At 37.4% G+C, this 57,671-nt stretch carries 55 protein-coding genes and 1 pseudogene (1 of these 56 running past the window's edge); 24 read left to right on the forward strand and 32 right to left on the reverse strand.

What is annotated here, in order from left to right; translation table 11 throughout:
• The 4 genes and pseudogenes from ACJMML_RS07725 to ACJMML_RS07740 form a co-directional block, all read right to left on the reverse strand.
• Positions 1 to 77 (reverse strand): annotated as a pseudogene (locus ACJMML_RS07725) (30S ribosomal protein S8e); the annotation flags it as partial.
• A 191-nt stretch (positions 78 to 268) separates the two neighbouring features.
• On the reverse strand, positions 269 to 508 hold the full coding sequence (locus ACJMML_RS07730) for a hypothetical protein (RefSeq protein WP_405306754.1): 240 nt from the start codon (positions 506 to 508) through the stop codon (positions 269 to 271).
• Between the two features lie 3 nt (positions 509 to 511).
• Positions 512 to 805 carry a hypothetical protein gene (locus tag ACJMML_RS07735; protein WP_405306755.1) on the reverse strand — a complete coding sequence of 98 codons (294 nt, stop codon included), beginning with the start codon at positions 803 to 805 and terminating at the stop codon, positions 512 to 514.
• Positions 806 to 901: 96 nt separating this feature from the next.
• Positions 902 to 1,246: a hypothetical protein gene (locus ACJMML_RS07740; protein ID WP_405306756.1), complete on the reverse strand. Its 345-nt coding sequence runs from the start codon at positions 1,244 to 1,246 to the stop codon at positions 902 to 904.
• A gap of 189 nt (positions 1,247 to 1,435) precedes the next feature.
• On the opposite strand from ACJMML_RS07740, the gene ACJMML_RS07745 reads away from it, so the two are divergent.
• Both ACJMML_RS07745 and ACJMML_RS07750 read left to right on the forward strand, forming a co-directional pair.
• A complete protein-coding gene (locus ACJMML_RS07745) occupies positions 1,436 to 2,119 on the forward strand; it encodes a DNA polymerase domain-containing protein (protein WP_405306757.1) in 684 nt (227 codons plus the stop codon).
• Positions 2,120 to 2,154: 35 nt separating this feature from the next.
• Entirely contained in the window at positions 2,155 to 2,850 is a 696-nt protein-coding gene (locus tag ACJMML_RS07750; protein WP_405306758.1) for a TIGR02253 family HAD-type hydrolase, read from the forward strand.
• A 10-nt stretch (positions 2,851 to 2,860) separates the two neighbouring features.
• On the opposite strand, the gene ACJMML_RS07755 is transcribed toward ACJMML_RS07750, so the two are convergent.
• From ACJMML_RS07755 to ACJMML_RS07775, 5 genes are all read right to left on the reverse strand, one after another.
• Positions 2,861 to 3,634, reverse strand: a complete 774-nt coding sequence (locus ACJMML_RS07755) for an exodeoxyribonuclease III (protein ID WP_405306759.1) — start codon at positions 3,632 to 3,634, stop codon at positions 2,861 to 2,863.
• A complete protein-coding gene (locus ACJMML_RS07760; protein ID WP_405306760.1) occupies positions 3,634 to 5,175 on the reverse strand; it encodes a phenylalanine--tRNA ligase subunit alpha in 1,542 nt (513 codons plus the stop codon). Before ACJMML_RS07760 ends, ACJMML_RS07755 begins: the two co-directional genes overlap by 1 nt.
• A 75-nt stretch (positions 5,176 to 5,250) precedes the next feature.
• Positions 5,251 to 5,982: a flavodoxin family protein gene (locus ACJMML_RS07765; protein WP_405306761.1), complete on the reverse strand. Its 732-nt coding sequence runs from the start codon at positions 5,980 to 5,982 to the stop codon at positions 5,251 to 5,253.
• A 2-nt stretch (positions 5,983 to 5,984) separates the two neighbouring features.
• Complete coding sequence (locus ACJMML_RS07770) at positions 5,985 to 6,599, reverse strand: GNAT family N-acetyltransferase (protein ID WP_405306762.1); 615 nt, start codon at positions 6,597 to 6,599, stop codon at positions 5,985 to 5,987.
• Between the two features lies 1 nt (position 6,600).
• Positions 6,601 to 7,218: a TetR/AcrR family transcriptional regulator gene (locus ACJMML_RS07775; protein WP_405306763.1), complete on the reverse strand. Its 618-nt coding sequence runs from the start codon at positions 7,216 to 7,218 to the stop codon at positions 6,601 to 6,603.
• A 142-nt stretch (positions 7,219 to 7,360) separates the two neighbouring features.
• Here ACJMML_RS07775 and ACJMML_RS07780 point away from each other — a divergent pair, with 142 nt between their 5' ends.
• From ACJMML_RS07780 to ACJMML_RS07790, 3 genes are all read left to right on the forward strand, one after another.
• Positions 7,361 to 8,836, forward strand: a complete 1,476-nt coding sequence (locus tag ACJMML_RS07780; RefSeq protein WP_405306764.1) for a hypothetical protein — start codon at positions 7,361 to 7,363, stop codon at positions 8,834 to 8,836.
• A gap of 192 nt (positions 8,837 to 9,028) precedes the next feature.
• The gene (locus ACJMML_RS07785) at positions 9,029 to 9,349 is read left to right on the forward strand and encodes a hypothetical protein (RefSeq protein ID WP_405306765.1); all 321 of its coding nucleotides are present in this window, start codon (positions 9,029 to 9,031) and stop codon (positions 9,347 to 9,349) included.
• Positions 9,312 to 9,728, forward strand: a complete 417-nt coding sequence (locus tag ACJMML_RS07790) for a DUF2283 domain-containing protein (RefSeq protein ID WP_405306766.1) — start codon at positions 9,312 to 9,314, stop codon at positions 9,726 to 9,728. The genes ACJMML_RS07785 and ACJMML_RS07790 overlap by 38 nt, the downstream gene beginning before the upstream one ends.
• A gap of 62 nt (positions 9,729 to 9,790) precedes the next feature.
• On the opposite strand, the gene ACJMML_RS07795 is transcribed toward ACJMML_RS07790, so the two are convergent.
• The gene (locus tag ACJMML_RS07795; protein WP_405306767.1) at positions 9,791 to 10,669 is read right to left on the reverse strand and encodes a triphosphoribosyl-dephospho-CoA synthase; all 879 of its coding nucleotides are present in this window, start codon (positions 10,667 to 10,669) and stop codon (positions 9,791 to 9,793) included.
• Positions 10,666 to 11,670 carry a porphobilinogen synthase gene (gene hemB, locus ACJMML_RS07800; protein WP_405306768.1) on the reverse strand — a complete coding sequence of 335 codons (1,005 nt, stop codon included), beginning with the start codon at positions 11,668 to 11,670 and terminating at the stop codon, positions 10,666 to 10,668. Before hemB ends, ACJMML_RS07795 begins: the two co-directional genes overlap by 4 nt.
• 109 nt (positions 11,671 to 11,779) lie before the next feature.
• Here hemB and aroC point away from each other — a divergent pair, with 109 nt between their 5' ends.
• A complete protein-coding gene (gene aroC, locus ACJMML_RS07805; RefSeq protein WP_405306769.1) occupies positions 11,780 to 12,874 on the forward strand; it encodes a chorismate synthase in 1,095 nt (364 codons plus the stop codon).
• A gap of 2 nt (positions 12,875 to 12,876) precedes the next feature.
• Here aroC and ACJMML_RS07810 read toward each other — a convergent pair whose 3' ends face one another.
• Positions 12,877 to 13,800 (reverse strand): MBL fold metallo-hydrolase, encoded by a 924-nt coding sequence (locus ACJMML_RS07810; RefSeq protein ID WP_405306770.1) that lies wholly within the window; start codon positions 13,798 to 13,800, stop codon positions 12,877 to 12,879.
• An 11-nt stretch (positions 13,801 to 13,811) separates the two neighbouring features.
• On the reverse strand, positions 13,812 to 14,732 hold the full coding sequence (locus ACJMML_RS07815; RefSeq protein ID WP_405306771.1) for a DUF2121 domain-containing protein: 921 nt from the start codon (positions 14,730 to 14,732) through the stop codon (positions 13,812 to 13,814).
• A gap of 274 nt (positions 14,733 to 15,006) precedes the next feature.
• Between ACJMML_RS07815 and acs the strand changes: the two genes are divergently transcribed.
• Genes acs through ACJMML_RS07830 form a run of 3 tightly spaced genes read left to right on the forward strand, consistent with a single transcriptional unit; the run spans position 15,007 to position 18,139 of the window.
• Entirely contained in the window at positions 15,007 to 17,103 is a 2,097-nt protein-coding gene (gene acs / locus ACJMML_RS07820) for an acetate--CoA ligase alpha subunit (RefSeq protein ID WP_405306772.1), read from the forward strand.
• 57 nt (positions 17,104 to 17,160) lie between these two features.
• A complete protein-coding gene (locus ACJMML_RS07825; protein ID WP_405306773.1) occupies positions 17,161 to 17,523 on the forward strand; it encodes a hypothetical protein in 363 nt (120 codons plus the stop codon).
• On the forward strand, positions 17,513 to 18,139 hold the full coding sequence (locus ACJMML_RS07830; protein ID WP_405306775.1) for a DUF447 domain-containing protein: 627 nt from the start codon (positions 17,513 to 17,515) through the stop codon (positions 18,137 to 18,139). Before ACJMML_RS07825 ends, ACJMML_RS07830 begins: the two co-directional genes overlap by 11 nt.
• A 45-nt stretch (positions 18,140 to 18,184) precedes the next feature.
• Here ACJMML_RS07830 and ACJMML_RS07835 read toward each other — a convergent pair whose 3' ends face one another.
• Together ACJMML_RS07835 and ACJMML_RS07840 are read right to left on the reverse strand one after the other, a co-directional pair.
• Positions 18,185 to 19,159, reverse strand: coding sequence for an ABC transporter substrate-binding protein (locus ACJMML_RS07835; RefSeq protein ID WP_405306776.1), 975 nt, complete (start codon positions 19,157 to 19,159; stop codon positions 18,185 to 18,187).
• A gap of 161 nt (positions 19,160 to 19,320) precedes the next feature.
• Positions 19,321 to 20,256: an ABC transporter substrate-binding protein gene (locus ACJMML_RS07840; protein ID WP_405306777.1), complete on the reverse strand. Its 936-nt coding sequence runs from the start codon at positions 20,254 to 20,256 to the stop codon at positions 19,321 to 19,323.
• A gap of 237 nt (positions 20,257 to 20,493) precedes the next feature.
• On the opposite strand from ACJMML_RS07840, the gene ACJMML_RS07845 reads away from it, so the two are divergent.
• Both ACJMML_RS07845 and ACJMML_RS07850 read left to right on the forward strand, forming a co-directional pair.
• Positions 20,494 to 21,501: an ATP-binding protein gene (locus ACJMML_RS07845; RefSeq protein ID WP_405306778.1), complete on the forward strand. Its 1,008-nt coding sequence runs from the start codon at positions 20,494 to 20,496 to the stop codon at positions 21,499 to 21,501.
• 8 nt (positions 21,502 to 21,509) lie between these two features.
• On the forward strand, positions 21,510 to 22,265 hold the full coding sequence (locus ACJMML_RS07850; protein ID WP_405306779.1) for a HesA/MoeB/ThiF family protein: 756 nt from the start codon (positions 21,510 to 21,512) through the stop codon (positions 22,263 to 22,265).
• Positions 22,266 to 22,267: 2 nt separating this feature from the next.
• On the opposite strand, the gene ACJMML_RS07855 is transcribed toward ACJMML_RS07850, so the two are convergent.
• The 4 genes from ACJMML_RS07855 to fdhD all read right to left on the reverse strand — a co-directional run bounded on the left by ACJMML_RS07855 (position 22,268) and on the right by fdhD (position 26,780).
• Positions 22,268 to 23,656 (reverse strand): glutamate--cysteine ligase, encoded by a 1,389-nt coding sequence (locus ACJMML_RS07855; protein ID WP_405306780.1) that lies wholly within the window; start codon positions 23,654 to 23,656, stop codon positions 22,268 to 22,270.
• A gap of 8 nt (positions 23,657 to 23,664) precedes the next feature.
• Positions 23,665 to 25,068 (reverse strand): hypothetical protein, encoded by a 1,404-nt coding sequence (locus ACJMML_RS07860; RefSeq protein WP_405306781.1) that lies wholly within the window; start codon positions 25,066 to 25,068, stop codon positions 23,665 to 23,667.
• A gap of 3 nt (positions 25,069 to 25,071) precedes the next feature.
• Entirely contained in the window at positions 25,072 to 25,860 is a 789-nt protein-coding gene (locus tag ACJMML_RS07865; protein WP_405306782.1) for a class II glutamine amidotransferase, read from the reverse strand.
• A gap of 89 nt (positions 25,861 to 25,949) precedes the next feature.
• Complete coding sequence (fdhD, locus tag ACJMML_RS07870) at positions 25,950 to 26,780, reverse strand: formate dehydrogenase accessory sulfurtransferase FdhD (protein WP_405306783.1); 831 nt, start codon at positions 26,778 to 26,780, stop codon at positions 25,950 to 25,952.
• A 136-nt stretch (positions 26,781 to 26,916) separates the two neighbouring features.
• Here fdhD and ACJMML_RS07875 point away from each other — a divergent pair, with 136 nt between their 5' ends.
• Complete coding sequence (locus ACJMML_RS07875) at positions 26,917 to 28,575, forward strand: hypothetical protein (RefSeq protein WP_405306784.1); 1,659 nt, start codon at positions 26,917 to 26,919, stop codon at positions 28,573 to 28,575.
• Between the two features lie 268 nt (positions 28,576 to 28,843).
• Positions 28,844 to 29,101: a hypothetical protein gene (locus tag ACJMML_RS07880; protein WP_405306785.1), complete on the forward strand. Its 258-nt coding sequence runs from the start codon at positions 28,844 to 28,846 to the stop codon at positions 29,099 to 29,101.
• 60 nt (positions 29,102 to 29,161) lie between these two features.
• Here ACJMML_RS07880 and ACJMML_RS07885 read toward each other — a convergent pair whose 3' ends face one another.
• Positions 29,162 to 31,624 (reverse strand): excinuclease ABC subunit UvrA, encoded by a 2,463-nt coding sequence (locus ACJMML_RS07885; protein WP_405306786.1) that lies wholly within the window; start codon positions 31,622 to 31,624, stop codon positions 29,162 to 29,164.
• Positions 31,625 to 31,850: 226 nt separating this feature from the next.
• Between ACJMML_RS07885 and ACJMML_RS07890 the strand changes: the two genes are divergently transcribed.
• A complete protein-coding gene (locus ACJMML_RS07890; protein WP_405306821.1) occupies positions 31,851 to 33,272 on the forward strand; it encodes a sodium-dependent transporter in 1,422 nt (473 codons plus the stop codon).
• A gap of 22 nt (positions 33,273 to 33,294) precedes the next feature.
• Here ACJMML_RS07890 and ACJMML_RS07895 read toward each other — a convergent pair whose 3' ends face one another.
• Positions 33,295 to 34,314 (reverse strand): adenylosuccinate synthetase, encoded by a 1,020-nt coding sequence (locus ACJMML_RS07895; protein WP_405306787.1) that lies wholly within the window; start codon positions 34,312 to 34,314, stop codon positions 33,295 to 33,297.
• A 179-nt stretch (positions 34,315 to 34,493) separates the two neighbouring features.
• On the opposite strand from ACJMML_RS07895, the gene ACJMML_RS07900 reads away from it, so the two are divergent.
• From ACJMML_RS07900 to ACJMML_RS07920, 5 genes are all read left to right on the forward strand, one after another.
• Positions 34,494 to 36,398 (forward strand): histidine kinase dimerization/phosphoacceptor domain -containing protein, encoded by a 1,905-nt coding sequence (locus tag ACJMML_RS07900; RefSeq protein ID WP_405306788.1) that lies wholly within the window; start codon positions 34,494 to 34,496, stop codon positions 36,396 to 36,398.
• Positions 36,388 to 38,256: a sensor histidine kinase gene (locus ACJMML_RS07905; protein WP_405306789.1), complete on the forward strand. Its 1,869-nt coding sequence runs from the start codon at positions 36,388 to 36,390 to the stop codon at positions 38,254 to 38,256. The genes ACJMML_RS07900 and ACJMML_RS07905 overlap by 11 nt, the downstream gene beginning before the upstream one ends.
• Positions 38,257 to 38,341: 85 nt before the next feature.
• On the forward strand, positions 38,342 to 38,752 hold the full coding sequence (locus ACJMML_RS07910) for a response regulator (RefSeq protein ID WP_405306790.1): 411 nt from the start codon (positions 38,342 to 38,344) through the stop codon (positions 38,750 to 38,752).
• A 10-nt stretch (positions 38,753 to 38,762) separates the two neighbouring features.
• Positions 38,763 to 40,508 (forward strand): glycosyltransferase, encoded by a 1,746-nt coding sequence (locus tag ACJMML_RS07915; RefSeq protein WP_405306791.1) that lies wholly within the window; start codon positions 38,763 to 38,765, stop codon positions 40,506 to 40,508.
• Complete coding sequence (locus tag ACJMML_RS07920) at positions 40,505 to 41,122, forward strand: hypothetical protein (RefSeq protein WP_405306792.1); 618 nt, start codon at positions 40,505 to 40,507, stop codon at positions 41,120 to 41,122. The genes ACJMML_RS07915 and ACJMML_RS07920 overlap by 4 nt, the downstream gene beginning before the upstream one ends.
• 102 nt (positions 41,123 to 41,224) lie before the next feature.
• Here the strand turns inward: ACJMML_RS07920 and ACJMML_RS07925 are convergent, their stop codons facing one another.
• The 4 genes from ACJMML_RS07925 to ACJMML_RS07940 are packed head-to-tail and all read right to left on the reverse strand — an operon-like array spanning position 41,225 to position 44,353.
• Complete coding sequence (locus ACJMML_RS07925) at positions 41,225 to 41,818, reverse strand: hypothetical protein (RefSeq protein WP_405306793.1); 594 nt, start codon at positions 41,816 to 41,818, stop codon at positions 41,225 to 41,227.
• Complete coding sequence (locus tag ACJMML_RS07930; protein ID WP_405306794.1) at positions 41,815 to 42,411, reverse strand: DUF6891 domain-containing protein; 597 nt, start codon at positions 42,409 to 42,411, stop codon at positions 41,815 to 41,817. The genes ACJMML_RS07925 and ACJMML_RS07930 overlap by 4 nt, the downstream gene beginning before the upstream one ends.
• A 4-nt stretch (positions 42,412 to 42,415) precedes the next feature.
• Positions 42,416 to 43,108: a DUF6882 domain-containing protein gene (locus ACJMML_RS07935; protein WP_405306795.1), complete on the reverse strand. Its 693-nt coding sequence runs from the start codon at positions 43,106 to 43,108 to the stop codon at positions 42,416 to 42,418.
• Positions 43,109 to 43,117: 9 nt separating this feature from the next.
• A complete protein-coding gene (locus ACJMML_RS07940) occupies positions 43,118 to 44,353 on the reverse strand; it encodes an LL-diaminopimelate aminotransferase (RefSeq protein ID WP_405306796.1) in 1,236 nt (411 codons plus the stop codon).
• 303 nt (positions 44,354 to 44,656) lie between these two features.
• On the opposite strand from ACJMML_RS07940, the gene ACJMML_RS07945 reads away from it, so the two are divergent.
• Complete coding sequence (locus ACJMML_RS07945; protein ID WP_405306797.1) at positions 44,657 to 46,087, forward strand: hypothetical protein; 1,431 nt, start codon at positions 44,657 to 44,659, stop codon at positions 46,085 to 46,087.
• Positions 46,088 to 46,144: 57 nt separating this feature from the next.
• Here the strand turns inward: ACJMML_RS07945 and ACJMML_RS07950 are convergent, their stop codons facing one another.
• Both ACJMML_RS07950 and ACJMML_RS07955 read right to left on the reverse strand, forming a co-directional pair.
• The gene (locus ACJMML_RS07950; protein WP_405306798.1) at positions 46,145 to 46,609 is read right to left on the reverse strand and encodes a hypothetical protein; all 465 of its coding nucleotides are present in this window, start codon (positions 46,607 to 46,609) and stop codon (positions 46,145 to 46,147) included.
• Between the two features lie 9 nt (positions 46,610 to 46,618).
• Positions 46,619 to 48,289, reverse strand: coding sequence for a glutamate--tRNA ligase (locus tag ACJMML_RS07955; protein WP_405306799.1), 1,671 nt, complete (start codon positions 48,287 to 48,289; stop codon positions 46,619 to 46,621).
• 90 nt (positions 48,290 to 48,379) lie between these two features.
• Here ACJMML_RS07955 and ACJMML_RS07960 point away from each other — a divergent pair, with 90 nt between their 5' ends.
• The 3 genes from ACJMML_RS07960 to ACJMML_RS07970 are packed head-to-tail and all read left to right on the forward strand — an operon-like array spanning position 48,380 to position 50,749.
• Entirely contained in the window at positions 48,380 to 49,396 is a 1,017-nt protein-coding gene (locus tag ACJMML_RS07960) for an aldo/keto reductase (protein ID WP_405306800.1), read from the forward strand.
• Entirely contained in the window at positions 49,393 to 50,205 is an 813-nt protein-coding gene (locus ACJMML_RS07965; RefSeq protein ID WP_405306801.1) for a class I SAM-dependent methyltransferase, read from the forward strand. The genes ACJMML_RS07960 and ACJMML_RS07965 overlap by 4 nt, the downstream gene beginning before the upstream one ends.
• A gap of 1 nt (position 50,206) precedes the next feature.
• The gene (locus tag ACJMML_RS07970) at positions 50,207 to 50,749 is read left to right on the forward strand and encodes a GNAT family N-acetyltransferase (RefSeq protein WP_405306802.1); all 543 of its coding nucleotides are present in this window, start codon (positions 50,207 to 50,209) and stop codon (positions 50,747 to 50,749) included.
• 36 nt (positions 50,750 to 50,785) lie between these two features.
• Here the strand turns inward: ACJMML_RS07970 and ACJMML_RS07975 are convergent, their stop codons facing one another.
• Both ACJMML_RS07975 and hcp read right to left on the reverse strand, forming a co-directional pair.
• On the reverse strand, positions 50,786 to 51,115 hold the full coding sequence (locus ACJMML_RS07975) for a cupin domain-containing protein (protein WP_292888535.1): 330 nt from the start codon (positions 51,113 to 51,115) through the stop codon (positions 50,786 to 50,788).
• 3 nt (positions 51,116 to 51,118) lie between these two features.
• Complete coding sequence (hcp, locus tag ACJMML_RS07980) at positions 51,119 to 52,426, reverse strand: hydroxylamine reductase (protein ID WP_405306803.1); 1,308 nt, start codon at positions 52,424 to 52,426, stop codon at positions 51,119 to 51,121.
• Between the two features lie 120 nt (positions 52,427 to 52,546).
• On the opposite strand from hcp, the gene ACJMML_RS07985 reads away from it, so the two are divergent.
• On the forward strand, positions 52,547 to 53,338 hold the full coding sequence (locus ACJMML_RS07985; RefSeq protein ID WP_405306804.1) for a TrmB family transcriptional regulator: 792 nt from the start codon (positions 52,547 to 52,549) through the stop codon (positions 53,336 to 53,338).
• Here the strand turns inward: ACJMML_RS07985 and ACJMML_RS07990 are convergent.
• From ACJMML_RS07990 to ACJMML_RS08000, 3 genes are all read right to left on the reverse strand, one after another.
• A complete protein-coding gene (locus ACJMML_RS07990) occupies positions 53,331 to 56,897 on the reverse strand; it encodes an Ig-like domain repeat protein (RefSeq protein ID WP_405306805.1) in 3,567 nt (1,188 codons plus the stop codon). The two genes, ACJMML_RS07985 and ACJMML_RS07990, sit on opposite strands and share 8 nt — an antisense overlap.
• A gap of 161 nt (positions 56,898 to 57,058) precedes the next feature.
• Positions 57,059 to 57,238 carry a MarR family transcriptional regulator gene (locus ACJMML_RS07995; RefSeq protein WP_303738549.1) on the reverse strand — a complete coding sequence of 60 codons (180 nt, stop codon included), beginning with the start codon at positions 57,236 to 57,238 and terminating at the stop codon, positions 57,059 to 57,061.
• Positions 57,239 to 57,270: 32 nt separating this feature from the next.
• Positions 57,271 to 57,671: the 3' end of an Ig-like domain repeat protein gene (locus ACJMML_RS08000; protein ID WP_405306806.1), read on the reverse strand. 1,141 nt of this gene lie beyond the right edge of the window; the window shows 401 of its 1,542 coding nt (coding positions 1,142-1,542); the start codon falls outside the window, past its right edge; its stop codon occupies positions 57,271 to 57,273.

A 57,671-nucleotide genomic window follows, 5' to 3' on the forward strand; every position in this document is an offset into this window, starting at 1 on the left:
GATTTCCTTTTTCCACGGTTTGCAACATTTCTTGCACCGGATGGACTTCTAGTTGATTTTCCTTGAGAAATTGCCATTATTTCACCTAATAAATATAATTAATAATATAAGTAATCGCAGTCTTCAAGCCTCTTTTCAATCAGACCATTCGCAAGAAAATAATAGCCTAATTTTTGAGAGCAAAAAAGAGCCTTAAAGAATAATGATAATAAAATATTACTTTTTCATTATATATAAATGTTTTATTTTATGGGCAAAATTTAGAAAATTAACTTTTGTTTTTTAAAATGAATTCATCGACTAACTTATCGAAATCCTCTTCGCTCATATCCTCATTTGATGCTGCATCGAGTATTTTCTGAATTTCTTCTTCAGAAACATCATCACCCAACAATTCAAGCAGCAAATCCTTCAAATCATTATCATCAATATAAGCTTCAGGATTTGAAGATAATACTTCAGAGTTTCCATCATCGTCAATGGTATAATACGGAACTTCCTTTGTCATGAACTATTCCTCATCATCATTTACAAATTCATAATAGACTACGCCATATGGATCATCATCAAAATACCATTCATTAGGCTCTTCAATGAAATCTTCATCGTCGTCATCAACTAAATCATCTTCCAGTTCTTCTGCACCTTCAACCTGAATGACAATATTGACATCTTCACCTAAAGACTCGACATCGATTCCCAATTCATCCAAATCTATTTCCAGCTCGCCATCTTTAATGGCTTCTTCAGGTACGACTATAACAATTTCATCTGCAGAGTCAATATCTATTTTTTGATTTTCCATTAAAATCACCATAATGTTTTGTTAAATTAATTATTATAGATATTTAACAAACTCATATTTAAAAGTTTGTCGAAAAAAAGATGAAAAAATAGTAACCTATATGTTACTATTCATCAAGCATTCCATCTTTGGGATTCCGAAATCGTTTTTGCATCTGATTGAGCAGATTTTGGAGTTTTCAATGCACATGTCAAAACATAAGCAGCTGCCATTGCAGTTAATGTTGATTTTGACATCGGCACTTTCCAAGATTTTCTTTGAAGTGTTGAAAACTTCTGAAGCGTTTGAAACAAAAATTGAAGTAGGAAATTTTGTATTGTTTATTCCAAGATAAATTCCTTCTGAAATTCCATAATCCGCACAGTATCCATGTTCGCCATCCAGCTTACCTACAAATGTATCATTTTTTTCGTCATAACTTGAGATCAGTCTTTTTTCCATTTTATCAAACCTCACACATACTATGTCAACCTTCAGATATAAAATCAGTCGGAGAGCATTTGAAAAGTAATATGGAGAATTATTAATCTGAATATATCAATATGGAGGCAACAAAATTGTTTTCGCATTGAGAAATTGTTTTGGAAAAATATTATAACTAAAAAAGATATATTTAAATTTGGTGTCAAAATGGTTCAAGAGACAAAAGAACAGCTAGAACTTGAAGCCGAAATCAAAGCGCAGGCTCAAAAGTTCTTGAAATATCTCAATTCAACACTTCCGGAAAGTATGGAATTGGAATATGAAGGATTCTACAGGAGAGGATTCTTTGTAAGTAAAAAGAGATATGCTGTAATTGAAGATGGAGAAATCATAGCAAAAGGACTTGAATTAGTTAGAAGAGACTGGGCACCAATCGTAAAGCAAACTCAAGAAGCTGTTCTGATGGCCATTTTAAAAGAGGGAGACTCAAACAAGGCCATTGGAGAAGTTAAAAAAGTAATGAAAAGATTAAGAAAAGGTGATGTTGACAAAAAGGAACTCATCATCCACACCCAAATAACCAAGCCATTAAACCAATACAAACAAGTCGGACCCCATGTCGTTGCCGCCCAGAAGATTGAGGAACATGGAATAAAGGTATCACGCGGAACCATCATACAATACATTATCGTTAAAGGAAAAGGTTCCATAAGCCAGAGGGCAGTTCCATATGAATACTGCGATGGATATGACTACGATAAGGATTATTACATCAACAACCAGCTAATTCCAGCAGTTGAAAGAATCATGTATTCCTTCGGATACACCAGAAAGGATTTGCAGGACATGGCAGTCGGTGAAGTCCAGCAAAGTCTTGATGCATTTTTCTAAAAATATTTATATTTTAAAATAATAATTTTAATCATATGATTAAAAATGATGATGACCGTGTTGTATTTTTTGATGTAGACGGCACATTGCTTGACACATCTGATTTTGCAGAAACTGCAAGAAAAGCGGCAATAGGATTAATGGTAGACAATGGACTTCCTCTTGATAAGGACGAAGCATACGGCGTTTTGAAGACAATTATCCGTGAAAAAGGATCAAATTATGGAAAACATTTCAACGTATTGACCCAGGTTGTTTTAGGCCACGAGGACCCAATGCTTGTAGCTCTTGGAATGATTACATACCATAACGTTAAGATGGCACTTTTAAGACCATTTCCGGAAACAATTGACACATTAATCTATCTTAAAAGCCAAGGATACCGCCTGGCAGTCATATCCAATGGAATAACCATCAAACAATGGGAAAAATTAGTTAGACTCAACATCCATTCATTCTTCGATGAAGTCATCACCTCTGAAGAGGTTGGAAAAAATAAGCCTAACAGACTGATTTATGATGTGGCACTTAGAAAAATGAAAGGAAATCCTGAAAAATCATTGATGATTGGTAATAAATTCAAGGAAGACGCATTAGGTGCAGTCAATGCAGGAATGGGAGCAATTCTTGTAAATTCCGACATTACCGAAGATGACAGGGACTACATCAAAAGAGAAAAATTGGATATTACTGTAGTTGACAATATTGGTGATGTAAAAACAATATTATAATCACCAAATTTTAAAATTCTAATTCTAAAGTCACAGGACAGTGATCGGAACCATAGATATCAGCTAAGATTTCAGCTGATTTAACATTATTTTTTATTTCTTCATTTACATAAAAATAGTCCAGTCTCCAACCGGCATTCCTTTCACGTGCACGGGTTCTGTAACTCCACCATGTAAAGTTGTTTTCACCTTCATCAAACATCCTGAAGGTATCTACAAAGCCTGCCTCTTCAAGCTGGTCCAGCCATGCTCGCTCTTCCGGCAAATAGCCTGATTTTCCCTCACAGTTTTTAGGGTTGTATACATCTATCGGATTGTGGGCTATATTGTAGTCTCCAGTAATGACCAGATTTTTGCCTTCATCCTTAAGCTCAACCAGCTGTTCTAGAAGTGCATCACAGAAAGCAACCTTAAAATCAAGCCTTTTTGCATTCATCCCACTGTTTGGAAAGTAAATATTATATAAAATGAAGTCGGAATATTCGATTTTCAGAACTCTGCCTTCGCTGTCAAGCTCTTCAACGCCCAAACCTCTTGTGACACTGACAGGTTCAATCTTGGAGTAGGTACCAACACCGCTGTATCCTTTCTTTTCGGCCTCATTGAAGTGCTGGTGAAATCCGTCGACATTTGCCAATTTCTTTGGAATCTTATCTTCTGTTGCCCTTACTTCCTGAAAATTAATAATATCGGCATCAGTTGCATCGAACCAGTCCCAAAATTCATCCTTTTTGGAGACTGCCCTAATTCCATTTACATTCCAAGAAACCAGCTTTATTGACACTATAATTCAACTCCATTGACGGTAGGAACTTCACGAAGCCATTTGATGTCACTTTTATAAAGCATACGAATGTCTTCCACATCATATCTAATCATAGCAAGTCTTTCGATACCTAAACCGAATGCAAGAGCAGGTTTGTCAATACCTAACGGCCTCAATACTTCAGGCCTCATCATTCCAGCTCCTCCAAGCTCAATCCAGCTTTCCTTTTCCTCCAGATAGATTTCAGTTTCTGTGGAGAGGTATGTGTAAGGGAAGTATGCAGGCCTGAACCTTACTTCAAATCCTAATTTTTTATAGAACTCTTTAAGGGTTCCTAAAAGATTCTGATAGCTGATTCCTTCATCACATACAAGTCCTTCCACCTGGTGGAACTCAGGCAAGTGTTTGTAATCGAAAGTTTCTCTTCTGAATACCCTTCCGACGGAAAACATTTTGATTGGAGGCTCATGTTCAAACAGGTGTTTTGTGGATATTCCTGTTGTGTGAGTTCTCAAAACACTTTGGCGTGCAATGTCTTCACTCCAGTCATATTGCCAACCGATAGAACCTGTATCGGCACCGTTTTCATGGGTTTCAGCAGTAAGCTGTACTAGTGCATCATCAGGCAAATCACAGGTTAAAGGGTTTTTGAGATAGAATGTGTCCTGCATTTCACGGGCAGCGTGGTCCTGTGGCTGGAAAAGTGAGTCAAAGTTCCAGAATGCAGATTCGACGAAATGACCATTGTCTTCTGAAAATCCCATGTTCAGGAAGATTTCCCTGATTTCATCAATAATAATTCTTAAAGGGTGTTTTTTGCCGGCAAATATTAATGGAGCTTCAGCATTGATGTCATACGGACGGTACTCAAGGCTTTTCCATTCACCCTCTTTTAGCTGTTCATGGGTTAGCTGAGTAGCCTGTTCCCTTATATCAAAGCCGACTTTGAGAATTTCTTCACCTTTAGGCAAGAGTTTAAAAGAATGTGAGGTTTCCTTTTTAATGTTTAAAATATTTTTCCTACCGGTCAGCTTTTTAAAACCATCCATCAAATCATCAGTGAAAAGTTTTACACCATCAGCATTGACCTTAAGATAGTCAAGAACTTTTTCATCAACGCCAGATTTGTCTACAAACTCTCTACCGATATCAGTTATGTTGATTACTCCCTTATCGATTTGAGCCCAGTTCTTTTGGCGCAACCATCCAAGTGCAATTCCAGTTTCCTTTTTGTCAATACCCGCTTCGTTAGCCAAATCACTCATTGAGATTTCCTTTTTCTTAGCCAAGACATCAAGTATTTTACGTTCAGGAAGTCCATGCTCAGCATATTCACGTCCGTCATCTGTCAGGGAATATGTCTTTTGCACATCCTTGTGCACTTCGATGATATCCTTGGAGGCAAGAGATCCTGCCGCACTCATTACAGATTTGATGTCCATTCCGGTATTTGTAGCAATATCCATTGGAGTAGCCTCAGGATTGGCTTCCAATTCTTTTAAAAGTTTCTTTTCATAAATATGTAATTCACTAATGGTTTTTTTAATATCCTCACTCATTTAAACACCATACTTTAAGATTAATAATATAATAATATATGTGTTAAGTGATTTATAAATTTAGTGCAAAATACATTATTTCATAACTTTTTTCATGATAAGAAACATTAATTTTGAAAATAATTTCTTAAGAGGATTCAATTTGACTTCCGGTGCGAAATCATGATTGACCAAATCGCTCTTGTGCCAGAACTCCGCATCTGCCTTTATTGGGTCGGAAGACACAGCCATCGCTTTCCAAACATCAAAAAATACGATATCGCCAAATTTGGGAGAGTGCATTTTACCTGATTCGACATCGGCTGCAAACTTCTGGGATACCTTATCTATCTGCTTTGTCTCAAGAGCATCCTTTCCTCCACAGGCCATTGCGATTTTATAGACCTTGTTTACACCCCAATGCCTCAATGTCTCGTCAATATAGTTTGCCACTTTCTTATGTCCTGCACCTGCAGTGGATACCACCACCAAAGCTTTTTTGGTGAAAAAGTCAGGCCTGTGATAAAAGTAAGCGGTATGGTCAAAGAAATTCTTTAAAAGCGCTGTCACGTTCATGGCATATACCGGAGAGGCAATAATGATTCCGTCTGCTTCCATCATCCTGTCAACAATCGGCTTGACCTTATCCTCATGGGGGCATTTTTCCTCACCCTCCATAATGCACTTATAGCAGCCGTTGCACATTGGAATCTTTTCCTTCATCAGATGGATTTCCTCAAAATCCCCCTTCAAATTCATTTTTGCTTGCTCAACCATCTTCCATGTATTTTTACGCCTTGGTGATCCGTTAATAATAACATATTTCATAATCATAACTCCTTAAGCTGTGTATCCAAAACCAGTTTTTCCTTATATTCAAATTTCCTGTCAAATTCATCCAATTCATTTTCATCCACATCAAATACGTCAGGGTTTTGAAATATTCCCAATTCATTTTTAAGTTTGCCTTCATCAAATACCCTAATCATGAAAAAGGGATTTTCCTCATCCAAATCAGTTCCATCAAGATAAAGGCCATATTCTGATGCGCTTACAAAACCGAATCTTGAGTAGTAGTCCTCATCTCCCACCACAAGGACAAAAGGAACATTGTCTTTTTGGGCAATTTCCAATGTGTAATCAATCAATTGCGATCCGAGTCCCTGATTTTGACAATTCCTATCGACTGCAATCGGACCCAGTATGAGCGCAGGGACGATGTCATTTTCATAGCTGATTTTACCCTTCGAATAATTGATGCTTGCTACAATTTTACCATCATCCTCAATGACATATGCCAATTTGCTTACAAAGCTCTCGTCATTTCTTAGGTTATGAACGATGAAATGCTCATATGCACCCGGACGATATACATTCCAGAAGGAATCCCTTACAAGTTTTTCAACTTCAAGATAATCAGTTTCTCTTTCAAGTCTTGTCTTCATATCATTCACCCCTTATTCTCACAGAATCAAAAATTGTCCTTGCATGACTCTCCGTTTTCATCATGAACTCCTCCAGAAACTTCCCGTCGTCTTCAGGATAATTTATGAAGAAATGTTCGTACAACAGAAACATTCCATAGTAAAAGAACGATTCGGAAAGCTGTCTTGTATCGCAGTCCTTCTCAATCAGGTTTTTCGCCTTCATCAAGTCGAACAGGACAATCCACCCTTCAATCGGAGCCTCAATAATTGACTTTTTCAAGAAATCCCTTACCTCATCGTTGTGATATGATTCTATGAAGAGAATTCTTGTTATTTTCATCATCCTGTCTTCCTCTAACTTTGACAGGAATGCATCACATCCTGCCTTGTAGAAAAAATCAAATCCCCTGTCCAGATTCAGGCTTGCCTGGTCCAAAGGTATTTCATCACTTGTCATTTCCTCTATATAATACTCCAGAATCCTATTCAGTATCTCCTGCTTGCTAGAGTAATGATTGTAAATAGAGCTTTCCTTTATTCCCACTTCACCGGCAATCTGGCGCACCGATACGCCATCATAGCCATACTCAGAGAATAAGTCTATTGAAACTTGAAAAATTTTTTCCTTATTATTCATGATATCAAAACTAACACTTGTTAGTTATCATTATATTTCCAAAAGCATATAAAACTAACGGATGTTAGTTAAAAAATGCTGATAAATTTCGCATTAAGGATTGAAAGCAATTATTAAATAATAGTTTTAATATAGTAAAAGCATGGAATTTAGGCATGATGGAGCAATATCTAAAATTAAGGGTAGATTCAACCGTAGAGACCTGATAATCTTTTTAATACCAATAGTCATATTTTTAACTTATCTTATTGTCTTCAATCCAGGAATAGCTACCCATGACACATTCAATCAGCTTCATCAAATCGCTTCCGGACACTTTACGAACTGGCACCCTTTCTTTCATACCTTCATCAGCATGCTGTGCCTGAATGTCTATCCAAACACAATATCAATTGCTGTCTTTCAGATTCTTGTATTTTCAACTATGTGGACAATAATCTGCAGATATACCCGTGACGATGAAAACGAAAACAATAATCCCTTCAAGGTGCAGGTGATTCTCTCTTTAATAATATGTCTGATTCCAATCAACGCATTGTATGCAATTACCCTGTGGAAAGACATACTGTTCAGCTATTTTTTAATGTTTTTGTGTTTTTTAGCCATGGTAATGATAGACAGAAAGGGAAATGTGGACTATAAATTCATCATACTTCTTGCAGTAATCATGGCATTCGTATCCCAACTGAGGGGAAACGGGATGTACGTCATTCTGATTACAATAATTGTTTATTCAATTTATCTTTTCATTAAAAAGAACCATAAAATGGCTGTTCTATTGCCAATATTGACCATAACATTCATCCTCCTGATTTCATCCCTGAACATCGCATACGATGTCCAGGACAATGAAAAAGATGCTTTGATGACAAAAACATGCCACTTGCTGGCGGATTATTATCTACATTTGGATATGGAAGATGCCGATAGAGAAAAGGTAGCAAAAGTACTTGATATAGATAAGATTGAAAAAAATTATATTCCAACGGGATCGGACAGCATATTTGCCATAACAAACTATAAGGAATTTGAAAAGAACAAGGACATCTATATCGGTCTGGCCATAAAATATTCGCTGAATAATCCTCTGCATTTTCTGCAATATCTCTTTGAATCATCCCCAATGGTATGGGACATTACAAGAGACCAGGATTGGGCAGGACATGCTTTCTACATGAATCGGGAAAAAGACAGACTGCAAATGGATTTTGAAGCATATTATATTCCTCATAACTTTAAGGTGACTCACAGCTATGAAAATATTTCCTATGTCAACTGGGGAACTCCCGTATTCAACACCCTTAATTCACTGTCAATAGACATTGAAAATTTTGTTGTCACAGATACCCTGCTTGAAAGTCCCGCCCTGTACATGTATATTTCAATCATCCTCCTGATACTGATCCATATCGTTACAGGGTCTCGAGAGATATATATTATGTATCTTCCGAATCTGTTAAATATCATAATCGTCTTTCTATCAACACCAATACAGGACAACAGATATCTATATGCGAATATATTGATTTGCTATCTGCTGATAATGGTTTTAATTGGGTTGCGGCAGAATTATGACCTGAAATCTGAAATTAAATCCAGAATTTCTAAAATATTATGAAATTTTCATTTTTAGTACAATCAACTCAAGACGAACTGACAATTATATCCTTAAATGTATTACAAATTTAAAAAAAAGTAATACTTATATAGTATTAAGTACGATATAATTACAGAGATTACTTTAAAATCATTCACCATTTTTTAAAGAATATATTGATTAATATCTTAAAAACTATTTAAAGTGAGAAAATTGATAGATTATAATATTCAAGAGGCACAGGATATAATTCATAACTATAATCCAAATTTTTTGCGATTTGATAAACATATTTTCAAAAATTGGTTTGAAAGAGGATATACCCACCAATATGTTGCAGAATGCTTGTTTGAAAAAATCCCATTAGGAATAACTAAAACCACTGAAAACCGTTTTAAATTGATTTATCCTCATGAAAAAAATAAGAACATGGATTTATATATTATTATTGAGATAGATGATTATAGAAACATCACAGTTATAACTGCATATGCCTTTGACAGAAGAAGACGAGAAAGAAATATGGAGAGATAATATGATTCAAAATAACTCATATGAAGTAGAATGCATGTATGATAAAACAGCTGACATACTTGGAATTAAAGTAACTCGAGATTTCATATATCATGAAACAATAGAACTTGATGAAGGATTACTACTTGATTTTGATGAAAATAATATACCAACAGCTCTTGAGATACATGACGCATCGAAAAGATTAAGCGTGCCAAAAGACAGTTTGAATGAGTTAAAATTTTTCCATATGAAAGTCATTGTCGATTCAAAATCAATTAATATTAATGCAGTGTTTGGCATTTTAGTTCATGAAAAAGAAAACCAGCAAGAATTAGAATCATTCACCAGCAATACCTACAACATTCCAAATATGGAAACAAATCTAGTTACAGTGTAAAATTCAAAAAAAATAATTAAAAAAAGAGAATAAACAAGGAAAAATATACCGTATCCTTGTAACTATTCAAAATTTGACTTCAGATAGCTGACAAAAATTGAAGCTGCAGTCAAATCTGCAGTGGTTCCAGGATTATACTTGTTTTTAAACAGATAATCGTCGAATTCCTTGAGCCTGTCCTTAAAATCAGGTTCATCCCTGATGTTGAGCAAGTCCCTTGTCATCAATGAGACTTTCATGGCATCATCTGATCCGTATTTTCTTGAAATCAGAGTGTCTGGAACATGTGAGAGTATTGTCAGAAATGTCAATACACATGCATCGTTTTGGGATTTGGACTGTCTCAGCTCATGGTAGGTAGGATAGCCTATTTCAAAAACAGCAGGCATATCTCCTGTCATTTCACGTGCAAGCATGTCCCACGGAGCGGATATTTTCAAAACATCATACATTGTCTGGCCATTTTCCCTCAATTCGTTTTTGGCATTGTCGCTTGCAACGTCATACTCGTCTTGATCGCCCATTCCGCCTGCATCTGCGATATTGATTGCATCATACAAGTCACATGCATCGTCAACTGAAGTGTTTCCCATCAATAGCTTAATGTTTTCTCTTATATCATCAAAGGAATCACTGATTGCAGCCGCAACTGCAATTGGAGTTGTCATCATCACTATACCCAGATTGGTGTTGTTTTTAATCCACCTGTCGGTTTCGGCAACCGCCTGCAGGATATATTTTCCCAATTGAGGGTTTTCAACATCAACATCTGTACATGCTTCACGGATTGTGTCTCCAATGACTATGCCGCTTATTACAAAGTCTTCAAATTCCATGTCATCATAGTCACGGGTCCTGTGGACATTTCCCGGTTTTGGATATCCACTTACCTCAAGTGCGGATGCGATTTGTGCCATTTTTGCAATTTCTTCCGGTTTCATTCTATCACATCATTTAAAAGCAAGTATGGTGCAAAATTAGTGATTATTAAATCTGCTCCGGCCCTTTTGATTGAAAGCAATGCTTCGGTTATTGCCCTTTCAGTCAAGAATCCTTTCTCAATGGCAGCCATAAGCATCGCATATTCCCCGCTTACATTATATGCAACCAGCGGCAGCATGAACTCATCCCTGACCATTCTGACGACATCAAGGTACGGAAGTGCCGGTTTGACCATCAAAAAGTCGCATCCTTCGATTACATCCAGTTCACATTCCCTGATTGCCTCAACAGCATTGGCAGGATCCATCTGATAGGACTTTCTGTCCCCTGCATGAGGTGATGAGCAGGCAGCAACTCTGAACGGCTCATAGAATGCTGAGGCGTATTTTGCTGAATATGACATTATCATTACGTTTACAAAACCGTTTTCATCCAAGGTTTCACGGATTGCCTTAACCCTTCCGTCCATCATGTCTGAAGGCGCAACGATGTCCGCACCTGCTTCGGCATGGGAAAGAGCAACTTTAGCAATGATCGGCAGGGACTCGTCGTTCAATATCTCAATTCCATCATCGGTGTCATCATTTTCCCTTATCATTCCGCAGTGGCCATGAGAGGTGTATTGGCAAAGGCAAACGTCAGTGATGACAACCAAATCGGTCTCCTTTTTAAGCCTTCTGACAGCCTTTTGAACGATTCCTGTAGCGGAATAGTCCGGTGTAGCTATTTCATCCTTGGTGTCTTCCTTTGGTATTCCAAATACAATGATTGACTTCAATCCTTTCGCTTCCAGTTGCTTTGCGAATTCCACTCCGCTGTCCAAAGAGTATCTGAACTCTCCAGGAAGTGAGGAAATCTCTTCCTTTTCATCGCCTTGGAGTTCCTCTTTAAAATAAATCGGATAAATCAGGTCATCCTTTTCAAGCTTGGTTTCACGAACTATATTTCTAATCTTGGCATTTTTTCTAAGTCTTCTCATTCTTGTAGTTGGAAATTCCATAATAATCACTTAATTATTAATTTTTGATTTGAAAATATTTAAAATTTTAACTTATTATAAATATTTAAAGATACAAAAATTAACTTAATTGTTTAGATGGGGAAAAATAATGTCAAATTCAATTGGAGAAAAATTTCAGATAACAACTTTCGGAGCAAGCCACGGTGTTGCAGTTGGTGCCATTGTTGACGGATGCCCTGCAAACCTTGAATTAAGTGTTGAAGATATTCAAAAGGAACTCAATAAAAGAAAACCAGGAACAAGCAGCGTAACCACTCCAAGAAAAGAGGATGATGAAGTCCAGATTCTTTCAGGCATCTTTGAAGGAAAAACTGACGGCACACCCATTTGCGGAGTTGTATTCAACAAAAACCAAAAATCCAAGGACTATTCCATGTTCAAAAACACTCCACGTCCATCACACGGAGATTTCGGATGGATGATGAAATACGGCCACTATGACTACAATGGAGGAGGCCGTGGAAGCGGAAGGGTTACAATCGGCCACGTTATCGGCGGTGCAATAGCCAAAAAGCTTTTGCAAACACAAAATATTGAAATTATCTCCCACGTCATTCAAATCGGTGACATCAAAGCTGAAAAGCAAGATTTTGACACAATCAAGAAAAACATCGATAAGAATCCGGTTCGCTGTGCAGACCTTGAGGCTGCGGGTGAAATGGAAGAACTTATTTTAGCCAAAAAACAGGAAGGAGATTCAGTTGGAGGAATCGTTGAAACCATTGCAGTCAATGTTCCCGCTGGCCTTGGAGAGCCTGTCTTTGAAAGGCTTGACGGAGACCTTGCAAGAATACTGATGAATATCGGTGCGGTCAAGGGTGTTGAAATCGGACTTGGATTTGAAGTGGCAACCCATACCGGCTCTGAAATCAATGATGAATACCAGATTAATGACAATAAAATAACAACAAAAACCAACAATTCCGGAGGCATCATCGGAGGCATGAGCAATGGAATGCCGATAGTATCCAGAATTGCAGTGAAACCTACCCCATCCATTTCCAAATGCCAGGAGTCCATTGACCTTGAAAAAATAGAAAATAAAAAAATAGAAATTAAGGGACGTCATGATCCATGCATCTGTCCTAGAGTGACAGCTGTAGCGGAATCAAGTACTGCAATCGTTCTTGCAGACCATATGATTCGCTCAGGATTCATACATCCAACTAATTTAGAAAAATAACCTCATTTCCTTTTAACCATAGTCAGCTCATCAAACTCCTTGTGTTTGAACGCCAACTGGTAGGAATTTTTTCTTTCATTTTCATATAACGTATGACTGGTGCTGTGAATTGATGACTGGACATCCTTAAGGGATATCAATCTGAATCTTTTCGGATTGTTGTAGTTCACATTGAATGAAAGACCGTCATAGGCGGCTATTGTTTTTACACCTGTCTTTTTAGAAACCTTTTTAGCTTCAGTCACAGGATTTGCTGAAATCATCTTAAGACCCAAATGTGTCATTACGGCAACTTGAGGCTTTACTTCCTCAATCAAGTCAATGAAATTGCGTGTGCACATATGTCCGTTAATAGAGCGGTTTCCAGGCCTCAAAACACTGGCTATGAGAATGTCGGCACCTTCATGCTCTTCAGCCAGACCTTCAAAATAAGCTGTGTCTGAAGTGTATGATACCTTAAAGCCCTTATAATCCAGTTGGAAACCTACACCTGTCGGATCGCCGTGTGAAGTTTTTGTACCCTTTATCTTAACATTGTCCATCTGGTCATACTCGCCAGGCCTTAAAATAATTTTTTCAGGCTTTGACTGATGATAAGATGATATGCACGGTCCCCATTTATCATAACCATTCAATACACTTTCGCTTCCGACAACAGTTCCAAGGCTTTTGGTCATTCCTCTTGTCATGGCTTCTATTAGAACTTCAGCATCATTATAATGGTCAGTATGCGAATGGGTAACGACAACCCCGCTTAGGTTTCTTGGGTCGAATCCGAACTGGTATGTTCTTATAAGCGCACCTGGGCCAGGGTCTATGTGGTAATTTTTCCCACCGAGGTTATCAATTCTGAAACCTCCAGTCATTCTTCTTTGGCTAATGGCAGAGAATCTTCCTCCTCCACTGCCTAAAAATGTTATCTTCATTTAAACCACACTTACAATGAGCATAAAATTATATCACATTTGAGTGAAGACTTATCTTTTTTAAGGCATAAATCCTCATTTTCAATGATAACCTTATCTCCTATTTTCACATTGTCGCTTTCTGTAAACATCAATACGTTTTGACCAGGGGCGGCCTTTTGTTTCCAATTTCCATCAACAGCTTGGGTTTTATCATTCAATTGGACAAATAGCATGTTTCCATCAATATTTACTACCTTGCCTATTTCGCCTTGATTGATGATCTTATTGGCCATTTCTATGTCAAGATTTTGCTGAACCAATTTTTCAGTTAATTCCTGTCTGAATTTTGTCAATACTTTTATATCATGGTCAATTGTAATATTCAAGTGTTTCTGTGCTTGTGTTTTGTCAAAATTAGGCTGCTGTATCAGCACATCAATATTTTTCCCAACAGTAGGGGTTTTGGATGCAACTTCCTCTAAAATATTCTGGAAAATCTCGCCCATATACCTCAAGCTTTGTGAGGATTTCCATTTTCTTTTGATCAATGTTTCAGCCATGCGTTTTGCATAGTCATTTCCAAAGATAATGACTCCGCTATCTCCAGCCTTACGGGATTCCGTATCTGAACCCAACAATTCAAGAATTTGGTATCCATTTGTAGTTCCGTAAATACGCCTTCTTCTTGTTTCAAAAGTTCCTTTGGTACTCACTTCACCACGAATTGAATTGCCGACAATCTTGAGTTTATTTGCATCGTCAGTTATTTTGATTGAAATGCCAAGCTCCTTTGCTCTTGCCAGAAAGTCATCGTCATTATCTATTTTTCCATTATATAATTCGTCTTCTAATGTTTTCAAATTTTGTTTATCACCGAAATATCCTATCTTTCTTTTATCACTCGCCATTACACATCCTTTTTTTCCAACATAAGCAATAATTAAGCTCATAGTATCTCCTAATTCGATATTTTATTAAATTATTAAAATATCAATAATTTATTATTCATATATATTTTTAGTTATCATGTATTATAAATGTTAAGAGACTCGGAAAAAATAATTCAGATTTTAATTTAAACATTAATTTAAAGCTTAAAGTAACCTTTTAATGATTAAACAATATATTTAAATAATAATATAACAAGAAATATAATTATATTAAATGTTAATTATTTATAATGATAATTAATATGAAAATATAAAAAAAACAGGAGAAAAACTTATGATAGACCTCAATAAGATGTTTAAACCTGAATCTGTGGCGGTTATTGGAGCTTCCAATACCCCTGGAAAAGTAGGATATATCATTGTTGATAATCTTATCAATGATGGATTTGAAGGTGAGATATATCCTGTGAACCCAAAAGGTGGAGAAATCCTCGGAAAACAAGCTTACGCTAATATTAAAGACGTGCCTGGAAAGGTTGACTTAGTAATCATTACTATCCCTTCCCCATTTGTAAACACAGCAGTTAAGGAATGTGGTGAAGTAGGCATTGAAAATATGGTAGTAATTACCGCAGGATTTAAAGAAGTAGGAGAAGAAGGTGCCAAATTAGAAGCAGAACTGACTGCTCTTGGTAAAGAATACGGTATAAACATTATCGGACCTAACAGTTTAGGAATTACAGATTCCCACACACCATTAAACGGATCATTTTCACAAATGATGCCTCCAACTGGAAATATGGCATTCATCTCACAGAGTGGTGCTATGATGGTAGCTATCATCGATTGGAGCGTAACTTCTGGAATTGGATTCAGTAAAGTTATCAGTTTAGGAAACAAAGCTGGAGTAAGTGAAATCGAACTTTTACAATACTTGGCTGAAGATGATGAAACCAATGTAATCATATGTTATCTCGAATCAATTTCCGATGACGATGACTTCGTAAGAACCATGAGGGAAACTGCACACAAAAAACCTATCATCGTACTTAAATCCGGTTCAAGCTCTGCAGGTGCAGCAGCTGCATCCTCACATACAGGAGCATTGGCAGGAAGTGACCTTGCATTCGATACAGCATTCCACCAATCCGGAATCATGCGTGTAGAAACCATGGCTGAATTATTCGACTTAGGTCTTGCATTTTCAAAAGCGCCACTTCCAAAAGGAGATAAGGTGGCAATCATTACCAATGCAGGTGGTGGAGGAGTACTTACCGTAGACGCAATGGAAAAAGCCGGTCTGCAACTCGTTGAATTCGATGAGGAAACCACTGCAAAATTACAAGAATGCGTAACTGATGAAGGAAGTGCCAAAAACCCTATTGACGTATTGGGTGATGCACCTGTAATCAGATACAAAGAATCATTAGAATTAGTATTAGGCTACGAAGACGTTGACAGCCTAATCGTTATGGTCTGTCCTACTGCATCAGCTGATCCTGATGGAATTGCAGAAGCAATCATTGAAGAGAAAAAGAAATTCGACAAACCTGTCATTGTTGTTAACATGGGAGGACCAACATTTGTTGATGCAAACGACGCTTTAAGGGACAACGGAATACCTACTTACGTATTCCCTGAAACCGCAGTAAAAGCTCTAGAAGCAATGGTCAAATTCGCAGGATTAGATGACCGTGAATACGACGATGTCATTGACAACATTGAAGATGTCGACAAAGACGCTGTAAAAGCAATATTCGACAAAGTCAAAGCGGACGGAAGAGACACATTACTCGGTAGTGAAGCATATGCAGTAGCTGAAGCTTATGGAATTTCAGCAGCGCCAATCAAATTATCCACAAGCGCTGATGAAGCGGCTGAACTTGCTGAAGAGATGGAATTCCCTGTCGTACTTAAAATCGCATCCGATAAGATTTTACACAAATCAGATATCGGCGGTGTAAAAGTAGGAATCAGCTCAGCAGAAGAGGCAAAGGCAACTTATGAAGAAATCATTGCCAACGCTAAAGCAGCTCATCCTGACATCGTTCCTGACGGCGTAGAAGTGCAAAAAATGATGGATTCCGGTGAAGAAGTCATTGTAGGTATGATTCGTGACAAACAATTCGGTCCTATGATTGCATTCGGTATGGGTGGAATCTATGTAAACCTTATTGAAGACGTATCATTCAATCTCGCAAAAGGAATGAGCTCACAGGAAATCGAAGAGCAAATCGCTTCAACCAAAGTATCCAAATTGCTTGAAGGATACCGTGGAGAAGCACCTTGCGATGTTGAAGAAGTCAAAGAGGCTATCAAAAGAGTAGCAAGATTAACCTTAGACTTCCCAGAAATATCTGAACTGGACATCAACCCAATCTTCGTTTACGAAGAAGGTTCATCTGCTTTAGATATCAAAATCAAATTATAATTTCTCTTAGGAGAAATTAACTCTTTTTTCTTTTTATTTTTAATCACTGTGATTAATATGTATGGTGAAATAGATTTAGAATCCTATACAATTTCCATTATCAGAATCAATACGGCTTTTGGAAAACTGGAGAATCCTGACTCCATCAACGAAGTTAAATCAATGCTTGAAGAGAGTCTGGATGATTTGGAAAAACTATACAGGGAGATTGTGGATGACCTGAACAACGACGAGGTCAACATCAATGAATATTACATGTTTTTCCAGAATGGAAGACAGACTTTCCCACAATATATCGAAGCATTGGGAAGCATTGAAAATGTTGAGCTTCAGGAAGTTGTCAATTCACTGCTGAATGTGTTTACAAACCTTAACAAAATTGCCGGAGGATTTTCAGGAGGAAACTCAAATGACATATGATTTATCCCAACTTGGAATAGAAAAAGACTTGCAGTATGAGTGCATTACAACAACAATGAGCAAGGACGGAGTGAAAAATGCAGGTGCCTTTGCATTTATCTATTTGGGCGATGATAGGGTTCACTGCCACATCTTTGAAGGATCAAAAACATTGAAAAACATACTGGACACAAATGAGTATGTAGTCAACATCACACAAGACCCATTGGTTTTCACCTATGCTACACTGGACCGCCTAGACGACGAATATTACACAACAGATTCAGACATTGCAATCATTAAAGACACTCCAGCATACATCATTGTAGATGTTGAAAACGTTGAGATCAAAACTCCGGAAAACTTCCCAATCAAAGGGGACAGCAGCATCTACTTCATTGAAGGGAAGATTAGGGATTTGGTCATAAACGACGAGCACGCACAGGCATACAACCGTGGAATGGACGGACTTATCGAAGGGCTTGTCAACTTCGCAAGATATAAAATCGTTGATGAGGCCAAAAGAAAAGAGTATATGGACAGATTGATTGAAAATCAACGCGTCATTGAAAAGGTTTCAGATGAAAAGACAAAAAAAGCCATGGCTGACTTGAGAGCCGAATACGAAAAGAACTAACCGTCACTTAAAAAAAAAAAGAAAGATAAAGCATAGTTATTTTAACTATGCTTCCCAGTATAAATCTTCATGGGAAATTGTTTTATTTAAGATACCTAAACCAACTTCTGCTTGTTGGAAAGCGTCCACATCTGCTTTGTAAGCATCATCTAATCCTGAGATGAATGGGAAACTTTCTAAGGATTTAGCTTCTGCATCCTCATTAGCAACAATATCTTTAGGTAATAATTTAACTACTTCAGCGGTTTTACCGTCTTTAATGTTTTTGTTAATGAATGCTGTTGCTTCTTTGTGGATTGCAATTATGTCTTTAGTAGTGTTCTCGTTGTTTTTGATGAAGTCATCAGATGCAACTACAACACAGCATGGGTGGTTAGGCATGATTTCAGATGAATCAACTAATTCATTAATGTTATCATCAGTTTCACCAAGACTTACATAAGGTTGGAAAGTGATTGCTGCTGGAAGGTTACCAGTTTTTAATGCATCGTTAATTGATGGTACTTTCATTGCAGATTCGTTAATGTCATCTAATGACATTGCATTTGCTTTCAAGTATGCTGAAAGCAATACATGTTGAATGGATGCTTCACCAGGGGTTGCAACAGTTTTACCTGCTAAATCATGTGCATTAGTAATATTGGAATCTTTAGTTACAATAATTCCACTACCCTCAATTTGAGCAGCAGAAATAACTTTTACAGGAACACCAGAAGAGACTGAAGACAATACAGGAGCAATTCCCACATAACCTACATCAACATCTCCACTAGCCATTGCAGTCATTAAATCTCCACCGTTGTTAAATTGAACAAGTTCGGTGTTGATTCCTTTATTTTTATATAATCCTTGAGCGTCTGCTACAAATAATGCAGCATCGTGGTCTGAAGGTAAATAACCTATTTTTACAGTGTTTCCAGAGTCTCCTCCTAAAAAGTCGAAGAGTCCTGCACTAGCTGAACCCATTACAAGGAATACTGCAAGTGCCAACACTAAAACAAATGTAATTTTCTTATTCATAATTTTTCTCCAAAGTTAATTTACAATTATTAATATCATAAGTAAAATATAAATACATTACTTATTGATTTGAATAACAATTGTTATATTTGAATCCCCAAAATTACTATATCATCTCAAATATTTAAAGATTGTGTAAAAAAAAGATTATAGGTAGTTAATTAACTACCTTCCCAAAAAATTTGATTTTCAGAAATAGGCTTTTTCAAAAGACCCAATTCAACTTCAAGGTTCATAAAGTCCATTACATCCTTTTTGTAAGTATCGTTCAAACCGGATATGAATGGGAAACTGGACATTGACATCTTTTCAACTTCAACATCACTGACTATGTCTCCAGGCAAGAGTCCTGCAGCCTCATCAGTGTTTTTGTTAATGAAATCGGTTGCATTTTCATGGATTTCCAGAATCTTTGCAGTTTCATTAGGATGCCCTTCTATAAACTTATCGGAAGCCACAACAACACAGCATGGATGGTTTGGCAGAATGTCCTGAGAGCCGGCCAATACTTTAGCCCCATTTTTCTCTGCAATTGACACATATGGCTCAAAAGTGATTGCACCATCAATCTTGTCTGTCTTGAGTGCATCGTTCATTGAAGGAACCTTCATGGATGAAACCTTCAAATCACTGATTGACATTCCGTTCTGCTTCAAGTAGTAAGTAAGAAGCATGTGCTGAATTGAAGCTTCACCAGGAGTTGCTATCTTTTTGCCTGAAAGGTCTGAAACGGAATCGATTCCTGAATCCTTTGCAACAACAATTCCGGATCCTTCAGTCTGTGCCGCAGAGATTACCTTAACCGGAACCCCGTTAGCAATGGAAGATAAAACCGGTGTTATTCCAACATAACCCACATCAACATCTCCACTGGCCATGGCAGTCATCAGGTCCCCGCCATTGTTGAACTGAACCAATTTGGTGTTTATTCCATTTTCCTGAAATTTGCCTTGTGCATCTGCAACAAACAATGCTGCATCATGGTCTGACGGCAGATAACCAATTGTCACCTCATTACCAGCGCCTCCCAAAAGGAAGTATGCACCAATTGCAACAACTGCAATTGCTATTATAATTGCGATAATCCTATTATCCATTTAATCACCAATATTAGATATATCCGAAAAATTATTAAATGTTTTGACTGTGGATTAAAGACAATTTTTCCAATGACTGAATCATTACACAACATTTAAATATCAATTAAAACTAATTAAAAATAGGAAAAAAAATAACTATTGTTATATTTTTTCTGTTTAAAAAAAATACAAAAATTGTATTAAATCTCAGAAACAAAATAGTAAATGAGAAAAAATTAGCTCCATGGGGATAAAATGAACATAGAAGATAAGATAAACATCGTTAAAGATATTCTAAAAGATAAAAAAGTTGCCATCGGCTTTTCAGGTGGTGCAGATTCAACTTTAATGACTTATTTATCTTCTGAAGTTGCAGAGGACACACTAGCCGTTACAATCGACAATCACCTGCTTCCTACAGGATTTGTTGAAAATGTCAAAAAAGCCTGCGAAAGATTTGGTGTGAAACATGAAGTAATCGACATCAACTTTTATGAGAATGAGGACTTTTTAGAAAATTCTCCAAAAAGATGTTTTACATGCAGGGACTTGATGTATTCGACTATTGAAAGGACAGCCCATGAAAACGGATTTGATTTTATCTGTGACGGCAACAATATCAGTGATTTGGTAGTTGACAGGCCAGGCATTTTAATCACCTATAAAAAAGGTTTTAAGACACCATTTATTGAAGCAAAATTATCCTCTGCCGAAATTCATGAATATCTGGATAAGAACAGCATCCCATATTCAAGATCAACTACCTGCCTTGCAACCAGAATTCCCACAAACACAAAAACCACAAAAGAGAAAATAAATAGGATAGGATTTTGTGAGGACTACATTTTGGATAACACAAACTGTAAAATAGTGAAAGTTAGAGATTTTGGAGAACTTGGTATTATTGAAGTGGACAACATTAATGAAATTTTATCTCAAGATAAATTTAAACTAATTGACGATGCATTAAAAGCACAAGGTTTCAGAAAAGTCGCTTTAAATTTATCGCAAATTGATGATAACGAATACATTGCTATAGATTATGCCGAGGGTTCCTATTCATATCAACTTCCATTCACAATAAACCTTGAAGATACAAAAAAACAAATAGAAAACATAATTTCTTATGATGAAGAAAAGATAAAATTAGATAGAATAACCATTTATGAAAATGGATTGGTTGAAGGTCATGATTTTGAAAATTATGATATTGCACTTGATGCATTCATGGATACCTTACAACAGTTAAGAAGAAATATATAGTGATAAATATGCCAACAAGATACATTGGAGACGGATACTGGGAAATAGCTTCCCGCCAAATGAGTATAGTTACAAGAAGCGAACAGGAAAGATTTAAAGATGCAAAAATCACAGTCATAGGATGTGGCGGAATCGGTGGAGAAACCATTGAAATGCTAGCCAGAATGGGAATTGGAGAACTGATTCTTGTTGACAAGGACGCTTACGACTTATCAAACCTGAACAGACAGACTTTAGCCACCATTACAGATTTGGGCCTTGTCAAAAGCGAAGTTGCAGCCGAAAAGGTCAGGCTAATCAACCCATATGTCAAAACAACCACATTCAATGAACACATCGACCAGACAAACATCGACAAGGTCATTGACGATTCCGATATTGTAATTGACGCTCTCGACAATGTATTGACCAGAGTAATCGTGTCCAGAAAAGCAAAAGAAAAGGGCATCCCATATATCCATGGTGCAATTCATGGAACCATGGGCCAAATTACCGTATTTTTACCTAATAGCGACAAGACATATGAGGAAATGTTCAATCTGCCTTCAATCGGAAAAGAATTAGATGATGAAACAATTGAGGCATTGAAAAATGTGACTTCCGGTGTTCCTCCAGTCATTGGACCTACACCAAACCTAATAGGCTGTCTTGAAGCGTTTGAAGCCTATAAAATAATAACTGGAGTCGGCAAAGTTACCGTAGCTCCAAAAATAATGACATTTGACCTATTGGATTTAGGTTCATTTTCACTAGATGAACTCTAAAGCTACTTATCCTTTAGGGCAAGAGAGAAATATTTCTTGAATTCAGGAGATTCATTCTCCTCTAATTTTTTTATCACATCAACGCTTGTCTTTTTGTTATTGATTGCCAGATTCATGTGGGCATTGATGTATCCTTCTTTTCTGATTAATTCCAAAAGCCTTTTCCCATATGTCAAATCAGGATTGAGCACACGGTCATGCATCAGCTTCAATGTATCAAACTCGTCAAAGCCCAAAACCTCACACATTCCATACATTTCATTGATTATTTCGTATGCCCATTTCTTAAGAGTTATTTCCTCACCGTCCCTGACCAGTCTCATCTTATCGTCATATGCCCTTTCGGCAACGGCCTCCTCATTGATGAATGCCTCCTTTTGCCAGCATACAAAATCGGATTCACCTTTAACAAGCATATAAATTAAAAACAGCTGCAGGAATTTCATGTCATGCTCAACAAGCCCGCAGTTATAGAACGGATTGATGTCCAAGGTTCTCACTTCAATATATTTAATCCCATCATTTTTCAAAGAGTTTAATAAATCCGAAGGATCCTTAGGCTTTAACCTGATTTGTGTGTAAAGTTCCTTGGCCTGGGAAAGGTCTCCCCTTTCGATGAATGAATTGACATCATCTGTAAACTCTTCAATGCTATTATAGCTTGGGTATAACCTTTTCAGGTTCTTATATCCACAGGAAGAATTTCTAAGGGAAGGGCCCCTTGTGGAATAATGATTCCCATAAGCGTCAACCTCATCCATCAGGTGAATGCATTCCCTTGAAAATGATTCGTGAGATCCAATCGAACATCCTGTCAGATAAATTATCAGCCAGCAATGCCTGAGGTAGTTTCTGGTTATCTTCAGGTATACCTCATTCTTGAATTGCTGATAGGTCAGATCGGATTCTGTTATTTCATAAAGCTTATTTAAAAAATCATCTGTAAAAGAAAAATTGAAATGAACTCCCGAAATCATCTGCTTTTTTACGCCATATTTATTTGCAAGGTTTTCCCTGTACTTTTGAGAGCTTTGTCCCTCATCGGAATATTGCGCTATCGGAATTTGGCTGTCATATGGCAATATTGCCGGAAGAGACTGAAACCACAGGTATTCATCATCCCTAAGCGAGAAATTGACAATGTCCGCCAACATGGAAAAAGTACTGAATGCTTCTTCGATAGTGTTGTAAGTCGGAGTTATAATTTCTATTTGGCTTTCTGAAAAATCAGTTGTGACAACAGGATTTTTTAATTTGTCACCAAATACTTCTGGGTGTGGGCTTAAAGCTAATTTTCCATCACTTTTAACTCTCAAAGCCTCCCATTCAATACCAAATAAACCAGCCAAAATTTCATTGCTAGGAATTTTTGTTAAAGTAATCAATTCCATTTCAATCCCTATTGTTTGATTTTTCCATAATCTTTAATAATTTTTTCTAATTCAACTCCGCTGTGCATTGACTCTATGATATCCTTACCCGGATTTGAATGATTTTTAATGCGCCCGTACAATGGTTTCAAAAACACTTCTTCACCAATGCCCCTTTCACGCAATCCTTCATTTGCCAAATCGACAATGTCATTTGTCAACCTGCACAATTCGTTTTTGTCTATGAATGAAGGGATTTCATCCTGAATAAGGAGTTTTCTAAGCTCACGTGCAGTATAGCCCTTGTGATAGATTACCTTGTCATCGGCAATTATTTCAGCCATCTCATCAAGTTTGTTCTTCAATCCCAAGTGAAATGCCGCAACAGTCATGGTATCATAAATAGGCTGTGTACAAACGCTTCGAAACTCAACAGTGCCTCTGAATGTCAAATTGATGAATTTAAATGGTCTCAGATAATTGATATCATCAATCAGAGGTTTGACATCGATATATCTGTACTCACCGTTTGAATAGATTTCTCCCCGGACGTAATCCTGTTTAAAGTATTCCTGAAGACTCATTGTGGGAAAATTGATGTATGCACCGTCACGCATTACACAGTATATGTTTAATGACTCGAGATAAGCCCCCAGATCATCCAGATCGTTGAATTCCACTTCATACATTCCAATATTGTGCGGATTTATTCCATGGGTCGAATACTCCCAGAGCGCATCCCTGAAGCAGGTAACGTGTTTGTTTTCATCCAAAAACACCGAATTTGAAAACAATAATGCCTTTATCGGTTCGATTTTGGAAAAGACGTTTATTGTTTTGACCAGATCATCCTTGTAGACATCCAATTGAACCTGGGACGCTGATGAGAACATTCCGTATGCAGGGTAATTGTGAAAATGCATCGGAACATTTTTATAATTTTTAAATGACTTCAAATGATGATAAAGCATCAAATATCTCTCAGAGGGAATGGGGATCTCTTCGTTGTATTTCCTGTAGGGATTTATGCCCATTCCAGTCAGTGTGTGATTGTACTTTTCGAATTCTTCCTTCACGAATGAATAGTACTCAATGAATCTGTCGTTTATTGTAAACAGGTCCTTTTCACGCCCCATTGCAAATTCTATGTTGTTGTAGGAGCAGTCATAACAAATAATATCATCATTGTTTTGATTTTTGATAGAGAATATATCTCCATTATAATCTATTCCTTCCTTTTCGAAATCATCAAAATGGTTAAGGACTTTAGAGGTCACTTTATGAACTATCCCAAAGTCTACTGCCTCTTTATTAAGATTGATGATGGGCACTTCAATTTCGATACCTATGAAGTCCTTTTTCTGATTTGTCGGTTTGATGAACTGCTGATAGATTTTTTCCTCTATCATTCTCTGCAAATTGTTGTCATTCATGAATCATTCTCCTGAATTAATTGAATTAATGGATTTCTGCAGGAATTCTTCATGTTCCTTTGTAAATATGAATTCGTTTTTGTGCTCCTGGCTTTCAAAAATGATGTTTCCGTCAATTATGCCGAACAGCTTGTTTAATTCGGCAGGTTTCCAACCGTCATCATCCGTTATTGGAGTTGATGCGACAAGAAAACCATCTTCATTCTTAAGATAGTATAGTGAATCCTTCATATTTGAATGGATATATGTCAAATCCCCATCATAAATCATCAGATTTACCTTGTTTCCTTTTGACAGTCCATCTATCAGTTCAGAAAGAAGATTGAATCTTTCTTTTATAGTTGATGGAGCACCTTTATCCTTTTCGAATTTATTAATGTTATCAATAATGTATAGCAATATTCGCTCGGAATCTGTGTCTCCGTTTTCTATATCTTTATATTTATCAAGAGGAGGATAACTGAATATTGTCCCGTTATGAATTAACATCCAAGATCGGTTGTTATCATCCAATTCTATGAAAGGATGGCAATTGGGAGATATGATTTCACCCATTGTTGCTAATCGTATATGGGCAAAAACATTTTTACTAACAAGCGGATTGGACAATATTTCCTTTAAGTGCTGACTACATGTTGCTTTTATAGGCTCTTTATCTATAACAAATTCATTGGATTGCATATTAGCCAATCCCCATCCGTGCGGATGTTCTTCTGAGTGATTATAAAAACATTCTAAACATTCATTTATTTGTTTTGGCTTATCTGAATTAAAACAAAAAATTTCACACATATACTATCCTCCCCTTAATTGATATTACAATTGTTATATTGTAACAATTAAAATTATATAACTATTGTTATATAAATATTTTGGTATAACTAACTTTCCAAATCAACCCTCTCGGGAGAGGTAAAAACAGTAAAACGGTTATCACGGACAAAACCGATCATAGTAATGTTGCCTGCCCTTGCAACATCAATTCCGGATGATGCAGGAGCGGCATTTGAAATGATAATCGGAATTCCAACCCTAATAACCTTAATCAGCATGTCGGCAGGCATTCTTCCACTGTATGAAATGTAGCATTTGGAAAAGTCATAACCCTCTTTTGAAGCTGCTCCGATTACCTTATCAACCGCAACATGACGGCTCACATCCTCACGGATTATTATCTTATCACCATATTTCAATTGTGCAACATGAACCCCTGCGGTTTTCTGCCAAACCTTCGCCTCATCAGTCAAATGTCTGATGTCCTTAATGATTTGAGTAGCTTCGATTGTCAAATCTGACTCGATTGGCTCGATTGTTTTCAGTTCAGACCGGATTCCCCCTGCATTGTCTGAGTTTACTCCCTGATATTCAAGCAGCCTACAGACACAGGCATGTTCACAGTTCCCCTTTCTCTCCTGAACAATGCCTTCCTGTTCCATGTCCTCTTCAGGATCATGTGAAAGCCTGGTTGAAACCAGCACATTTGTTCCATCCAAACTGATGGATTCAATATCTGAGTAATCTTTAATCAAACCTTCCCCAAGACAGTAACCTATTGCAAAATCCTCCAAATCCTTAGGATAGGTGGAAAACTTTCTTGGAGGCAAATAATCAATAAACAAGTAAGTATATTCATCATCAACACTGTTTTCCTTGATGGATTTATATTCCCCATCTTTCCATTGAATAACTTCAGTCTGTCTTAAAAAGTCCATTATTATACACCAATACTAAATATTAACAATTGTTATATTTATAGATTGGCTTATCAAATATTTGTAAACAATTGTTTACCGGTTGAAAATTTGATTTGAGTTTAATTTATATATTAAAAAATCAAAATAAACAATTATGAAAAAGAAACTGACATTTATGTTCTTTTTAATCATTTTATCATTCTTGATTATTGGTGCAGCATCAGCAAGTGATGATAATGAAACAGACATAGTCTCAGAAAATCAGGATGATAGCCCAATAACTTCTATTGACTTAAATGATGATATGGACCGCAATGCAAAAACTGATGAGTTAAAAAGCGAATCATCATCAAATACCATCAACTCATCGACTTCACAGGCAAAAAGCAGCGTGGCAACAGCAAACAAGATAACAAAAACAAAACTTAAGATTGCCACATATTCCAACTTTGTAAAAAAAGGCAGCAAATACAACATGTATTTAACCGACTCAAACGGAAAAGCCGTGGCAAATAAAATAGTGAAGGTGTCCATTGATGGGAAAACCTATAAGATAAAAACATCCAATACGGGCAAATTTGCCGTCAAGGTCAAATCATCAGCGAAACTGAAGGTTAAAGTAAATGGGGACAAAAGACATTATTCGCTTTCCAAAAAGATTAGGGTATTCGTTAAAAACACATTCAAAATCAAAATAGGAAATTCAAAACTGCTCACCAACGGTTATCTCAGAGTCTATCTGCAGGGCTCATCCAAAGTGATTTCCAAAAAAACCCTCAAAATAAAAATCGGAAAAAAGACATTTACCAAAAAGACAAATTCAGAAGGATTCATTGTTCTCAAACCTCAAGTAAAAGCCAAAACCTACAAAATCGGAGTTAAATTCGGAAAATATAAACGCTGGAAAAATGTCAAATGCATTGAAGGCAATGTATCAAATCCCCTAAAAAATTCCATTCCAACCAAAAAAGGAGTTCCCGACATTGATTTGATGCCTGGAAATTATGTTATGGGGGATGGAAATGCAAAATACACCCTTCTAAAATCACAGTATAAGGAAACAATTAAAAGGGACAGCTACTGCCTGTACATGTATGACAAACTGCCAAAATATACCTTCTTTAAAACAAAGGCCTCACCGGGCAAATATCACATTTTGAAGCGTGAAAAGTGGAACGTGATTGAAAGGGCGCTTAACACAAAACTGGTCAAAGCGAACAAATACTCCTACTGGCCAGGCTCAATAACAGTCAACCTTAAGGGAAAATCATACACTTACCCTGTGGTTCGTGATATCCAGAATACCGGATACAACTGCGGTCCGGCATCATCCAGCGTCTGCAGCCAGGCCTTAAAGAACTACTATTCAGAAAGGTACTTCCAAATCAAAGGGCACTGCGTGGATGGAATGAACATTCCCGTCATTAAGAATCTTTTGGAAAATCACGGATTCAAAGCCCATTACTTCTATGACGATTCAATCAACCGTGCAATGACTGAACTGAAAACAGGCGCAGCAATAATAGCATACCTTCCAAACCACTACGTTTCAGTTATAGACATAAGCCCCGACGGAAAAAAGATTTTAGTAAGCAACTCCTACGGCAGCTACAATGTAGGATCCAAAAATGTCCCGACAAATTGGGTATCCTTAAAATACTTCAAAAGCAAGTTTGCCGGCATCGGTTTGGTCGTTAAGCTAGATTACAATCTGGAAAGCACCACTGAAAAGCAGATTGCCAACTACTACAATAGCATGGGCAAAAAATGGACCGCTCAGAACGTTCATGAAAGAATACCAAACCTTAAATGATGATTATGGCAAATCATTTTGCCTAACTTCAAAAATATCATCGGGCACATTGTCCTCAAATTCACAATCAATACAATACATATTACAGATTTCGACCATTCCTCTGTAAAGAGGTTCCGTTGGACGAGTTTCTTCTTTTTGGGTGAAAATTGCTCCTGAAATCTCACATAAATAGGTTTAGTCTGAGCGTAAACACGACACAATATTAAAGTTGGGAAAATTGAAAAAAATCAAATTCTTTAAATAATAAGAGAGTTCATCTAATCATATGATTGGAACAATTACAATAGTGATACTTTTCATACTTATCGTTTCTGTTTGCTGTTGCAGCGACAGCAGTTCAACTAGCAATAGCTCAACCGCACCGAAAAGAACCGTAAATACAAATTACAGAAGCAATAACAACTATCACAGCTACCCCTCCTATTGTGAATGCCCATCCTGCGGCGCACCATACTATGATGGATACTGTGAGGAATGCGGATATCCCGACATCAATCAGGGCTGGCTTGGAGAGGAATATTAGACTTATATTAAACAGGAAAGTTAAATGAGACTTCCCCCACATTGCAGAAAATAGAAAAAATTACAACAATTCTTTTTGAGCCAAATATTTGCCTGTCAGACTCTTTTGTGAATTGATAATGTCCTCCAAACTTCCGCAGGCCAATATCTCCCCTGCATTATTGTCTTCATCAATTCCCATATCAATTATGTAATCAGCATTTGCAATCAAGTCCAGATCATGCTCGATTACAATTACCGTTGCACCCCTGTCGATTAGGTGGTCAAACACATCAATCAACACCTTCACGTCCAACGGGTGAAGGCCTATTGTTGGCTCATCAAAGATGAACACCGAATTTTTTTGGCTTTTTCCGATTTCGGACGCCAGCTTAAGCCTTTGTGCTTCACCTCCAGACAGGCTTGGAGTCGCCTCACCAAGAGTAAGATATCCTAGCCCCAAATCAGACAGTTTCTGCAGTTTAGAGGTTACCTTTTTAAGGCCAAAAAGCTCCTCCAGCGCTTCGTCAACCGTCAGCCCCATAATGTCTGCCAGGGACAATCCATTATATTCAACCTTTTCAATATCACTGTTGTAGCGTGTTCCGCCACAATCCGGGCATACCATTTCGACATCCGGCAGGAACTGCACATCCATTGAAACACTGCCTGTTCCGTTGCATGTAGGACACCTCAGCTTTCCTGTATTATATGAAAAGTCAGACATCTTATATTCATCAGTCAATTTGGCGAATTCCCGTCTCAAATCATCAAGGACCTTGGAGTATGTTGCAACGGTGCTTCTGACATTCTGGCCGATGGGAACGCTGTCAATCAGGTCAATCTTTTTAATGCCCTCGCATTCTATATCCAAAACGTCATCCGGCAAATCCTCATCATTGACATATGATTTCACAGCTGGAAAAAGCGCTTCTAAAAGAAGTGTCGTTTTACCACTGCCTGAAACTCCACTCACAACAGTCAGCTTGCCTTTAGGAATTTTAACATCAATCGGCAAGACATTATGAATCTTATCTGTCTTAATTTCAATACTCCCATTTTCAAATGCATCATTGGATTTTTCTCTGATAATGATTTTTTCAGAGTTTGTTAAGAATGGAGCGATTTGTGATACGGGATTATTTTTGATTTCATCCAAACTGCCCTGAGCGATGATATTGCCTCCGCCGTTTCCTGCATATGGCCCCATTTCAATCATGTAATCCGCAATTGAAAGTATCCTTGTGTCATGATCAACCAGAATGATTGAGTTTCCGTCACCAACCAATCGTTTGATAACATTAATCAGCCCATTCACGTTGTCGGGGTGAAGTCCTATTGACGGTTCGTCGAGAACATACAGCACCCCCGTGGTGTGATTTCTCAAGGTTTTGGCAAGCTGCACTCTCTGAAGCTCACCGGTGGATAATGTGTTGGCAGGCCTGTCAAGCGAAATGTAGCTTAGACCCAAATCAAGCAGGATATTGGCATTGTCCATGAATTCATCGGCAATATCCCTTGCCATTGGCTTAATGTCTTCAGGCAGGCTCTCGACAACATCCAAAACCCATCCAACCAAATCGCTTAAAGACATCCTGCAAGCCATGGAAATGTCGATTCCACCTAAAAGAGTTTCACGAGCTTTTGAATTAAGTCTTGTACCTTCACAGTCGCTGCAAACCTTAGTCTTTAAAAACTTATTGATTTTTGTGAGTCCCTTTTCGGTTTTTGCATTTTTAAGGGCCTCCTCGATTGCACGATGGGCATTTCGATATTCAGCGTTCAATTCGAACAATTTGCCATTCTTGGATGGAATGTTGATGTATCTTTTAACCTTCGGACCGTTGTAGACAATATCCTTTTCCTCATCGGTCAAATCCTTGAATGGAACGTCCACACGAACTCCAAGTTCACCTGCAACGTGATACATCCATGAAATGCCGAATTGATTCCAGGCGGCAACTGCACCTTCCTCCAATGTTTTTGTCTCATCAGGGACCAGCATTGACGAGTCAATGTCTCGAACAAAGCCTGTTCCGCTGCATGTGGGACATGCACCATCTGAGTTGAATGCATATTCCTCAGCCCCCAGACCGTAAAATTCCTCACCGCATTCAGGACATTTGATTGGGAGTTCACGGGCCACGTTCAAAGTAGCCTCCTGCATATGGCCATTCGGGCAAAAGTAGTTTCCGCATCTTGAATATAATAACCTTAGAGAGTTTAATAGTTCTGTTGATGTTCCGAAAGTCGACCTTATGTTTGGAATGTTGGGTCTTTGATGCAACGCCAAAGCCGCCGGAACATACTGAATCATGTCAACCTGCGCTTTCTGGGATTGTGAAATCCTTCTTCGAGTATATGTCGAAAGGGCATCCAGATATCTCCTTGATCCTTCAGAGTACAGCACTCCAAGAGCAAGCGAGGATTTGCCGCTTCCCGAAACCCCGCTTATCGCAACAATCTTTCCAAGCGGAATGTCAACATCTATATTTTTTAGATTATGAACCCTTGCTCCCCTAATGACTATCATATCTCGGTACATGATATACTATCTGAACATCAAAAGTAATATATATTCACTCGAGAGGAATGCATCTACCACTGCACTGAATTAACTTATCCCTCCTTGAAAAAACGAATAACAAATCCTGAAAAAAGTAAATAAACATTATGTCTTCATCAGAATCAATTAAGAATATTTAATATACATTAACAATATACACTAAATTATGGAAGAATATGGCCAATAGGATTCGACCTTAACGTTTATTTTCGCCATGATTGGCGTTGCAATAGGTCTCGGAAACATATGGAGGTTCAGCTATGTCGTATATTCCAATGGAGGAGGGGCATTTTTCATTCCTTACTTCTTTGCCATAGCGATTATGGGAATTCCGTTTTTGATTCTGGAATATGGCATAGGATTTTCATTCAAGAAGGCATTTACCGAGATTTTCAAGTCGATTAACCCCAAATTTGAATATATAGCATGGATACTTATTTTTTCCATATCAGTCGTGCTGATATATTACATGGTCATCATCAGTTGGGATTTGTTTTACCTTGTTAAAAGCTTTACATTCGGCTGGGGAAGCGATACCGCATTATATTTTGTACATAATGTAGGGGGCAGCGAAAACCTCTCCCAAATCGGAAATTTCTTCATCCCAATTGGGATTGGAGTGATTGTTACATGGTTCATCCTATGGTTCATTTCACACAGAAGCATCGACAAGGGAATCGGGCTTGCATCAAAGATATTGATACCTTCAGTTTTCATCATAATGGCAATCATTGTCATTTACGCTTTGACACTTCCCGGAGCAAGTATCGGAACCGATGCATTATTAAAACCAGATTGGAATCTTCTTTTCGACATCAACCTGTGGATTGTAGCATTTTCACAGATAATATTCTCGCTTGGTATTGGCGAAGCCCTTGCATTAACATATGCGACTTACCTATCGGACAACAAGGGCCTGACAGACAATGTATTTTTTGTTGTTGCATCAAACTCAAGCTTTGAGATTTTTACAGCATTTGGAGTGTTTTCAATCCTGGGATACATGTCAGCAACATCCGGAACCCCACTTGTAGAGTTGGTGAGTGAGGGAACAGGATTGATATTTATCGTATTTCCAAAAATATTCAGTTTGATGGGAATTGTAGGGCGTGTGTTAGCGCCGTTATTCTTTTTGGCAGTGTTATTTGCAGGAATAAGTTCTGCATTTGCATTTTTTGAACCAGTGATAGGTTCAATCTCATCAAAATCAAACATGAGCCGCAAAAAGCTAGTGACAATATTGAGCGTCATAGGTTGCTTATGCTCATTGGCGTTTACATGTGGAGTAAGCAGCTATCTCGTTGCAATCGTTGACGGCTTTGTGAACACATTTGGAATATTGCTTTTGATTGCAATCCAATGCATAGTCTTCGGATGGTATTATGGTGCGGAAAAAGTCATTCCAGTTTTAAATGAAAAGTCAAGAATCCATGTTGGCACAATCTGGACAGCAATCATTAAATACGTTCTCCCCATATTTTTGATAATAATCTGGTTGATTGGAATAGTTGACCTGTTCATGAACGTCAGTCGGTTTGAATTGATGGTAGACATTGGGATTGTCGTCATAGTCCTGGCATTGTCCACAATATTCTACAAAATGAAATCAAAAGAGACTATTGTTTAAAAAAAAATAGAAAAAAAAGAAGTTATAATAACTCTTTTCTTAAATCGATTGTGTCTTTCAAATCAGGTCCTGTTGAGATAATGGTTACAGGAACTCCGGTTTCAGTCTGTATGTCTTCAATGAACGCCTTGGTTTCAGCGGACAATTCACTGTAGTCCTGTACACGTGCACAGTCGAACAGTCTGTCGACACAGGTTAATGCTATTTGGGTTGCACCGTTGATTCTGCAGGATTCCTTTGCAAGCTCCATGTCAAAGTGACCGATTCTTCTGCGCCTTCCAGTTACAACACCGTATTCTTCAAGACCTTTGCTTTCGGCTTCTTCTTGTGTCATTTCAGTTGGGAAAGGTCCTTCACCTACACGTGAAATGTAAGCTTTGAATACATTAATGACTTCATCCACCTTAGTTGGTCCAACACCCACATCTGCTGCAAAAGTGGAAGCAGTTGTGTCCTTACTGGTTACAAATGGATATGATCCATAGTAAAGAGATAGGGCAAAGCCTTGTGATCCTTCAATAAATACATCTTCACCGTTGTCAATGGCTTCGTTGACTTCAAGTGAGACATCAGTTATGTAGTCTTCAAGTTCAGGGGCATCTTTTGCAAGGCCAATTGTCCTCAATACACGGTCAGAATTAGCAGGCCCACATCCTGAACCGGTACTTCCTATTTTTTTAGCCAAATGTTCTGATTTTTTATCCCTATCAAGGTGTTCTTCTGTAATTATGGCGCATCTAGGGTCTACGCACATTCTTTCTTTAACATTATATTTTTTCAGGTCTTCAAATTCTTTATATAAAACGTCAGGGTTAACTAAAACTCCTGCTCCTATCATGAGTTTTGCACCGGTGTGTACAAATCCTGATGGGGTTAATCTTAAACCGTATTTTTCTCCATTGAATTCAACGGAATGCCCTGCGTTCGGTCCAACACCTGCACGAGCAATAATTTCAGGCTTATCATTGTCACAAAGGTAGGTAATGCATTTTCCTTTACCTTCGTCACCCCATGCTCCACCAACTAAAATACTACAAGTCATTTAATAACTCCTTAATAATTAATAAGTAAGAAAATTTTAGAAAATTTCCATAACAATAATACTATGTTTATTATCTTTAAAAAACTTTTCCGAGAACATTCAAAACTAGATTCATATAATATAAATATAAAATCAAATATAAAATTATTCATATAATCCATTAACTAAAGGTAAATTGCATGCGTGTTGAAAGACAATATAGAGAACTGGAAAAAATCGAGGAAATACGGATTTATAATATTGACCGAAACAAGGTATATTGTCCATCAGAACAAGTAAAGAAGTTTGAGAAGGTTAGCTTCAGCAATATCATGAAGCAAGTCCCTTCAGACATCAACGTGTTTCTCCCATTGGATGACAACGACTACCTGATTAAGAGAGTAGGATGGAATCTGCTTGAAAGAATGAATCTTAACTTGGAAGACGTTGAAGGCAGAAAGTTAAGTGAAACCTCCCCGTTTTACTATGACCTATTTAAAGACGACTTAAGGGAAGTCCGTGAAACCGAAGAGGCAAAAGCCTTGAGAGTATTCTATTATATAAGCGACAGGATTATCTCAATTGCCAATGTCCACATTATCTCTGATGAAGGCAAGGTGTATATCATTTCCGACTTGACAAAAACAGACGAATTAACCAAAAGCGTTGAAGACCAGATAAAGGAGGAAGAAGAAAACAAGGCTGCCTTGATTGAATATTTCTCACACACTGGAAGCTTTTACAAATTACATGATGAATACACTTGGACTCCTGGAATTTATAACATTATAAACCGTAGCAAAGAGACAAGAGACAGATTTTATAACATCATCTTTGATTTGGTAATACCCGAAGACAGACCATTAGTGGATGAACTTCTGGGAACCATGAGTCCCGAAACCGACACTTACGAAAACATCATTCGTATTAAGACTCCTGGAGGCCATATCAAACATTTGGACACTTATCTTTACTCAAAATTTGACGAAAACGGAGAAGAAGTGAGCAGTTACGGCCTATTTAAAGATATTAGTGTCGATTCACACAAGCATCTGACAAGACCCGTTGACTTCATGCTTAACGGATTCAACCACAATTCAAAATTATCCCTGCTTGTGGAACCCCTAAGCAAAAGATACGAGTTCAGCGAAGGATTCTACAAGATGATTGAGATTCCAAAAAATGAATATATCCACAATAAATCGATTTTAGACAACATCGCTGAAGAAGATGTCAGAACCGAACTTGAGAAATTAATGGCAGGAGAGATAACTGAAGTCAATACTGTATTGACATACAAGGTGAAAGGAGACCCTAAAAACTTCAAAATATGTGAATTATTTATTGAACGATTCAAATACGGTAACAATGAACACAGCATAGGGTTTTTAACAGACATTACAGTTTCACGACAAGAACAGGAGGAATTGAAAAAATCAAATGCCGCTAAAAACATCCTAATCAAGGAAGTGCATCACAGAGTTAAGAACAACCTGCAGGTACTGAGCAGTTTCTTAAACCTTGAGCGCAGAGCCTACAGGGATAAGCCGAACCAGATATTGGACAACATGCAGACACGTTTATCATCCCTTGCACTGCTTCACGAAAAGACATACACTACTGAAGATTTTCATAACATCAACCTTGAAGACTACATGAAAGACCAGGATTCAACATTAAACACTCTGTTTGGGGCAAAGGGCATTAACTTTACTTCAGAAATCGATCCAAAAATATACCTGTCAATTGAGGCAATAACTCCATTGCTCCTTATTATCGATGAGCTGACAATGAATGCAATCAAGCATGCATTTCCCTATTCTACCATGAAGGATAAAACCATCTCTAAAAAGATTGACCTGATTGATGAGAAAACCTGTAAGATGATTTTCTGGGATAACGGAATTGGACTTAAAGACTCAGATGTCCTGAAAAACCATAATCTAGGTTGGGAGATAATTAAAAATTTAACTAGACAGATTAACGGAGAACTTGAAATTTTAGACTGTAAAGTTGGAACTGGATTTAGAATAATCTTCCCTGTTGAATTCGGCCAAACCCTTGATGAGTTCAACGAGAAACGAGGTAAAAGCAATGAGAATTGAAAGAACATATAGGCAACTAGAAGATACAGAAGAAGTTCATATCTATGATATCACGGAAGAAGAACTTTTCAGAGAGGTGCCTCAGGAATATGATATGTTTTACACACCTTTCGAGAAAACATTGAACTATCTTAATAACGATTTGGACATATTAGTTCCTATAGATGATGGTAATGATTTCATTATCCACAGATTGGGACTAAACGCATTAACAAAAAGGAAAATTAATCAAAATGAAATTTCCGGACGTTTGCTCAGTAAGGTATCGCCTGGTTACTATCAAGTGTTAAAAGACACGTTAAAAGAGGTTTGCAGAACTCATGAAACAAAACAGATGAGATTCAATTATCATTTCGACGGAAAACTTGCAAGATTTTCAAATGTTAAAGTAGTTTATGATATGGAAAAGATCATATTGATTTCAGAAAATCGTGATAACCGGGGAACAAACCTATCAATGATTGATGATGGTAAATACGGTGAAAAAGCTAACCTGATTGAATATTTCTCACAAACAGGAAGTTATTATAAAATAAATGACAGATATTCATGGACACAAGGAGTATACAATATCATTAACCGTGCACGTGAACCGAATGACGAATACTACAACATTATCTTTGACCTGGTCATTGCCGAGGACAAGCCATTGGTCAAAAAACTTCTAAATGAACTGGACCATGGAAGAGCCCATTATGAAACCATCATTAGAATAAAAACTAATGAAGGCACATTGAAATATATTGAAGCCAACCTTTACTCTAAGTTCGATGAAGAAGGGCATTTGTTGAGCCGTTACGGAATGTTTAAAGATGTGAGTACAGATTCAACCCGTAAGATGACAAGGCCTGTTGACTTTTTACTTAGAGGTTTTGATAACAGTAAAAAATTAGCATTGCTCATTGATCCATTAAGCATAAAACATTATGAATTTTCAGAAGGTTTCTTTTATATCGTTGAAGAAAATCCGGAAACTTACCGACATTCCATCAAGATTATTGACAACATTGTTGAAGAATCAATCAAAGAAAAAATTATGCAATTGGTCAGAGGAGAAAGAAACGAACTCATTGACAGACTGACTTATAATGTACATGGTGATGAAAACAACCAAAAAATCGCTGAAATCTATCTTGAAAGATTTGTATACGGTGAAACAGCCCACAGTATCGGTTTTTTAACTGATGTTACCGAAGAGCGCAGAAAACAACAGGAACTGATAGAAGCTAACGAACATAAGACCATTCTGATTAAAGAGGTTCATCATAGGATCAAAAACAACCTGCAAGTTCTTAACAGTTTCTTGAATCTGGAAAAAAGGGCCTATAAGAATCAGCCGGACATGATTATTGATCATATGCAATCAAGACTATCATCACTGGCCATTCTTCACGAAAAAACATACAATACATCAGATTTCAAAAACATCAACTTGAATGAATACATTGTCGACCAAGACGCTCAATTAAGAAGTTTAATCGGTATGAGAGATGGAATTATGTTTGAATCTGAAGTCGACAGCGATTTGAACCTGTCAATTGATATCATCACACCTTTATTATTGATTATTGATGAGTTGACCATGAATGCAATCAAACATGCATTTCCTGATAAGAAAACCTCCAACAAGATTACCAAGAAAATTACCAAATTGGATGATGATACTGCAGAACTTATATTTCAGGACAATGGAGTTGGAATTGATGACCCAAGTTCCATAACCAAAAACCTTGGATGTGTGATTATCAAGAATTTAACAAAGCAACTCGATGGTAAAATCGAATTATTGCAGAATGGGCAAGGAACAGGATACAGACTAACATTTCCGATTATTATGGAGCATACAATCGAAGTATGATTGTTTTAATTGAATAGAATAAAGTTTACTAAAAATATAAATAAAAAGAACAACATAAATAAAGAATTACTAATGGAAGGATAATATGAATGAGAGAATATTAATTGTGGAAGATGAGGCTATTACCGCATTAGATTTGAAATACAGTCTAGAAGATTTGGGTTATGAAATAGTTGATACCGTTGATACTGGACAAGCTGCAATTGATACAGCTGCAGAAAAAACTCCTGACGTTGTTTTAATGGATATTAAATTAAAAGGAGATATGGAAGGTATTGAAGCGGCAGAAGTAATTTCAGAATGGCACATCCCAATCATATACTTAACAGCAAACACAGATGCAGCCACCTTTGAAAAATCAAACGTTAAAGGTTCATACGGATTTGTTTCAAAACCATATGACATTAACAAACTGGACAAAACTCTCAAAATAACAATCAACAGAGCCCGATTAGAAGAAAAAAAATTAAATGACGCAAGCGGTTTTACCAAATAAATGGATTTAAATGACTGAATTAGAATTAATTAGTGGAAAACCTAAGATTTTTGCTATTAGCTCTGATGAAGAATCATTGTCTTTACTGAAGGAATTCGTTGAAGACTATGATTATGAATTTGCAGGCAGTGCATTTGAAAAGAAGGATATTTTTGATAAGCTTGATAAGATATCCCCAAACCTTATCTTTTTAGACACTGACATCAAAAATATTGAGTTAGAAGAGCTGGCAGGAGATTTAGAGATTTTTAATATTCCCGTCCTGCTTGTTATTGGGGAACTTTTTGATGAAACAATCGATAAGTTGCTGACAAACAACCCCTACGGATTTCTGCTCAAGCCATTGGAAGACGGTGAAGTGCAAAGGTCCATGGCAGTTGCCATAAAGAAGCATGAACAGAACCTAATCAATGTTAAAACCGCCCAAGCAAAAATCAAAGAGAAAAGCACCGAACTTGTTATCGAAAAGTCGGATTCCAGTTTTCTTTTGATATTGTGTATTGCATTAATTCTAACAGCCATTCTAAGTAGAAATGCAACTTGGCTTCAATGGGTTATATTAATTCCTTCACTCACAATGCTGCTCAATTCTATAATCAGCCTTAAAAAGATGAAACCCGTCACCCCATTCAAAGAAGAAGACCTTCCATTCATAAGCATTTTCATACCTGCGCACAATGAGGAAAACACCATTGAAGCAACCGTTAGAAGCGTTTGCCAAAGCGAATATATGAAAAATGGCGAACCAAACTATGAAGTCATCGTTATTAATGATGGGTCAACCGACAGCACAGGCGAAATATTATCCAATTTAAAAAATGAATTGCCTCAGATAAAAATTGTTACAAGACATCCTCCAAGATCCGGAAAAGGAAAGGGTTTTGTTTTGAATGATGCTCTAACATTATCAAGAGGAGAAGTAATTGGTGTTTTTGATGCGGACACCCAGATTAAAACTGATTTTCTGATGACAATTGTCCAGTACCTAAATGGAGATATTGACGGAGTGCAGTCAAGGGTAAAAATGTTCAATCGTGACGAGAACTATCTGGCCCGTATGCAGCATCTTGAATTTGCAAGTTTTGGAAATACTTTAATCGCCAAGGACAATATGGCAAGTACCGGATTTTTAGGCGGTAACGGCCAATTCGTTAAAAAGGAAGCCATCATCAATAGTGGAAGATGGGACGGATTTGCTGTTACTGAAGATTTGAACCTTGCAATAAAAATCATACTTCAAGGCGGAAAGATACGCTATTGCGGTGAATGTGCCGTATATCAGGAAGCTGTGGAAGATTGGAGAGCATTCTTCAGACAAAGGGTAAGATGGGCAATCGGTAACTTCGAAACATTGTTCATTTACTTTCATCAAATCATAAGGGGAAATATTCCTATTTTAAAGAAATTCAATATTCTTGAACACATTTCCTTTTACAGCTTTAACTTGTTAATCTTTTTCGGATTTATAGTCACTATCATAAATGGAATATCATGGTTCATGTTCCATGGAACAACAATAATCAGAATGGAAGCCCCATTCCTTGTCGGATTTTTATCAATCATTGCATTTTTCCCTGGAATAATTATTGCCCTTTCAAGGGACAAGCCTTCCATCCAGGAACTTGTTAAAGACATTGTGAAATATTACATTTACTGTTTCCATTTAATCCCATTGTTTTTCCTAACAATGCAGTCAATGATAAGCAGAAAAGAACGCAGATGGTCAAAAACTGTACATAAAGGAGGTAAAAAATGAGGAATCAAGAAAAATTAATTGGACTGTTAGTGATAATCCTCATAATTTTCTTTGCATCATATATTAATGAAATTAATGGAGTTTTAAGTGGAACTCATGACCAGAACGTAGAATTTGGACATAGTGCAACTAAAGTTCCAAAAATATGGACAACAATTAAAGACTCAAACCAAACCAACATGGCCAAAACTCCAGATGCGATTACAAATGGATACATTTATATTGATCACTGGGACGACTGGCCGGAGGACCATATCACTTCCATCTCTGAAGCCAAATTCAAGGAAATGGAAGATGGAGGATATAAGATTCTTAAGAATGAGAATACTACCATTTATGGAACTCCAGTATCCAAACAGTATTTCTCCAATCCTTCAAGAAATAACAGCACTGTCTGGAACCATGTCGGAGTCAGTTACGTATTCCCAAAAGAGGACACAAACTATGCAATACAGGTCAATTACTTTACAAGCCAAGACTATAACAATGACACATTCGTAAAGGAAATCGATGAGTGTGTTGGAGAAGACATTGACAACCTCCATAACAAAAACTACAACATTCTCATTTCAGTAGCCAACCACATTTACGGAATTGTTTCAGGTAAGTCTTAAATTGAAATAATGATGGATAATTTTGATAGCAAATAAAAAAAAGTTATTTAAAATATCTATCAAATCAATCTTTTTAATAGATATTGAAAAAATTATGTAATATTATTGTTTGGTATGCATCAACGGATGATTTTCACACATAGGGTCCTTAATAATGTTTCTTTTCAGATGATAATTTAAAAAGTAGAGCATCCATTCGTTAGAAAGTTCCCTCAAAGACGCATCATCAAGCCTTTCGAAAGGAGTGAAGAAATGCATCTGATTTCCGCCAGCTACAATAGCTATTTCTTTTGTTTCAATCAGCATGAAGAAATCGTTGCGGATATTGTGAATGCTAAAGTCTTCAACAACAGAGATTGATTTTTCGCTTTTATAATTGCCGAAAAATGTGTTCAAGAATTCAAAGTCAATGAATTTGACGTCATTGACATCAAGATATACCTCTTCACTAAGCAGTTGGTTCTTATAATCATATTTTGATAAAAAGTCAACATCCCAGATGTTATTATAAAAAACAGAGAAAAATGAATCCTCAGCAAAACGAACTGTCAAGGACATTTCCTCATTTGATTTAGGATTTCCAAGTTCAACATCCTTAAATCCGATATATATTGAATCCTGAGAGATTTCAATTGAACTCACTTTACCTGAATTGATTATAACATCACGAATTAATTTTAAAGATCTTGTATTCATTCTAACACCTGATTTTTAACAAAAACATCATATGCCCCTTCAATTTCATATTCCTTTTCATCATCATATGATTTATCCCACTTAAAAGGATTAATCTCAATTTGGTTGTTAACGGTTCCGTCCCAACTGATAGCGAAATTTTCATCCTGCAAACATTCACAAACGATTTTACCAATTTCCAATGCTTTAGTTTCATCGTTTTCAAAGTCTCCAAAGGTAACCCTTAAATATTCATCAAAAACGCTATATTCCACATCCTCCAATGTGTAAAAGCAGAAACCCTTAGGAGCAAACTTGTTATTCAATAGATGAACCTGTAATTCAAAAGCGTCAGCCACACCTTCCTCAATGTCAAAACCGCAATTGTGAATAGCTACAATACCCTCTTGTGAAATCCTTGCAAATGCGTTTTCCAACTTTGAAAAGTTTTTGTTATCCGAACCATTCAGAGAAATATCGAAATCAGAAAAATCAACATCATCATCAATGAACTGATCTTCCAATATTTCCATGATTTCACTGAGGCTGAAAAATCCTGATTTAGCAAGCAAATCTGTCATGTATTCAATTTCTTCCGCCAAATCAGAATCCATACTCTCACCTTTCATCGTCACCGAATATTAAAAGACGAGTTATATTTCCTCTTTCAGTATATCCTGCCATTACACGTGCTTCACCGATTTTTGCAAGTGCAAAATCATCATGAGGCTTAAATCCATATCCCTTGAGTTTGGTATATGATTCGAAAGCGATTTTTGGATAAATGTTGAAATTCTTTTGGAAAGTGTAAAATGTATCCCTGAATTTCTTAGCGGAATCATTTTCTTTGATTAAATCTGATTTGATGCCTACAAAAATATCCAAACCATCCTCTGAAACTGCATAATACGCATCCATGGCTAAAATGGAACTGGTTGTCATTGCTAAAGTATGACAATCATCGTAGGTTGCATTCAATAAAGGGGTGGTGAACTCGGGAATTCCGAATTCCTCTCCGATTGCTTTGATTTGCAAAGCGGATTTGATTAGCTTTTCACCGAATATGTCCTCATTGTCCCATGCCCATGACCACTGTTTGGAATCCTGCATGAAAAATCCTAAAATTTGGACTTGGAATATGATATCGTCAAATCTGAGTTCTCCTTTTTCAATGTCCAAATCCCCAACCTTGTCATCAATTAGTTCGGACAAGTTTTCCTGTTTATCAAGTGCGAGTGCACCGTATTTTGATAAAAGTACTTTAAATGAATCTCCCTCTTCAATTGTAACTGGTTTTTCTATTGTTTTCAATTATAACACCTAAAATTCTAATTTTGAAATTCTATCCATTGCCTCGATAGTATTTTCTAAAGTATTGAATGCAGTGAGTCTTAAATATCCTTCACCACTTGGACCAAATCCGGAACCGGGAGTTCCGATAACATTAGCCTCATTTAACAATATGTCAAAGAAATCCCATGAATCCATGTTGTTTGGAGTTTTTACCCAGATATATGGGGAACTTACTCCACCATAGACCTCAAGGCCGATGTCGGTTAGGCTTTCACGGATGATTTTAGCATTTTCCATATAATACTCGATTACTTCTTTAATTTGTTTTTGACCTTCTTCAGAGTAAGTTGCTTCAGCAGCCCTTTGGACAGGATAGGATGCGCCGTTAAACTTGGTGGTTTGCCTTCTGTTCCATAATGGATTGATTTCGACTTCTTCGCCATCAGCTGTATATCCTTTCAATTCCTTAGGAACGACGGTGTATGCACAACGGGTTCCGGTAAATCCTGCGGTTTTTGAAAAGCTTCTGAATTCAATAGCAACTTCCTTTGCACCTTCAATTTCATAAATACTGTGAGGCACATCATCTTCACTAATGAATGCTTCGTAAGCGGAATCGAATAAGATGATTGCTTTATTTTCTTTTGCATAATCAACAAATACTTTTAACTGGTCTTTGGTTAATGTGGTACCTGTCGGATTGTTTGGGAAACATAAATAAATGATATCTACAGGTTCGCTAGGCAATTCAGGAACAAATCCATTTTCAGCATTAGCCTTAAGGTAGGTTAAACCTTCATACATGCCGTCATCACCCATTTCACCAGTTCTTCCAGCCATTACATTAGTATCTACATAAACGGTGTATACTGGATCGGTTACTGCTACCTTATTGTCAATTCCAAAGATTTCCTGAATATTACCTGTGTCACATTTGGCTCCATCGCTAATGAACACTTCAGAAGTGTCTAGTGAAATGCCATATTTTTCATAATCATTTTTAATAATTGCTTCGGCCAAAAATCCGTAACCCTGTTCAGGACCGTATCCCATGAAGGTTTCGCCGTCAGCCATTTCATCGACAGCATTTCTAAATGCTTCGACAACTGCTGGGACCAATGGTTTTGTTACATCCCCAATACCCATCTTGATTACGTCGGCATCAGGATTATTTTTTATAAATTCTTGTTCTCTTCTAGCCACCTCAACGAAAAGATAGCTGCTTTTTAATTTAAGATAGTTTTCATTAATTTTAACAACCATGATTAATCCTCATAAAATATTAATCAAATGTATATTAGATTTTTGAAATATATAAAATGAATGATTAGAAAAAACTACTTTTAAAGCCAAATATTATTGAAAAACGGCACTTTATTCAAAGATTCAATGAATCAATTATGATTTTCAAAAAAAGTTACAAAACCATCATTTTAAAGTAAATCATGTAATATAAAACATGCATTTATTAAAATATGGATTCTTATCGAAAATCGGCAAACTATGAAAATATTTAAATTAATGAATATAACATAATTATATATATACTAAATAGGGTTGGGAAATATGAATATAATAACTATTTTAATTTGGATAACTATTGCAATAATCGCCGCAATAGCTATCATAGTCGTTAAACTACATTATAAAGGCGAGGAATTAGAGCATGAAGAAGGATCAATACTGCCAAGTAGCGAAAGCATAAGTAACGCGTTAAACATTGGTAGAAGCAGAATTGACACCCATAACAAGAATTCCTCAAAAAACACCCCTCGTAGTTTATCCCCAAATATTCCTAAAAAAGACAATGCCCGAAACTTATTTAGCGGAATTACTGAAACAAAAAGCGATGATGACGCTTACATTGTTCCAGAAGTTGAAACAAACAACGCAAAAAACTATGAATACGAATCTCAAAATCAAGTACTTATTAATTATGATAATAATGTTAAAAAATTTCAAGAACCAATTAAAGAAAACCAGATGGATATTATGACTCAAAACAATAAAGATACCAGCGAACTGAAAGATTTATTTACAATTGACGAATTGATTAAAGAATCTAAAAGAAAAGATAGTGAAAGAGAAAAAGAAGCGCAAACAATTAAAAAGGATGAAGAGGATCCTGAATTGAATGAAATTAAAGAAAGCATCAAAAATAAAACACAGGAACCTTTAATCGAAGAAGTTATCGCCGAAGATGAAGAAGAAAAAATCAGCGATATAATTAACGACAGTGATAAATCTGTGGAAACTGAAACCGATTCCGTTGCTTCACAAAAGGACATTGAGGAAGCAATAACCACCGCATCAAAAGAAAGTGAAAAAGAAGTGGAAAGCATTTCTGAAGACGATAACATCACTGATACACTGTTAAAGCAAGAAGAAATAGCTGAACCAACCTTAAAAACCCCAAACAAAGTTGGCGAAACCAAATTCGAAACACCTGTTGAAGAAGATCCAATGGATTTAGACTACAGAAAAGATTTGGATAAGGTGAAAAATAAAATTACCGGTTCCAAACTATTCCAGGAGGTCAAAGAAAAACTGAATTCCGAACCAGAGGAAATTCCACTGCCTAAAAATGATGACCTCCAAGACGAATTCATCAGAAACGTAAACGAATACGATGAATACGAACCAATCATCAATGAAACATACATGGACATCGATGACGGTACCTATGAGGATTATCATGACCAAAGATTAAGACAAGCAAATACAAGACGCGTCTTTAAGATGGCTCAAAATTCACCAGAACCTGAATCCGCTCAATCAAAAGTAGGTGAAATAAAAAGCAAACCTTCAAGAGACAATGTGAAAATCAGCATTAACAACAGCGACGTTGTGCTCAAAAAAGGAGACGAAATCATCTACAACCATGACGGAGAGACATATTCCAGCCAAGTTTTCGCCATTAACGGTGACGATATCTCAGTCAGGTACAGAGGTAAAAATATCAAAATCAAAACAAGTGATGTGAAAAAGGTATATTAAATATCTTTTTTACTAAAACACCACTTTAATCTTTTTTTAAACTTAAAAATAAATAAATCATTGATGATTTATCCTATAGCTGCCATCCTCAACAATATATTTTGGAACACTTATTTTTAGAGAACGGATAATGTTTAAATAGAAGTCATCAAGTTCCCTGTCAGCATAAGGATATGTAAATTCGAAAACATAGAGGTTATCATCTTCCACATACATAAACTCATTCCTTCGAATCTGATTTTCACCATCGGAAAATGATGAAACAACCATATAATAAAGGTCATCATTGATAAGAATGAAATCAGAAGCGATAAGATCAATCCTATCGTTTCCTTCCAAATTCTTTTCAATGCCGTCCATTATTTCCGGAAGCCCTGACAGTGTTGGTGTTGTCAGGAACTTGATGGACATTGGAATCTTGGTGTTTACGAGATACAATTCTGTAAACTCATCCTTCGGAGGAATCTGCTCAAAATCCTCCGGCATTACAAGTGTTGAGAATCCGTTTGTAAACATGGTCATGCAAATCACCTATTTATGTGCAAAGTAGAAAATTAACTCCTCATCGGCGATTTCATCAAGACGTGCAAATCCTACCCTTTCAAACTGCACGATGTCGCCGACTTCCAGATCCTTAAGTGCACCTTCTCCAAGACCTGTTTTGGTTGATGCGTCATCCATGACTATTTTGACATTTACATTGTCTTCAACCGGAACCCATTGGATGATTCTGGCCTTAACGGCTCTTGCATCTTCAAAGGAAGTGGAATGATATTTAATATTATCACCTTCGACTTCAACATTGACTGCATCCATAAGCCTGAATATTCCATCACTGATGTCAGGCTCTGCAAGATAAGCTTCACCGTCGAAAGGCAAGACCCTATTTCCTCTGTCCATGTGGTCTGCATGCAGCGGCCTTTCAATGTCCATTTTACCATCACTGTAGCCATCGACTGTTACTTTTTGAGGATTTTCACAGAAGAAGTACCTGTTTGCAATAGGTTCCAAAAAGTTACGGTTCTGACCGTAGATTTTTTTCCAGCTGATTGCGGAATCGGCCATCTTAACACCGATTTCAATGATAAGGTCATAAATGGTTTTGGCCTGGATTCCCCTTCTTGCAATTGCCCTTAAAGTACCGAGTCTTGGGTCATCCCATCCGCTGTAGGTGCCGTCCTCAATGCCTTCCTTGGCCTTTGAGGTACTGAGAGCAATATCCTCCATTTTCAATCTGCCGTAATGTATGTATTCAGGCACATCCCAACCCATATGGTCATAAAGGTACTTTTGCTTTTCAGTGTTTGCCAGGTGGTCCTTTCCCCTGAGCACATGAGTGAGTCCCATCAGATGGTCATCCACAGATACTGAAAAGTTCATCATAGGATAGATTCTGTATTTGGTGCCCAAACGAGGATGTTCAGCATCTTCCAACCTCATTGCAACCCAATCACGGATTGCAGGGTTTTTATGATTGATGTCTGTTTTGACCCTCAATACTGCATCACCTGCATTCATTGTGTCGAACTTGTCCCACAGCTCCAGATTCTCTTCAACAGAGTTGTCCCTGCATGGGCAAGGTTTGCAGCTGTCCTTAAGCTCCTTGAATGTTGCGCCGTCACAGGTACACATGTATGCGGCGCCCTTTTCAATCAATTGGCGGGCAATGTCATAATAAATCTCAAACCTGTCAGACTGATAGATTATTTCATCGGCCTTTACTCCCAGCCATTCCAAATCCTCAGGAATCATTTCATAAGCTGGCTCATAGACCCTTTTCGGGTCGGTGTCCTCAATCCTTAATATTAGCTTACCGTTGTGCCTTTTTACATATTCAGCGTTTGGAACCGCAGCACGGGAGTGCCCGATATGTAACGGCCCACTAGGGTTAGGGGCAAATCTCAAAACAACATTTTCATGAGTTCCAGGAAGCTCCTGCAAGCCGGTTTCCTTTGCCTTAGGCTTTTTGGTTTCTACTTCAACACCCAATTTTTCCATTTCGCTTGCTTGCTCTTCAGGAGACAAAGCGTTTACTTTCGCTACAATTTTACCGGACATCGGACCAATTTCTTTTGCCCTGCTCCTAAGTTCAGGTTCGTTTGACATGATTGAACCCATTACGGCACCGGGATTTGCAGATCCCTTATGCTTAGCCGCATTAAGCAAGGCATGCTTATAGATAATCTCTTCTAAATCATTCATTTAATCATCACAATTTTAATAATTTTATTTAAAAATAAGTATTATTATTTATCTAATTGAATATATATAAACATTAAGAAAGATAGGGATATGAGTAAAATGAGGCTTGGAAAAACTAACCTTGAGGTAAATAAAAATGGATTTGGAGCACTTCCAATTCAAAGATGCACAATGGATGAGTCAATAGAAATTCTGCAAACAGCATATGAAAACGGAATAAATTTTTATGATACCGCACATTTCTATACTGACAGTGAAGAAAAAATAGGGCGTGCCTTAAGTGATGTTCGTGAAAACATTTTCCTGGCAAGTAAAAGTGGCGCAGAAACTGTTGAGGATTTTTGGAGCAATTTGGAGACTTCTTTAAAAAGTATGAAAACCGATTATCTTGATTTGCATCAATTCCACAACATTTCATTTTGCCCAAAGGAAGATGACGACTTATATAAAGCCATGCTTGAAGCAAAAGACAACGGCATGATAAAACACATTGGAATAACAACACATAAGATTACTTTTGCTCATGAAGCTCTTGACAGCGGATTATATGAAACCCTGCAATACCCATTTTCCTATTTGAGCGGCAAAGATGAATTGGAACTGGTTGAAAAATGCAGACAACTGGATGTAGGTTTCATTGCAATGAAGGCAATGGGCGGAGGACTGATTAAAAATTCCAAAGCAAGCTACGCTTACATTAACCAATTTGACAATGTATTGCCTATTTGGGGAATTCAAAAGCTTTCAGAACTTGAGGAATTCCTATCTTATGATGAAAATACCGTTCTGGACGATGATTTAAAGGCAATCATAGAAAATGACAAGAAAGAACTTGGAGTGAACTTCTGCAGAGGCTGCGGATACTGCATGCCATGCCCTGAAGAGATAAACATCAGCCTATGCGGAAGAATGTCCCTTTGGATCAGGCGTTTCCCGACAGAGCCTAACATGGATGAGAAAACCCAGGAAATAATGAAAAAAACCCTTGACTGCACAGAATGCTATTCCTGTGTTGACAAATGCCCATATGAATTGGACATTCCTGAACTACTAAAAGAAAACTACGAAGACTACATGAATGTTTTAGAAGGAAGGACAATAATATGAGGCAAAGCATTGAAACCCCTAATGACATTGACTGGCTGGGATTCTGGGCTGAGCGACTGGAAGGAAAGGTCAATAAAGACTGGGACAAAGCCGCACCGGGATTCTACAAAAGAACCCGAAAAGACGACTATCAACATGCGCTTTTTGACATGCTTGTCTTGGATGAAAACGATACAGTGCTTGATGTCGGATGCGGAGAGGGGTCAGTCACCATACCGATAGCCAAAAGGGTAAAAAAGGTAATAGGGCTTGACTCATCACCAAAAATGCTGGAATATCTGGAAAAAAGGGCTGAAGATAATGATATCAGCAATATTGAAACTATCCTTAAACCGATTGAAGACATAACATATGAAGAGATAGGTGATGTTGACGTCGTGGTCTGCTCCAGATCATTGAACGGCATCATTCCAATCGATAAGGTACTATTGGAATTGAATAAGATTGCCAACAAATTTGTTTTCATAACCGTTTTCGGACCTGAAAACAAAAAAATCGAAAAGGATTTTGAAAAGGAGCTTGGCAGGAAAACTGAAGATTTTCCAGACTACAATTACTTCTTTAACATATTGTATAATCTCGAAATATACCCTAACGTCGAGAGATTTGACCTGAATAATTATCGCGAATATGACAGCATCGAAGAGGCGATGGACAACGGCAAGTTCAGACTTGAACTATACTCAGATGAAGAAAAAGAGCTGTTAAGGGATTATCTAGAAAGAATCCTTACATATGACGACGAAACAAAAAAATATTATAACAAAAAAGACAAGGCAGACTGGATAATGTTCTGGTGGAAAAAATAATATGGTCAATCTAAGAAAAGCAAAAGCTGAAGAAGCAGAAAAGATATTGGAATTCTACCAAAAGGTTATCGATTCAGCCAGAGGCAGTGAATTCAATCCAAAATGGAACAGGGATTATCCTAATCTGGAATTCATTGAAGGCTGTGTTGAAAAGGAGGAATTGTATGTCTGCACAGAAGAAGACAACATAATATCCTGCGTTGTCTTGAATAACCGCTTTGATCCGGAATATGAAAATATTGAATGGACCATCAATGCAACCCCACAGGAAACTATCATTATCCACACTTTTGCGGTAAGCTCCGATTTTGCCGGAAAAGGCATTGGAAAAGAAATATTCAATCAAATAAGAAATAATGCCCTAAAAAATAATCAGAAAACAATCAGAATCGACATTATCGATGGAAATGTTGGTGCCCAAAAAGTATTTGAAAAGTTCGGATTTGAATATGTGGATACTGTTGAAATGTTTCACAAGGCTGTCGGACTTGAAAAGTTTCATTTATACGAATATATAATAAAAAACAAGAAAAATCACCTATAACTCATCGTTATAGGCGAATAATATTTTTATATGATTTTAATCGGATTTTATCATTGTTAAAATCATTTTGTATGGGCTGTTTACAGCCTGAAGCGCATGCGGCTCATTTGCCGGCATGATGATGATCTCACCTTTTTTTACAGTGTTTTTTACACCTGAAATTGTAATTTCAGCTTCACCGTCAATGATTTGAACCATCGCATCGAAAGGGGCGGAGTGTTCTGACAATCCCTGGCCCTGATCAAAAGCAAAGAATGTGACTGTTCCAAGCTCCTTTTTGATTACTTCACGGCTGACAACTGTATCGTCCTGATACTCAACTAATTTTTGGATATCTAGAGCTTTTGCCATAATATCCTCACTCATTGCCTATTCCCCCATGATTGTCTTGATGTCAGCTATTGCATCACCGGTTGTTGGAGTCAGGTTGTAGTTTCCAACAAGGACATTCAATATGTCTTCATTTGCCCATGCAGGAAGTACAGGTCCAATCCACATGTCTGTTTTACCTAAGTATAACAGTGCCCAGAGCACTGCAGCAGCTTTTTGTTCCATCCAACTTAAGACGATTGTCAATGGCAATTCATTGAGTTCCATGTCAAAGAGTTCACATAATGCTACAGCAACATCAACCGCTACAATAGTATCGTTACATTGGCCTACATCGAGCAGTCTTGGGATTCCTTCGATGTCCCCTAAGTCAAGGTCATTGAATTTGTATTTTCCACATGCTAAAGTTAAGATAACTGTGTCTTCAGGAAGGTTTTGTACGAATTCCCTGTAGTAGTCGTTGTGTTTAGCAGCCTTGTCACATCCTCCGACAACAAAGAATCTGGAGATTTTACCATCTAAAACTAACTCTTTAATTTTGTCAGCATGTTCTACAATAGCTCCTGCACTCCAACCTGTTGTGATTGTGGTCAGTTCTTCAGCTTCTAAAGATCCGAGAGATTTTGCGCATTCAATTACTTCTGAGAAGTCATAATCCTCAACGGTTTTTACGCCTTCTAGCTTTGCAACATCCATGGTGAACATTCTTTCCTTGTATGAATCAAGTGCAGGCAATACACAGTTACTGGTTCCGACAATTGCTGCATTGTATTTCTTGAAGACTGTTCTTTGGTCGTGCCATGCTCCACCTAATTGTCCTGCAAGGTTTTCGTATTTGTTGAGTCCAGGATATCCGTGAGCAGGCAGCATTTCAGAGTGGGTGTAGACCTTGATGTCTGTTCCTTCAACCTGTTTTAAAAGTTCTTCAAGAGCTTTCAAGTCGTGACCGGTTACGATGATTGCAGGTCCTTCCTGTGCTCCGACTTTCACTTCAGTTGGTATAGGTTCGCCGTAAGCTTCAATGTGAGCGTCCTTGAGCAGTCTCATTACGTCCACGCTGACTTTACCTGCTTCCAATGCTAATGCAACAAGATCTTCCACATCGAAGTTGACATTGGTTAAGGTAGTGTATAAACCTTTGGTCAGAAATGCGTCGATTTCAGGGTCGTTTTTTCCTAAGACGTTTGCATTGTAGTTGTATGCACTGATTCCTTTCATGGTAAAAATCAAATTATCCTGCAGTCTTGCTACAGTTGGTTTTTTTCCACAAACTCCGCTTACTGTACATCCTGTTCCCTTAGCGGTTTGGGAACATTGATAACAAAACATATCTAATCCGTCAGACATAATAATTACCTCATTTTATTGTTAATTATAGGTTACCTCTGAAGCATATATAAAGATTTTGTCACTTTTTAAGGGTTAAAAGTAACAAATTTATATAGTATTAACTAAATAACAATAAACATGGACGAGAATATAGCTACACTTAAGGGAATTGGGCTGACAATGTATGAGGCTCAAGCATATGTAACGCTCACTTCATTAATTCAAGGGACAGCCGATGAAGTATCAAAAAGCTCAGGCATTCCTCGAAGTAAAATATATGATGTGTTGAAGAAGCTGAACGAAAAGAATTTCATTGAAGTCGAGGATGGAAGGCCACTGACCTATATCGTCAAATCTCCGGTCGAAGTCCTGAACCGTGAAAAGGAAAGGCTGAACTCTGAAATCGACGACAGCATAAGCAGACTGACAAACATCTATGAAAACGGAATGAGCCAGGTTCAGGCCCCGATATGGAGAATATACGGTGTCGAAAAAATCATCAACCAGGAAGTCGAAATCATTAAAAGGGCCAAAAATACCATCAACATGAGAATAGGATTTCTGTTTGAGGGTGAAGGGGAGGCATTGATAAATGCATTTGAAAAAAGACGAAGCTTAAAAGTGAATATACTGGCTTCACCAACATGCTACATCAACAACGAAGAGGTAAATATCATCAAAATGTTTAAGGACCACAACATCAATATCCAAAAGGCAGACATACCATTTGTTAAAGTTCTGATTTCCGATTCAAAGGAGATGATGCACACATATACCAAGTTCAGTGAAGACAAGCGTAACGTCATTCCCGAAACCGCAATTGGAATCTGGAACAAATACGAGGATGTTGCAAGAAACTATGATGAAAGGTTTGAAAACCAACTTAAAAAAATAAAAAAAAGAAGTAACAAGCCGAAGCAAGTTACTTAACGATTATTTTAACTTTTTTGGTCACTTTGTTGTAGTATGCATTGCCCTTAAAGGTAATTGCAGCTGTAAATTTACCTTTTTTCTTCAGGCTTTTGATTTTAAAGGTGGCTTTGCCTTTACTGTTTGTTTTGACAGTGTACTTTTTGCCTTTGACCTTTAGGGTGACTTTAACCTTTTTGATTGCTTTTCCTTTACTATTCTTCAGGGCTACTGTGTATTTTTTGACTTTTGTGACCTTTTTGAACTTTTTGTTTTTGGCGACAATCTTTGTCTTTTCCTTGTTAATTGTTATTTTGACTGTTTTTGAGGCAGTATTGTAATTTGAGTCTGCAAATTTAATCACAAGGTTTTTCTTGCCTGCCTTTGCAGCTTTTAGGATTTTTGCCGTTAAGGTGATTGTTGCAACGCCTTTGTCATCGGTTTTAGCAGAACCTATGCTTTTGCCGTTCAATGTGAATGTTACTGTTTTACCGGCGAGGAGCTTGCCCTTTGCATCCTTAAGCACAACACTGTATTTTCCACCATAGTTGATGACATACTCCTTGCTTGCGGCCACAATTGCAGCGTTCTGTTTCAAGACACTGAATGTAACCGGTGAAGTTGCACTATAATTCATTCCGGAATAGGCAACATTAAGGTCATATCTTCCTGCATTCAAGCCTGAAAGTATGATTTTTCCACGTCCATTTTCCACATTGGCTGTGTGGTTTTCACCGTTAATCATGACTGATACTGTTCCGTCAATTGGTTCATGGAGCTTGCCTGTGACGTTCACGGTAATTTCCACGTTTCCTCCATAGGCAACATTATCAGTGACATTAATGACTGTCAGAAGTGCAAGATATGCCGGTCCGAGATTTTCCGGACTCACATTGTCCAATTTGAATGATCCCTCCCCGTTTAATGCAACATTGTTTGTTCCGGAATCTGCAGTATTGTCCTTAAACTCGGAATTGGCGATTGTGGTGTTTTCCACATCATCATTCGCATATATTGCTCCTCCATTATTTGCATGGTTACCTTCAAATGTGACATTATCAAACAATCCATTCATGACAGCACGGTTGTAGCTTATTGCCCCACCCTTCATTTTTGCGGAATTATCAACAAATGAAGTGTTCTTGTAGGTATCTGTGTCTGACCCGTAAAGGACAAACAATGCCCCTCCGTTTTTGGATGCAGTATTGGCGATGAATGAGACATGATTGAATGAATTTAATTCCGTATTTGAATCCACGTTTATTGCTCCGCCATTGCGTCCGCTATTGTTCATGAATGTGACGTTGTCAAATGTTGCATTCATCAAAGTCCTATGGAAATTGATTGCGCCGCCGTCTTCAGTAAGTGCAGCATTATCTGTGAATGATACGTTTCTGAAGGCGTCGGAATCAGATGAATAAAGGACGTATAATGCTCCGCCGTTCTTTCCTGCAGTGTTGCTGATGAATCGGGTACTGTTGAACAGATTTTTTTCGGAATTTCGATCTATATTTACGGCCCCTCCGTTTCGTCCGTTATTATGTTCAAAAGTGCAATTGTCAAACACTCCATTTCTCAAATCCCAATAAACGTTTATTGCTCCTCCGTCTTCGGAAGCGACATTACTGATGAATGAAATGTCTTTACAGACCATAGAATTTAAATTGCGAAGGACATATATCGCTCCGCCGTTCTTTCTTGCAGTATTGCTGATGAAACTGGTGCGATTGAATAAAGTGGATTCAGTGCTGCTGTCCACATTTATGGCACCACCATTCCTTCCGAAGTTATTCATGAAGGTTACATTGTCAAATACTCCATTTATGAGATTCCTATAGAAATTGATTGCACCTCCATCTCCTATTTCGGCAGTATTATTCATAAATATGGAATTTCTAAATGTATTTGAATCGGAAACATCTGAAACATAGATTGCACCACCATTGCCCGCAGCATCATTGAAATTGAAGATTGTGTTTTCGATTGTGACATTCGAAATGGCCTTGAAGTACAATGCACCTCCATCGCCATATGCATTATTTGCAAGAAAACCGCAATTGCTGATTATGCAATCTGAAATGTTATTATTGAAGATAATGGCGCCTCCATTATCTGCCAATCCTTCTTTGAATATGATATTATTCAAAACAACATTTTTTGTGGCATTTATATTGAATATTCTGGAAAAGCAGGAAGCCTCAATTGCGAATCCATTACCCTCAATGGTTATTGCTTTTGTTATATTGATCCCTTCGCTTGAAAAATTGCCGTCATTGACATAATTCTTCCTCAGATATAGTGTACCGCCTTCAGCAACGGCATCGATTTCATCCTGCAGTTCCTTGAAAGTTCCATTGGATAAAGTATAGTTATAGATAAGTTCGTATACAATTCCCTCCTCAATCCTGCTTTTGCAGAAATAAATATTTTCTACCTGAAAATGATTGGAGATTTGCCTTGCCATGACTATTCCCGGAATCAACGTGTTTATTCTGTCGGGGGCCACGTCAGATATTATCCTATAGCTTTCGTCAGGGTTTTCAAGGAGCTTGGCCAACAGTGCATCCAATGTAGATAAGGGAATGACGTAAGTCTCATTGTCAATATAGCCCAGATAGATTAGTGTCTGCTTGACATAGAATAAAGTTCCTCCCATTCCATACAGGTCATCCACAGGGAAGGAATTGTTGGCGTGGAGCTTGCCCAATTCCATTTCCACCCTGTTTTGGATATTAAGTATTTCAGTTTCATTGGGAAACATTGAACTGACGTAGTCCTCATAGCATGACCGTGATCCGATAGGCATGCTTTCCATTGAAACAGGATTTCTGTCTGTAAAAGCAACAACTTCGCAGCTTCCGCCGCCAATGTCAATAACTAGCCCGTTATCACTTGTCAAATCTACGAATCTCACTGCATCGAATACCGCTTGCGCTTCCTCTTTTTCGCTCAGTATATGCAAATCAATGCCCAAAGCATTTTTTACAGCAGTGCAAACCTCACCACAATTGTCGAGTTTTCTTAAACTGGCAGTTGCAAAGAAATATTTGACGGTGACGTTGTTTGAATCCATTATTCCATCAAAATCATCAAGCAGCAGTATCAGTCGGTCGATTCCTTCCTGGGTGAGTACATTGCCCTCCTTATAGGTGGCGGTGATGGACTCCCTATTGTCGGAAAGTATGAATTCAAGCTTGCCATTTTCCTCTTTAATGATACTCAATGACATCACATTGGATCCCAAATCTGCAATCCCATACAGGTCATAGGTGCTTTGTGAAGTTGAACAACCGTCAGTTAACAGATTGCCCAAATCCTCACTTTCCATAGCTATAAAATCACCGTCAGGATTCTCATCCGATTTTAATGTTGAATCGGGAGTGAAGGTGCCGTTCTGCAATTCCGGCAATGTTGCAACATCTCCTTCACATCCCATTTCTTCAGCAGTTATTTGTTCCATTACCGGCGCTTCATCGTCACAGACAATTTCACCTGTAGCGTTACCTGCAGCACTGACCGCCGAAAAGGACAGCAGCCCTACAAGAAATATCGCCAGAATGAAGAATTTATTATTTAGCAAAAATCATTCCCCCATATTATATGATTAACTATAATATATCTTTATCATCATTACTTATAAACCAATAATGGAATGAAAACTAATTTTTACAGACATATTGAAAAAATAGTTTGATGTAAAAAATAGTATACATTTAGATTTAAAAAAAAGAAAATATGTTATCAGTCCGCAAGGGTCCAATAACATCTTTTAGGAGAAACAATTGTTTCATCCTTTTTCAAGTCCTTCATGATTTTGTCGACTTCCTTTTTGTCTACGCCAGATATTTCACTGACCTTTTTAGCATTCAACGGTTCATCAGAACTTCTGAATGCTTCTATTACTTTTTCTCTGTCATCCATATTATCACCTAAACAATCTTAAGAGTTAAAATTTATAACTTTTTAAAGTTCAGCAAAGCGGATAACCCCCATCTGAACAGGACAATTCCTGATGCCCCTCCTTTTTTGGCATATTGCGCATCCTTGAACAGTTCATCATATGACAATTTTTCAAGATCGGAATCAGACCTGTAAGTTTGCAATCCTGCCCATATTTGAGCCCCCTTGGAACTCTTCACAAATGCCTTAGTGGTCTTTTTAATCCATTTGTCCCCTGCATGATAATTTCCTTTATAAATCATAGGAACAATTACATCCAGATGCTCGGACATTGCAGAAACATCCTGAGCATAATAATATTTCATGCAATTCGGCTCAGGCATCACTGCCGAGGATACAATGATTCCAGGTTTAACGTCCCTAACGGATTTGCTTGCCTGCTCAATGAAATAAT

It is taken from the genome of Methanobrevibacter sp. (assembly GCF_045130115.1).
In the GTDB taxonomy this organism is placed as follows: Archaea; Methanobacteriota; Methanobacteria; order Methanobacteriales; family Methanobacteriaceae; genus Methanocatella.

What these genes read in the sequence shown, in the direction of transcription:
- aroC (WP_405306769.1), top strand. Translation starts at nt 11,780, where the DNA reads ATGTCAAATTCAATTGGAGAAAAATTTCAGATAACAACTTTCGGAGCA.
- ACJMML_RS07810 (WP_405306770.1), bottom strand. Translation starts at nt 13,800, where the DNA reads ATGAAGATAACATTTTTAGGCAGTGGAGGAGGAAGATTCTCTGCCATT.
- ACJMML_RS07910 (WP_405306790.1), top strand. Translation starts at nt 38,342, where the DNA reads ATGAATGAGAGAATATTAATTGTGGAAGATGAGGCTATTACCGCATTA.
- ACJMML_RS07975 (WP_292888535.1), bottom strand. Translation starts at nt 51,115, where the DNA reads ATGAGTGAGGATATTATGGCAAAAGCTCTAGATATCCAAAAATTAGTT.
- ACJMML_RS07730 (WP_405306754.1), bottom strand. Translation starts at nt 508, where the DNA reads ATGACAAAGGAAGTTCCGTATTATACCATTGACGATGATGGAAACTCT.
- ACJMML_RS07865 (WP_405306782.1), bottom strand. Translation starts at nt 25,860, where the DNA reads ATGTGTGAAATTTTTTGTTTTAATTCAGATAAGCCAAAACAAATAAAT.
- hcp (WP_405306803.1), bottom strand. Translation starts at nt 52,426, where the DNA reads ATGTCTGACGGATTAGATATGTTTTGTTATCAATGTTCCCAAACCGCT.
- ACJMML_RS07825 (WP_405306773.1), top strand. Translation starts at nt 17,161, where the DNA reads ATGTATGGTGAAATAGATTTAGAATCCTATACAATTTCCATTATCAGA.
- ACJMML_RS07880 (WP_405306785.1), top strand. Translation starts at nt 28,844, where the DNA reads ATGATTGGAACAATTACAATAGTGATACTTTTCATACTTATCGTTTCT.
- ACJMML_RS07840 (WP_405306777.1), bottom strand. Translation starts at nt 20,256, where the DNA reads ATGGATAATAGGATTATCGCAATTATAATAGCAATTGCAGTTGTTGCA.
- ACJMML_RS07930 (WP_405306794.1), bottom strand. Translation starts at nt 42,411, where the DNA reads ATGGATTCTGATTTGGCGGAAGAAATTGAATACATGACAGATTTGCTT.
- ACJMML_RS07780 (WP_405306764.1), top strand. Translation starts at nt 7,361, where the DNA reads ATGGAATTTAGGCATGATGGAGCAATATCTAAAATTAAGGGTAGATTC.
- hemB (WP_405306768.1), bottom strand. Translation starts at nt 11,670, where the DNA reads ATGGAATTTCCAACTACAAGAATGAGAAGACTTAGAAAAAATGCCAAG.
- ACJMML_RS07760 (WP_405306760.1), bottom strand. Translation starts at nt 5,175, where the DNA reads ATGAGTGAGGATATTAAAAAAACCATTAGTGAATTACATATTTATGAA.
- ACJMML_RS07955 (WP_405306799.1), bottom strand. Translation starts at nt 48,289, where the DNA reads ATGAATGATTTAGAAGAGATTATCTATAAGCATGCCTTGCTTAATGCG.
- ACJMML_RS07815 (WP_405306771.1), bottom strand. Translation starts at nt 14,732, where the DNA reads ATGAGCTTAATTATTGCTTATGTTGGAAAAAAAGGATGTGTAATGGCG.
- ACJMML_RS07905 (WP_405306789.1), top strand. Translation starts at nt 36,388, where the DNA reads ATGAGAATTGAAAGAACATATAGGCAACTAGAAGATACAGAAGAAGTT.
- ACJMML_RS07860 (WP_405306781.1), bottom strand. Translation starts at nt 25,068, where the DNA reads ATGAATGACAACAATTTGCAGAGAATGATAGAGGAAAAAATCTATCAG.
- ACJMML_RS07765 (WP_405306761.1), bottom strand. Translation starts at nt 5,982, where the DNA reads ATGAAATATGTTATTATTAACGGATCACCAAGGCGTAAAAATACATGG.
- ACJMML_RS07920 (WP_405306792.1), top strand. Translation starts at nt 40,505, where the DNA reads ATGAGGAATCAAGAAAAATTAATTGGACTGTTAGTGATAATCCTCATA.
- ACJMML_RS07830 (WP_405306775.1), top strand. Translation starts at nt 17,513, where the DNA reads ATGACATATGATTTATCCCAACTTGGAATAGAAAAAGACTTGCAGTAT.
- ACJMML_RS07895 (WP_405306787.1), bottom strand. Translation starts at nt 34,314, where the DNA reads ATGACTTGTAGTATTTTAGTTGGTGGAGCATGGGGTGACGAAGGTAAA.
- ACJMML_RS07835 (WP_405306776.1), bottom strand. Translation starts at nt 19,159, where the DNA reads ATGAATAAGAAAATTACATTTGTTTTAGTGTTGGCACTTGCAGTATTC.
- ACJMML_RS07900 (WP_405306788.1), top strand. Translation starts at nt 34,494, where the DNA reads ATGCGTGTTGAAAGACAATATAGAGAACTGGAAAAAATCGAGGAAATA.
- ACJMML_RS07985 (WP_405306804.1), top strand. Translation starts at nt 52,547, where the DNA reads ATGGACGAGAATATAGCTACACTTAAGGGAATTGGGCTGACAATGTAT.
- ACJMML_RS07940 (WP_405306796.1), bottom strand. Translation starts at nt 44,353, where the DNA reads ATGGTTGTTAAAATTAATGAAAACTATCTTAAATTAAAAAGCAGCTAT.
- ACJMML_RS07960 (WP_405306800.1), top strand. Translation starts at nt 48,380, where the DNA reads ATGAGTAAAATGAGGCTTGGAAAAACTAACCTTGAGGTAAATAAAAAT.
- ACJMML_RS07945 (WP_405306797.1), top strand. Translation starts at nt 44,657, where the DNA reads ATGAATATAATAACTATTTTAATTTGGATAACTATTGCAATAATCGCC.
- ACJMML_RS07965 (WP_405306801.1), top strand. Translation starts at nt 49,393, where the DNA reads ATGAGGCAAAGCATTGAAACCCCTAATGACATTGACTGGCTGGGATTC.
- fdhD (WP_405306783.1), bottom strand. Translation starts at nt 26,780, where the DNA reads ATGGACTTTTTAAGACAGACTGAAGTTATTCAATGGAAAGATGGGGAA.
- ACJMML_RS07995 (WP_303738549.1), bottom strand. Translation starts at nt 57,238, where the DNA reads ATGGATGACAGAGAAAAAGTAATAGAAGCATTCAGAAGTTCTGATGAA.
- ACJMML_RS07850 (WP_405306779.1), top strand. Translation starts at nt 21,510, where the DNA reads ATGCCAACAAGATACATTGGAGACGGATACTGGGAAATAGCTTCCCGC.
- ACJMML_RS07950 (WP_405306798.1), bottom strand. Translation starts at nt 46,609, where the DNA reads ATGACCATGTTTACAAACGGATTCTCAACACTTGTAATGCCGGAGGAT.
- ACJMML_RS07925 (WP_405306793.1), bottom strand. Translation starts at nt 41,818, where the DNA reads ATGAATACAAGATCTTTAAAATTAATTCGTGATGTTATAATCAATTCA.
- ACJMML_RS07740 (WP_405306756.1), bottom strand. Translation starts at nt 1,246, where the DNA reads ATGGAAAAAAGACTGATCTCAAGTTATGACGAAAAAAATGATACATTT.
- ACJMML_RS07885 (WP_405306786.1), bottom strand. Translation starts at nt 31,624, where the DNA reads ATGTACCGAGATATGATAGTCATTAGGGGAGCAAGGGTTCATAATCTA.
- ACJMML_RS07745 (WP_405306757.1), top strand. Translation starts at nt 1,436, where the DNA reads ATGGTTCAAGAGACAAAAGAACAGCTAGAACTTGAAGCCGAAATCAAA.
- ACJMML_RS07750 (WP_405306758.1), top strand. Translation starts at nt 2,155, where the DNA reads ATGATTAAAAATGATGATGACCGTGTTGTATTTTTTGATGTAGACGGC.
- ACJMML_RS07770 (WP_405306762.1), bottom strand. Translation starts at nt 6,599, where the DNA reads ATGAAGACAAGACTTGAAAGAGAAACTGATTATCTTGAAGTTGAAAAA.
- ACJMML_RS07845 (WP_405306778.1), top strand. Translation starts at nt 20,494, where the DNA reads ATGAACATAGAAGATAAGATAAACATCGTTAAAGATATTCTAAAAGAT.
- ACJMML_RS07795 (WP_405306767.1), bottom strand. Translation starts at nt 10,669, where the DNA reads ATGAAACCGGAAGAAATTGCAAAAATGGCACAAATCGCATCCGCACTT.
- ACJMML_RS07970 (WP_405306802.1), top strand. Translation starts at nt 50,207, where the DNA reads ATGGTCAATCTAAGAAAAGCAAAAGCTGAAGAAGCAGAAAAGATATTG.
- ACJMML_RS07775 (WP_405306763.1), bottom strand. Translation starts at nt 7,218, where the DNA reads ATGAATAATAAGGAAAAAATTTTTCAAGTTTCAATAGACTTATTCTCT.
- acs (WP_405306772.1), top strand. Translation starts at nt 15,007, where the DNA reads ATGATAGACCTCAATAAGATGTTTAAACCTGAATCTGTGGCGGTTATT.
- ACJMML_RS07915 (WP_405306791.1), top strand. Translation starts at nt 38,763, where the DNA reads ATGACTGAATTAGAATTAATTAGTGGAAAACCTAAGATTTTTGCTATT.
- ACJMML_RS07875 (WP_405306784.1), top strand. Translation starts at nt 26,917, where the DNA reads ATGAAAAAGAAACTGACATTTATGTTCTTTTTAATCATTTTATCATTC.
- ACJMML_RS07735 (WP_405306755.1), bottom strand. Translation starts at nt 805, where the DNA reads ATGGAAAATCAAAAAATAGATATTGACTCTGCAGATGAAATTGTTATA.
- ACJMML_RS07855 (WP_405306780.1), bottom strand. Translation starts at nt 23,656, where the DNA reads ATGGAATTGATTACTTTAACAAAAATTCCTAGCAATGAAATTTTGGCT.